Here is a 57,671-nt window from a genome sequence, read left to right on the forward strand (position 1 = left end):
AAAAGCAATAATAACTTTATAAATAGTGATTACAAGTTGGCACAAGACTTTAAGCAAAGGCTTGAAGATGTATTATGCAGTGAAAGTATTTTAAATGTAACCACTAAGCAACTGACAGCGCATACTTTAAACGAGAGCTACTTAAAAGAATTTGAAGAAAGAGTGACTGAGTTTATTAAGGTTCAAATCGACTTTCAAATAAAACAGGAAAAACATGCGGATACCACGGCTCTAGATACTGAGTTAAGCAACCAAAAAGTCTACTTTATAAACAAGCTTACTAACTTTGTCGGCCAACAGGCACTTTTAAATATAATCTCCGGTCATATTTTAAGTGATAACACACAACCTTTGATTTGCTATGGAAAGTCAGGAAGTGGTAAATCATCTCTAATAGCTAAATCAATTGAGGCTAATGAGAAAAACACAGCTAATAAAGTATTTTATCGTTTTATCGGTGCAACAAAAACCTCAAACACTTCAAGAGACATTTTAATTTCTATCATTGATGAGTTTTATTTTAATGAAATAACAGGAATACCTGATCATACCGTTGATATTGACAAAGAGTCGTTTGGAGAGCTCAGCGAACGTTTTAAAAACATACTATTAAACATTAATGAAAATGTTGTTTTATTTATTGATGCGGTTGATCAGTTACAAAATGACGATAGGTTTCATTGGTTGCCAACAGAGCTTCCTTCAAATATTAAAGTTATAATTACAGCTTTGGATGATGATGAATATATTGACGATAGTACATCGTTCAAACATCTAAAAAGAAAGACTGACAACCGACTCCATATAAGCTCATTTAAAGAACCAACAGAACTACTTAATAGACTCCTGACCGAATTTTCTAGAACACTAACAACTGATCAATTAAATTACTTCTTAAATAAATTTAAAATTTGTCCTTCACCATTGTATCTCAATATAGTAGCGAACGAGATCGCAAAATGGAGTAATTATGCACAAGAAGAGCCAATCACTGACTGCTTTAATATAGAAAAGAATGCGCTGCCCACCACACAGCAGGAGGCAATAACTGAGTTTATTCATAATTTATATCTACGACATCATCATAGTAAGGTATTCATAGATAGAATTTTAGGTTATTTATTGGCCTCTAAAGATGGGTTAAGCGAAACAGAAATATTAAATTTAATAGCATATGATGATGACTTTATAAAAATAAATGCTCCTGAAGAGTGGCATGATAATGTAACCAGAGAAGTTCCACTTATTCATTGGTCTAGGTTACATGCGCAATTGAAGCCATTTCTCAAAGTGATAAATCAAGATAATGAAGATTTAATATCCTTCCATCATAGGGAATTCGTTAACTTAATTAGTCATCAACCAAACATCAAAAAAGAACATGAATCTATCATTGCCGCAACCCAAGCCATCATCAAGAAAAACTTAAATAACCCTTTTTCATATAATCGATGGGGAAAGTTATACGTTAAGCTAGTCGTTGGATTTTTTGAAAAGTATCAATGCGATAAAAGCTTTACTGCGCATTGTACATTTCTTTCTTCTATTTTTGATGAGGATATTAAACACACTGAAGAATGGCTTGATGGACTTGTCCAATACTTTGAAATTGAAATTGTAAAAGCACTTAGAAGTAGTGAATTTAAACATGCTTTAATTTACGCTAATTTTAATTATAAGTTCTCTAACAGTCTCAAAAAATCTGTTTATCCTCATTCAATCATTATGTCGGCATACCTTAGCGCCCTTCAGAATAAAGCATATGCTTCTTTTGAGTTAAATCAATATGAAGAATCAGAAAAGTATTATGAAGAGCTTTTCACAGAATTCGAGGTGTTGTTGAAAGAACCTTTACCTGAACTACATAAAGAGCTCATTTTAAATAGTTACATAGGCGCAATCAATAACCGTGTGATTGGAATAAAAAAAAGAAGTTACATAGAAAAAAATCAATTATTAAAACAAAAAGTCGTTCAATATGAGCATAAAATCTCTTCTTTATTAAATGGGCTAAATACTCATTCTAATGAGAGCATCCTTACAAAAGTACAAAGCCTTATTAACCACTCTATTTCTTTATATGATTCAGGTGACCATCTTCAAGCAATCGAGCAAAGTCTAGGAGCACTTAAGATAATTGAAAACCCTGAAAACCCTGAAAGCCACATTCAATTACCTAACCAGTTGAATAGCCAAGAGATGAAGTTAGATACTTATATCAATTTAATAATGTTCTATTCAGATGTCGATAGAGAAATGTCCATTAAATTTGGAGTGAAAGCGCATGTATTAGCTAAAAAATTATTTAATGACAACCCTGACTCTGGATTCCAACGATTATTCAATACATTGAAGAACTTGGCTTTAGTATCGACTCAAGATTTTGATACACAGAAGCTTTTACTTGTTTCAGCTGAATTATTGATAGTAGAAAAGTTTAATAAAAATCCTATTACCTGGGCTGACGAGTACGCGAGACTTTTAATGACATTGTATTTTTTCTGGAAGTCTACTTCTGGTACGAATTTCATGCATCAGTACTTGATGAAAATAATTGATATTTCTGAAAAATATGATTTAAAGGTAGTAAGTGACGATGTGAAAAAGGAGTATCTAGGTCTTTTTGGGATAATCAATGGCTGCAAATTAACATTGCCACTTGTAGGATATAACTGCTATTCGGATGATATTAAAATTGACGAGTGTATGAGTGAAATAAAAAAATATTATTGTTATTTTTCTTCTATTGTTGATTTTACTAACTACAGTAATGTTGATTACATTAAAAAAAGTTGTCCTAACTTTGAAAAAAAACTAATACCTTACCTCGTTAATGTTGCTAATGTAGCTATTATAGCGAGAGAAAAATCAAATGTAAGCCTCGCACATGAGTTATCAGAACACTTTATGGATACTTGTATCCATGTTTCAGATGATAATATTAAAGCTATGGAGTTTAAAGTTAATCGCGTTTTTTTAGAAACAAAAATGTATGAAAAATCAAAATTCTTATGACACAACCTAAATAGTACTTTAAAAACGTATTTAAAGCACACATCAGGTTATTCTTCATAGGGGAATACCCTATCTTAGATAAAAGTAAGGCTAGTCTGTGTTAAGCCTAACTCCGAATCTATGATGGTATTTTAAACATTTAGGGAAAAGAGAAGCTTAGAAATCCGAGTTTTAATTCTACAGATAGCCTCTATTAAAAATGGGAGGATTACCAGATAGAAAACGTAGTCTCGGTTTTTATAGCGATACAGACTCAGTCAATCCATATCAATGTATTGATGATATTGAACTTGCACCTGACAAAATGAGCAAGGTAATAGAGGCTAAAAAAGCATTTGAGAAAGAACTTGGGAAACATGGGGAAGATTTTAGTGATCCACAACTTTCCTGGTATGGGGTTTGATAATGTTTAAATTATCTGCTGACGCTAATGTGTTTATGTTAAGCCCATGTCATCACTTACTCACATTGTTTGCAAAAATTTCAAAATCGACAAACTTACAATAGAACACTGGACAAATAAACAGTACTTGTTATATTCAGAGTAATTATTTTGATAGTGGCGCGTTTTAATACGTAGTATACAGTATTAGCACAATTGAAAATAAGATAAGCAGTTGGGGTAAAGAGGGTGCAACCTCCCTACCCCGTACCGGCTGCGACACGTTTAAACCACCCCAGCCGATGGCTTGATTCTAACGAATTCCATTGGTGAGGGATAGATCTATTTATAGATCGACTAACTAATGGAGACCATTATGGCTCACATTCGCATTCGTCCTAACGGGCGTATTCAATTTGATTTACATCTATACGGGCAACGCTTTCGTGAAGGCACTAAGCTCATGGCGACACCTGTTAATTTAAAAAAAGCCCATGCGACGCTTAAGAAAATCAATGCAGAAATTGCTTTAGAAACGTTCCAGTACCGCGATTATTTCCCTGAGAGTAAAAAGGTGGCGAAGTTTGAGGTGCTACAACGCATCAAGCATCCCGACCGCTTGCACCCATTTTTTAATGATTATGCGAATGAGTGGTTTGACCGTCAAAAAGCAAAATGGAAAAATAGTTATCAAAGTGTCGTGCGAAATATACTCGATACGTATTTGACACCTGAATTTGGCAATATACTCGTCAGTGAAATCACATTGGCGAATGTAGACTATTTTCGTGAAAGCCTAACGTTGATAAAAAAGAATGGCCGTCGAAAGCTTACGAATAAACGCATCAATGGAATATTATGGCCGCTCATCGCTATCTTGAGTTTAGCCGCCGAAGAGCATAATTTCCCCTACCCTATGCGTCGTTATAAAACATTGAAGGAAGAACGTGCTGACTCAAACCCGCTAACCGCTGATGAGGTACAGCTCTTTTTAGATGCAACACCCATTGAGTGGACAGATTACTTTAAACTACGCTTTTGGACTGGGATGCGAAGCTGTGAAGTTCATGGCTTGCGTTGGGGTGATGTGGATTTTAATCATCGCCTTATTCGTATTCGCCATAACTGGGTTAATGGTGAATTGTGTGATGTAAAAACGCCTAAATCACGGCGTGAACTAAAAATGTGCGATACTTTATACGCGCTATTTAACCGCTTAAAAGACCTAGCTGATACTGAATTTGTATTTACCCACAATGGTAACCCGCTCGATAATCACTTTGTGAGTAAACAGCTTTGGTATCCATCATTGAAAAATGCGGGGCTATCACGTAGGCGTCCTTATGAGACTCGCCATACAGCTGCTGTATTGCATATTGCAGCGCACGAAAACCCGTTATATATCTCGCATATGCTCGGACACAGTGATACTCGATTATTATTCGAGGTTTATGCACCTTATATTGCGAATGCTTCAAGGCAAGATGGTTTTGCGTTTAGTGAAATGATGGTGGAACGTGGTATCTCATGAGGCTCTTAATTAAAAAGTCACGATGTCGTAATTCAGTATAATCATTAAAGCTTAATTCAATTGAAGTTACCTGCAATAAAGTAGGTAACTTTTAATTTTAACGACGTTGAATCATCATGTAAGTCAGTTCAGAAACCAATGAAGTGAGCGCTCACTTTATGTCTATAACTAAAAGTTGGTAATCTAGATAAAGAGTGCAGCGCCCTTTAGTAAGTTTTTTAATTTTAGCGCGCTACAAACACTGTCAATGAGTATTAAGCGACAATTACGGTGGCCGGTCTAGCGTCAATTATCTTGGCCGGTTGACACCGAATTTTATTTATTACAAAAAAACGCGACTTTTGAGCCGCGCCTACAATCAAAATAACGTTAAGATATGCCCGTAGCGCAAATCTCTATATTTAGAGTTAACTTCTGCTCTGCATTTAGCGCTTTAAATTAATAATATTATCAACAAGCTTCTCATCACTCATTTTTTTCGCTTTTGCCTTCCACACTAAGTCGCATATTCCATCAGTTGGATTAAACGCTGTTGGGGCATCTAAAAGTAACTGGCGAATTGTTTCATTATCAAAGTTATGACAAGCAATATCTAACGCTTCGAGGAATACATTTAGCTCTGGTAAAGGAAGCATTACCTCTTTTGCAGTCATAATACGCTCATGCGTTGTTTCACCAACGTTATCGCCTATGAGAAGTTCTTCAAAAAGTTTTTCCCCTGGACGTAATCCTGTGCATTTTATTTCAATATCACCGTGTGGATTCGTATCGTTTTTAACAGTTAACCCAGAAAGCCTAACCATTTTCGTTGCCAAGTCTTTAATCTTAACAGGGTCGCCCATATCGAGAACAAACACGTCCCCACCTTTTCCCATAGCGCCTGCTTGTATAACTAGTTGGGCAGCCTCAGGAATGGTCATAAAAAACCGTGTTATGTCAGGGTGAGTAAGCGTTATAGGACCGCCCTCTTTTATTTGTCTACGGAATAAAGGGACCACAGAACCACTCGATCCTAAAACATTACCGAAACGCACCATACAAAAACGTGTCTTATGCTTGCGACCTTGCTCTTGTGCTAAACCTTGTAACACTAATTCAGCCATACGTTTAGTTGCACCCATTACATTTGTGGGGCGCACCGCTTTATCGGTAGAAATAAGTACAAACTTTTCAACACCCGCATTCACCGCGGCTTTAGCTGCATAGTAAGTACCGAATACATTATTACGTACCCCTTCGACTACGTTATGCTCAACTAGAGGTACGTGCTTGTAGGCTGCAGCGTGATAAACAGTCTGCACACCAAACGTAACCATGACTGTTTCGATTCGGTTAATACGCTGAACAGAACCCATTATAGGTACTAGCTTGATATCCAAGTTATTGTGGGCAATGTACTCAGAAAGCTCTTTTTCTAAAATATATAAGCCATATTCACTTTGCTCAAATAAAACGAGCTTCTTTGGTTTTTGCTTAATTATTTGTCTACAAAGTTCTGAGCCTATAGAGCCACCCGCACCTGTCACCATTACTATTTTGTCTGCAATATTAGCAGCCATTAAATCAGATTTTGGTGTAACTGGATCGCGCCCAAGTAAATCTTCAACGCCAACTTCACTCATCTCAGCAAGTTTTGCTTTGCCTTCAACGACATCCGCCATACCCGGTATAGAAAGTACTTTGACGCTAAGTGGCTCTAACTGCGCAAGTATTTCTTTTCGACGTGAACGCGGTGCGCTAGGGACAGCAAGCAGCACTTTAGTCGCTTGACCCTTAGCAATTAAGGCATAAATATCTTCAAATCTGATAACAGGGATACCCTGTATGACAGAGTTATTTTTAGTCGTATCATCATCTATAAAAGCACGCACATAGTAATTCGGGCCTGCGCCTAACGCGGTGGCTAATTGTCGCCCTGCTGAGCCTGCGCCGTATATAACAACAGACTCTTTCTTATTCATCGTCATTTTACTAATAATGGCTCGCACTAAAATGCGCGCTCCCCCCACCGTTAACAAACACAACCATGCAAAAATAAATGGCATCGTACGCGGTATCGAGATCCCGGTGAAAAAGGCCAGTAAAACTAAAAAACCCGTCGTTAGTACAGTTCCGAGCACAATAGCCCAGACAGCTTGCGAATTCATATATCGCAGTACCGCCCTGTACAACCCTAAATTAATAAAAATGAACAAACTGATGGGAATAAGTAAACTAAGTAGTAACCAGTTATCCGTATTATAAAGAGGCGCTAAGCTATCAAGCCTTACGATAAGGGCTAGCCAGAAAGCGGTAAAAATAAAAAGAGAGTCGATAAAAAGCGTAATGAGGCGTTTTCTAGCCCTAGAAGCACTTAAAACAGAACGGATGAAACTATCCACGGCAAGTTCCTTTGCAGTTCCAGTACAAGGAAAACCCTGTATTGTATTTTAAATTAATGTGAGCGTGGATTATAACAAAAAACATACGACTGTAAGTAGTTAAAAAAGTAATTAGTTATGAAAATATTTAATGAGTATGTGATCTCACTATTCTCTAAGTGATATAAATACGCATTTAATTAAGGTAATAGATAGAAGGAAGGAATACGACTATTGGTGCAGAAAAATGACGAAAAGAGTGTCTCAGTACTGTCTCAGCCTGAGACACTTTTTTCAAAAAAGGTATTATAAATTAGCGTGTTAAATTAGCAAAAAAAACAGCCCTAATAGGCTAGGCGATCGGTAGCTTTACTTACTTGTTGTAAAACTCTTTATACCAAGTAATAAACTCAGCAACGCCCGCTTTAATACCTACTTGTGGTTTATAACCAGTTGCCGCAAATAAGTCTTGGGTGTCAGCATAGGTTTGGTATACATCGCCGGGCTGCATTTCACGGAAATTTTTCTTCGCTTCTATACCCAGCTCATCTTCAATAGCTTTCACAAAATCCATCAAGCTAATAGGTGAACCATGACCAATGTTATATACAGCGTAAGGTGCAGAACTTGAAGCCGGTGTACCTTGCTCTACAGTCCATTGCTCATCACGCCCCGGGACGACATCTGCGATGCGTACTACGCCTTCAACAATATCGTCTACGTGGGTAAAGTCACGCCACATGTCGCCATTGTTGTTAATATCAATAGTGTCGCCATCTAATATCTTTTTAGTAAAGATAAACGGTGCCATATCAGGACGGCCCCAAGAGCCATATACAGTGAAAAAACGCAGACCTGTTGTTGGAATATGGTATAAATGCGAGTAGCTGTGCGACATCAACTCATTTGCTTTTTTAGTCGCTGCGTACAAAGAAACTGGGTGATCAACTGAGTCGGAGGTCTCAAAGGGGACTTTAGCATTTAGGCCGTAAACTGAACTTGATGAAGCATAAATTAGGTGCTTCACTTTTGTTTGGCGACAGCCTTCAAGAATATTAAGATGGCCAACTAAGTTAGAATCAGCGTAAGCATGTGGGTTTTCAATTGAATAACGTACACCTGCTTGCGCCGCAAGATGAATGACACGGTCAAACTCCTCTTGTTCAAATAAACTTGCCATTGCTGAGCGGTCTGCTAAATCAACCTTTTTAATTTCAAACTGCTCATGCTTAATACGATTAAGGCGTGCAAGCTTAAGGTTAACGTCATAATAATCATTTAAGTTATCAATACCAACTACTTGGTGCCCTGCAGCAATTAATTTTTCTACAACCGCGCTACCAATAAAGCCAGCTGCGCCGGTTACTAAATATTTCATAATATTCCTTTATATACAAAAGAGTGAAAAGGTATCAGACGTCAAAACAATAAAAGCTAGTTACTAACAAAGAGACGTTTAATTACGTTATAAGCTATAGCTGATACCTAAACTGTATATCCAAATTTATATAACAAGTGACTAATTAATCACTACCAAATAAGTCACGCGAATACACTTTGTCTGCAATATCGCTAAGCTCTTCAACCATACGGTTAGACACCACTACATCAGATAATTGCTTAAATTCGTTTAAGTCTTTAATTACACGTGAATGATAAAACTCACTATCTTCAAGTACAGGTTCATATACTACAACTTCAATACCTTTGGCTTTAATACGCTTCATTATGCCTTGAATAGCAGAGGCTCTAAAATTATCTGAACCTGTTTTCATTACCAAACGATAAACGCCTACTATTTTCGGTTCACGCTTAATGATTGAATCCGCAATAAAATCTTTGCGTGTAGTGTTAGCGTCAACAATTGCACCAATAATATTATTAGGCACGTCTGCATAATTTGCGCGTAATTGTTTAGTATCCTTAGGTAAGCAATAGCCACCATAGCCAAACGAAGGGTTGTTATAGTGGTTACCTATACGCGGATCTAAACTAACCCCCTGTATAATTTGTTTACTGTTTAAGCCATGTGCTTCTGCATAGCTATCTAGCTCATTAAAATAAGCTACACGCATCGCCAAATAAGTATTTGAAAATAGTTTAATAGCCTCAGCTTCTGTTGAGTCAGTAAAGAGTACTTCAATGTCTTCTTTTATAGCGCCTTGCTTAAGTAAGTTAGCAAATACTTCAGCACGTTCACTTTGCTCGCCAACAACAATACGTGATGGATGCAAGTTGTCGTGTAAAGCTTTACCTTCACGTAAAAACTCAGGTGAGAATATTAAGTTATCTACACCTAACTCTGTTTTAATATTTTGCGTAAAGCCAACTGGTACTGTCGATTTAATGACTAAAACTGCAGTTGAGTTATGCGCTGTAGCATCTTTGATAACAGCCTCTACAGAGTTGGTATTAAAGTAATTATTTTCTACATCATAATCAGTCGGAGTCGCAATAATTACAAAGTCTGCATTTTTGTATGCTGCATTTTTATCAGTAGTGGCTGTAAAATTTAAATCATTACGAGTTAAAAAATTACTAATTTCGGTATCAACAATTGGTGATTGTTTATCATTTAAAAGCGCTATTTTTTGCTCATCTATATCGAGCGCAACAACTTCATTATGTTGTGCTAATAACATAGCGTTAGAGAGGCCTACATATCCTGTGCCAACTACTGCAATTTTCATTTTATTTCCCTAAAACCACTGGTTTTTTTACATTAAATTCTTAACTTTAATCACTATCAGATCTCTATTTATACTTGATAGCTAACATCTAACACTTATTATTTACTATTTACTTAAATTAACCACATAGCTTACGCTTTCAGTATTACCTTCAGACTCATTTTTAAGCCTGGCATTCCACACTAAATCCCAAATACCATCAGTGGGATTAAAGCCGGTTGGTGCATCGAGTAATAACTGACGTATAGTTTCGTGATTAAAGTCATGGCATGCAATATCAAGTGCCTCAATAAATACATTAAACTCTGGCAAAGGTAACATTACTTCTTTTGCCGTCATTATACGCTCATGGGGAGTTTGCTCTACGTTATCGCCTATTAATAGCTCTTCGTAAAGCTTTTCACCTGGGCGTAAACCGGTATATTTAATTTCAATGTCACCATGCGGGTTATTATCTTTTTTAATTTCGAGGCCCAATAGCCTAACCGTTTTTCTTGCCAAATCAATTATTTTTACCGAGTCACCCATATCAAGTACGAATACATCACCGTCCTGCCCATAGCGCCTGTGTGTGTAACAAGCTGTGCAGCTTCAGGTATGGTCATAAAGTAACGGGCTATCAGGGTGAGTAAGTGTTATTGGACCGCCTTCTTTTATTTGACGGCTAAATAGTGGTATAAGAGAGCCACTTGGACCAAGCACATTACCAAATGTGCACCATACAAAAGCGTGTTTAGCCCCCGCTCTTGTGCTAAACCTTGTAGTACCAGCTCAGCCATGCGCTTAGTTGCACCCATCACATTAGTAGGACGCACCACTTTATCGGTAGAAATAGAACAAAGGTATCTACTTTAGCATTTGCAGCGTAAGTTGTACCAAATACATTATTACATACACCTTTTACTACATTGTACTCAACCAATGGCACATACTTATAAGCAGCGGCATGGTAGATGGTTTGCACACCAAAATTACCGTTTCAAGGCGGTTTACACGTTGTACTGAGCCCATGATAGAGATGAGTTCAATATCAAGAGCATTATTAGTTATGTACCACCTAACTCTTTTTCAATTGAATAAAGGGCAATTTCACTGCGCTCAAACAACACCAATTTAGTTGATTTGAGTTTCACTATTTATCTACACAGTTCAGTGCCTATTGCTCCCCCCGCACCAGTAACCATCACTACTTTATTTGTTATATTGGCAGTCATTAAATCATCTTGAGGGCTTACAGGATTGCGCCCAAGCAAATCTTCAATTTCAACGTCTAAAAATTCAGAAGGTTTTGCTTAACCTACAACTATATCGGCCATTAACCATCGAAAGTACTTTGATGGTTAATGGCCGATATAGTTGTGCGAGTAGTTCTTTACGCCTTGTGTGTGTTTCACTGGGGATAGCAAGCAACACTTTCGTTGCTTTACGCTTTTTTATTAATGCATGTATATCATTAAACACACGTACAGCTATGCCTTGTATTATAGAGCCATGCTCTGTCATGTCCTCATCAATAAACGCACTTACAAAACACTCAGGCCCGGTATTTAATGCAGTGGCTAATTGACGCCCAGAACAATAAATAATGACCGCATCTTTGTTGCTGGTGGTCATTCTTCCTATCAGAGCAACCGCTATAATACGTGAACCACCTACGGTTAATAAACATAGCCAAGCAAAAATAAATGGCATAGTACGTTGTATATCTATACCAATAAAAAAAGCTAACAGCACCAAGCTTACAGTGGTGATAAGTGTACCAAGTATAATGGCCCATACTGCTTGTGAGTTCATATACCTAAGTACAGCACGGTATAAACCTAAACTAATAAATGTATATAAACTAACGGGAACTAATAGTACTAATAACAACCAATTTCCAGCAACACTTAATGGCTCCAAGCTATCAAGCCTTACAATTAGAGCCAACCAAAATGCTGCAGCTATAAAAAGTGAGTCTATACATAAAGTAATAACACGCTTTTTAGCACGTGGCGCATTAATAACTGTGCGGATAAAACCATCCATAACAAGTTCCTTTTAATACTTTAGAAACTAGAAATTTTATACTACTTAACTCTATCTCCACTTCCACTTCCAGTCACTGTCATCAGTATATATTTAAAGTAATTACCTATTGTTAGTGTATCTATCATTTTACGGTCTGTTTTCGCAAGCAACTCTGGAGTAGACATATCAATTTCACTAATCTGAGCAAGTCCAGTAATGCCTGGACGCACGTCAAAAATATTATTAGCTTCGCGCGCCTGAGTTAACTCTATTTGGTTAAATAAACCAGGGCGAGGGCCCACGAGGCTCATTTCGCCTTTTAAAACATTCCAAAGCTGTGGTAGTTCATCTAGTTTTGTATTACGCAAAAAAGTACCAAAAGGAGTTATTGATGCAGTACTCGCTAAGTGACTTGCTACCGACGCGGTATCAACTGTCATAGTTCTAAACTTAACTAGTGTAAACGGTTTTTTATTATGGCCTATACGCTTCTGCATGAAAATAGGTGAGCCAGTGTCAAATAAACCAATAATATATAAAATCACTAAAAATGGCATAGCAAACAACAAGCCAAACAGTGAAAACAAAAAATCGAGTAAACGTATCATTTAAAAGCCCATGAATAATTAAAGGAGTGTTATTTAAAACAACGACAAATGCCTTCGTCTAATGTTATTGGTGGTTTCCAGTTCAATGTTTTTTTAGTATATTCTATATCAACTGTTAATGAATTCGAAAGTTTTTCTATAGCTGCCTTCCTCCCAACTATAGTAGCTATAAGCTTTAAGAAACAAACAGGTACTGGTAATAAGCAAGGTTTATTACCAGCAGCTAAGATAAGTTTTTTCAGCAAGTTCGATGTAGATATATTCATATCATCGCTCACTAAGAACGTTTGATTAGCTGCATTTGGATGGTTAATACAGGTTATTATCAAATCAATTAAATTATCTAGCGCAACAAAACTGCGTTGATTATTGATTTTACCAAATGGTAGGGGAGGATTCTTTTTTGCAATTTTTAAAAGAGCCCCAAAGTTACCAGGAGCATTCTTGCCGTATACAAGAGGCGGTCTAATAACAACGACCTCAATTCCTGTTTCTTCTGCTATTTTTTTCAAGCCGAGCTCAGCGTTATATTTAGATTTAGCATAATCATCAGTGGGATGTTCTTCGTCAAAACAAGTAAAGCAGGAGTCGTTATTCACACCATTTACGCCAATAGAGCTTAAAAAAACAAACCGCTTAACACCCAAGCTAGCAGCCTGCCTTGCTAGACTTAGCGTAGCGTCAATATTACAAACTTTATATTTTTCGAATGTATTAGCTGAAAGCTCATGTTTATCATGTGCTATAGCTGCTAAATGAACAACGACATCTATGTTCTGTAATGCAGCATAATAATCCGTTTCGCCAGTAAGCTCACCAACATCAATACAATTGTGGCTATTACTTTTGAAGTTCTTTTTCCGAATAAGTTTACGAACATCAAACTCCGTTAGAGTCAAAAAAGATGCGTTTAAAGCCGTTCCAATAAAGCCTGTAGACCCTGTTAATAAAATTTTTTGCATTATCTAACCTATAAAATACTTGTTGTAAATTTTTACATTTTTTTTCTTAATAAAAACAATTCCCAGATAGCACAATATATTAAAGCTAGCAAATAGGAAGCTACACCCCCCAACATCACGAAGTACAAGCCAGTAGTATTTAAATGCATCTACCTTATTGCGTGATAACGAGCCTGGCCTAATTCTATAAAACCCTAGACTCTCATTCATAGCATAGGCATTATCGAATTTCTTTAATAATTCTAACCAAAGAGCAAAATCTTGTCTTTTTTTAACTAGAGGTAAGTAAATTTTACCATAAGGTTTTGTATCATAAATAGCAGTTAAACAACCTATATAATTATGCTTAAGTAACCCTTTAAAGCTAACTCTTTTTGGTACATCAACTTTTTCAAGAACACTCCCTTGCTCATCGATAGTTGTATGTGCAGCAAAAGAGAAGCCGATACTTCTGTGCTCCATAAAGCTTATCTGTTTTTCTAATTTACTCTCTGTCCAGAGATCATCTGAATCTAAAAATGCAATGTACCTTCCATTCGCTTCTTTTATACCAACATTTCTTGAACCTGCACCACCTAGATTTTTCTGATTTTTAATTAACTTTATTCTTAAGTCTGACAGAAAAGGTGTAATAACCTTCACAGTAGTGTCTGAAGAGCAATCATCAATAATTAAAAGCTCCCACTCTATAAAGCTTTGAGCTAAAACACTATTTATAGACTCGGCAATAAAATCTGCTACGTTATAAGCAGGCATAATAATTGATACTTTAGTTTTTATCATGAAATACTCAATTTAAAGTTATTTAGAACAAAGCTTTGTAATTTCCTTAGATCTATTTATTCGCATTCTCAGAATAAAACTTATACATAATGCAGGAATAAATGATTTAATTAAAAATACTGCTCTAAAAGGTTCAGGGCCACCTGAGCGCATAAAACCGATAGAGTCAGATAAAAATAGACTAAACAGTAAAAGAAAGAATAAACTTTTTCCACCTTTGTAGTGGTAACAGGAGTAATGCAGCAAGCAACAAGTGCAAGACAGAGCAATTCCGCCTAAAAAAACACCTATTAATCCAAAATTTAAATACCAACCTGTAGGGTTAGCAATAGTAAAACCCTTAAATGGATTTGGTGATACATTCTCAATATAATAAGTATATATATCATCTTCTCTTGAGTTAGAAAGTACTCTTGGTAATGTAGCACTAACTAAAAAGAGTAAGCTTTGTCCCGGTTTTACGTCAACATCATTTGCAATTACACCATACATAGACATATGTGAGTAAATAAATTCTGATGAGGATAAACTATCGAGCACACCTTGTGTGACTTTAGAACCGTCAATATCACTAAAACTTCCCTCCTGCGCTTCACGTACAACATATATTGACATGACAGAGGATAAAAGCACTATGAATACCAACAAAAATTTTACAAGCTTTTTGTAGTCAAAATCCTGACTATCTAAAATAAGGACAAAGTAAAATAGTAAACCTGACAAAAGAATGTGGCGATTTCCTAAAATCATAGAGTTAACAAAAATAAAAACTAATAGACTAGAAAAAATGAATTTAGATTTTTTTGTAGTTATCACTATACCAATTATACAGCTTGTTAATGCAATCCATGAAGTCAAAGTCATTAACGATTTAGTCGTTCCACCATTAAAACGACTATAGTGATAAACAGATAAACCAGAGCCTAGCGCTTGCTGGTACATTTGATACCCATAGTAAATGTAAATACACACCATCATAAGTGTAAATAATATAAAACATCTAGATTCTATGATTCCAGTTCTTTCAGTAATATTGGTGTACGTCACTTTCGTGCTAGTAAGTGAGTAAATAAAACAAATTAAACAGTAAGCTGTAAAATATAAAAAATAAATTAAATATGAAAGAAGGTAGTCAATATCAACATTAACTGGAAACAACTCATTTTCATACCTAAGATCTCCCCCACTTATACTTGCTATAGAAAAGTCAATACCACCTTTAAATAACCATAAAACCATAACCCAAATTGGAATAGCTAATGAAAAAGTGCCTGTTTTTTTTCTCAAAAAAAATGTTATAACAATTGAAATTAAAAGCACTAACGTAAATATTAATAAAATACAGTACTCGATATTAATGGGCTTTCCCCTTTTTACCTAAATAACAGGATCTAATTATTAGCAACTTGATTTATCTTTGAAATGAAAAGCTCTGTATTGCTTTGAAGACGCCCTTTATTGCTTACTAAGTTCCTATTATAATTTAGGAGATTTTCTAAACCATCAGTTTTCTCTTTAATTACGCTGTAACTTTCAAGCATTTTAGCTGATAGGCTTTGGGCATTAACCTCTGCACAGATAATTCCATTTTCTGTATTTATCCATTCATTGTTAGCATCTATATTAGATACTATTGGTAAAAGTCCTATTTCCATAGCTTCTAATAATGACAAAGGCATACCATCGATTTCTGGCACAGAAATAAATACATCCATGTTAGTAATCTCTTCTAGCATGATTTTATGCCGTACATAGCCTTTAACTTTTATGTACTGCTCTAGTCCTGGGTTATCAAAAAGCAAAGTATCCAGTTTGGCTTTAATTTCCCCACCTCGACCATAAATATACAGCTCAGCCTCTACTTGGTTATGAGTTATGAATTCGACAAAGGCGTCAATGATAACATCTACACGATAAAGTGAATCCCAGTTGCGATTTGATAAAAATCTTATAATATTATCACTTTTATCTTTCTTTCGATTAAGTACTGGAACCCCATACTGATAAACATCAATAATATCTTTATTCCCACCTAATTCTATAAGTTTTTGTTTCATATGTTCAGCAGGCGTACTTATCCAAGTAAAACGCTTAAGTGCCTTTCTAATTAGGAATAAATGTAACCTATTGTTAGATTTTATATAATTGTTTACATCAGACCCCCAAGTGTTGAGAACTAGGTTTTTCTTAGGAACTAAAAGTGCAAGTAAACCATAGGATGATAAATAATGAAAGTTAACTACATTTGGTTTATATTTCCAATAAGTGTATAAAAATAAGGGAATTAAAATCAAAAACCTTAGAATCCGACTTCCATTTTCAATTGAAATCTCCTCAACTTCCGGAATGAAATCACTCCCTCCGGGATCAATTGTTATAAACTTTAAATTTAAACCTACAGACCTCTCATACCATTTTTGTATATGCTGACTTTTTTTTGGACCAACAATTAGAGCCTTTTTCATGAGTATCTCTTAGAGAAGTTAAGAAAGTAGTTTTTAAGGTGTAAAATAGAGAAAACAGTAGCAAAGCGATAAATTAACCTATTGAATTTCAATCGACTTTCAATAAAGTCATAGATTCTATAGTCTGATGAATTTAAAGCCAATTCTTCAGTTAAAATAGTCCGATTACGAAAGGACTTTGATATTCCTACTTTATACATAACTTGAACCTTCTTTCTTCGCTGACCAATAGCACCATTTCTGATTCTATAGTTAATCAACTCTTCCTTTAAATTTACAATAACAAAATTTAAAGATTTAGCTCTACATAAAAAGTCATAGTCTTGCGCAGCTAAGTAATTCCTATAACCTGAAAGTTCGTCAAAAACTTCTTTTTTAAATATTAGCGAAGGATGTACCATTTCATTACCATAAAGAAAGCGAGGAGACTCTTTATTAATGATATGACCTATCACATGATTGGATTCGTCTATTTTAACCGCATTTGAGCCTAAAATATCAACATTAGTATTCTCAATTTCGTTTAATTGAATATCGAAACGTCTTATGTCACAAACATCATCAGCATCCATTCGAGCTATTAATTTAAAGTCTTTACAAAAGTTATTAATTACATAATTTAAACTTTTGGCAAGGCCAATATTCATGTCAGAGAAATAGACATTCACTTTACTTTCAAATTTATCGATAAAGCTCAAATATGAAAGTAATTCGCTATCTAAATTTTCATTTTTATTATCGACATAAACAAAAACATTTGATGATTCTATGTTTGCCAAAGCATCGACAGTACTTTCTAAAGCAAGCTGTAAATGTTCAATTTCTTCGTTATAAACTGTCATTACAACAGCCAGGGTCCTTTTCATAACCATACCAAAATCCAAAATACTATTTATAATTTTCTATTAAATACATTGCAAAATTTTTAGAGTGAAAACGTGTTGAAAACTCAATTAAGTCATTTTTAATATGTGAGTCATAATCTCCATTACTAATATAATCTAAAACATCTGAGTCGCTATTAGCTAGTAGGCCTGTTTTGTTATTTATTGCCTCTTTTACACCATACAAATTATTTCCTATAGCGGGAGTCCCACATGATTGAGATTCAATATAAACTAAACCAAATGATTCTTTAAACTCTGACAAAAGCCAAAACACGTTCGCCAAACTATAATACTGCTTTAAGTCACTTCGATTAATTTCGTCTGCAAACTTAATATCATCATTTAATGACAATGAAAAAACCCGTTGTTTTAATTCTGCTGAGAATGGCCCTCCCCCCACAATAACCCATTTAAGGTTTGAATTGGACTTCCTAGCTTGATTAAATAATGTTAGTTTCCTAATAAACCCTTTTTTCTCCACTACTCTACCCACGGTCAGTAAAACTATATCAGATAACTTCAAGTCCAAACTAGTCCTAAGGTTACTAGCGTCAACTGGATAAAACAAATCCGAATCGAAGCCAAAGTAAAAAACTAATATTTTTTCCTTTTTTACTTTAGATGTGGTGTGTTCAAGAAACTTATCTTTCATATAATAACTGTGTGCAATACATTTAGAACAATGAGTAATAGCACGGTTATATACTTTTTCAAGACATAATAACTTAGCCTTTATACTTTTATTTTGATAAAAATATTCAGGTTCAGAACCATGCAATAGTAAAACGCTTTTTTCTAGTTCCTTTTTTGTAAAGATTAATCCTGCAATATATTGTGATACGTTATCATTGCAGATGATGAAATCATAGCTTGAAAGGTTAATACATAATTTTATATAGGCAGTATAAGCAATAAACCACGGTTTTCCTTTGTAGTCCACCTCAAAACAATGATTCACATCTGATAAGTCGTTGTTTTTACGAGCCCTAGTTAAAATATCGACTACTACACCTTGGTTAGATAAGTCTGTAACTAATTGCTTTGCTACTACGCCTGCTCCGCCACCAAAATTTGGATATTCATGGCTAAAAATTAAAACTTTCAAAAGCTCACCTTTGATAAATATTTATTACATTTAAAGAGTCTATGAAAGTATTCAAACACTAAGGCTATAGAATATGCTAAACATACTTTCCCCATCGTTAAAGTACCAATACTCAACATAATAATTATGAGAATAAAAAACAGCAGTGATGAATAGATTAATGTTTCTGTGTAATCTTTATTCTGCTTATTCGCCATTAAACAACATAAACCCATGAAATATGAATGGCCTCTTACGAATATGAGTAAACCAAAAAAATAAAAAACACTTACTACATCATCTAAGCTAACCCCCATTATAAAGAATATAATTTCATTAATTTGCTTCGGGAATAAAACGAGAAAAAACAAAGGGGTAGCGCTGAATAAAAACACTAATCTAGAGGTTTTTTTATACATAAAAAAATCAAATTTTTGACAAAATTTAGGATAGAAAGAAGAGCTAAAAGAAGATAAAAATGAAGATAGAACATTAGATATTTTCATTGCGAATTCATAATAAACTAATAACTCATAACTAATTGCTAAACCAATAATTATTGCTGATGTTTTATCCTTAGCTATTGAAATAATATTTGTTAAAAACAACCTAAATGAGCTAGAGAAAAAAACTGCAATGTCTAAAAACTTTACTTTTACTATTTTAATATCTCTCTTCCGTAGTAAAAAAAACGGAAGTAATACGCCTAAAAAATAACCAAAAGATAATAAAATTATCACTATATCCCTGTCGCTTTCATCACCAACACTTATAAAAATCATTATTGATATTAATAGTCTAGAGAGAACTAATGGTACTGTAAAGTTGCTTAGTTCCTCTCTTCCATGATAATACCAGCGGGTGGTAAAGGCAGGTTCAAATATAGAGATTATAAAAAATAAAAAAATACTATCTATATCAGAATATAATAAAATTAGAATATAAAGAAAAGCCCCTATGCAACTTAAAACTAATCGCCCCCAAAAAACCATTGAAAAACTATGACTCAGTACTCGAGTTTTTTTTTCCCCTGACACCAAGCTTATTGCGGCTAGATCGGTACCAAAAACGACAAACACTTGAAAATAAGTAATAATTATCTGAGCTAATATAATTTTACCATACTCGTCTGCACCTATTTTATTTATTAAAAAAGGGTATAAAATTATTTGTACAAGTACAGTAATTACTTGGATCGAACTAAGATTTATAAAGTTATTAAAGACACTCTTTGGAATCAAGTTTTTCATTAAAAGCACTATTATAGGAGTTAATTTTATAGTTTTGATGTAACTATAGAGGACATTTATAAATTTCATATTTGTTTAAACAGCTTGGTATAAAATATACCGTCCACTCCACCTAAAATATGAGCTTTTAAATGATGGAGTAATATACAAGCCTATTTACAAACACTAAATAAGCGAATACTACATCTCATTAAATTGAATTCACTTAGCTATTTCCCTAACTTTAATTGAGAAGCTACTACTAGATATGCTAGCTTGGATTGCTATATTATTCAACTTGCTAGCCCCAGATGGCATAAATTAAAATACGTAAATAATACTTGCTATGTCATAACTTTGACTAATTATGGCGAAAAAAGCGATTTAATAAAATATATTAGTTTTTAAAATATAGTAACTAAGCTTTTTAATAAGCTAAAGCATATCATATTTTGATATGCATTATTCCCCATCTCACTTTTTATCAGTTCTTAATATCACTCTAATATCTTCGCTTGATCACAAGTATATACAAGGGTAATAAAACCTCCGAAATATAATTTTTTTATTTATATAAAGTTTTATATCTACCTTATGAATATGCCAACAAATCATGGGGGCGTCATGTTTTTCTTCACTATAATATCTCAGTTTTATTACACCCCGCTGAGACACTTTTTTCCATTTTGAGACAGCCAATTTTGCCTATCTTATTGTAATACCTTGTTTTTATACTTTTATTAAAAAGTGCCCAATAGGCCCTATTTTTTTTAACCTTTATTACTTATCACTTTTATATTCATAGTTGTAGTAACCATAATATCCATATGCATTACTAGCTTTTTTAACTACACCATTAAATACAACGCCCTTTACATCGATTCCATTTTGCTCAAAGCGATTACGAGTTAGCTCTATTTCACGCAAATGATTTTGCCCAAAGCGTGTCACAAGCAATGTAGTTCCACATTGAGCACTAACTATTACAGGATCAGTAACAGCTAAAATTGGTGGCGTATCTATAATTATTATGTCGTAAGCAGTTCCTATTTCTTCAATTAATTTACTAAAGTTGCTGTGCATTAAAAGCTCTGAAGGATTTGGTGGAATTTGTCCACGAGTAATGAGACTTAAGCCTTCAACCTTAGTTGCTTTTGCAACCTGTTCAAGATTCAAACGACCTGACAGATAGTCACTTAATCCATCTGTAGCCTCTATCCCAAACTGAGTTTGTAAGTAGCCTTTACGCATATCAGCATCGATAATCAATACTTTTTTACCACTTTGTGCAAGTACACTTGCCAAGTTGACCGATATAAAAGACTTACCTACACTAGGGCTCGGCCCTGATATAGCTATGATATTGTTTTTAGCTTCCATCATCGCAAAGTGTAGGCTAGTACGTAGGCTACGTAACGCCTCTATTGCTAGATCCGCAGGATTATCAAGCGCTAATATACTTTTAGGTTTATTGCTCTTACTCTTTCGGGCTCGTTCTGCAAATCCACTTAATTTATCCTGATAATCTGAATGCGGTACACTTGCATACACAGGTAAACCAATTCCTTCTATTTCTGCTGGATCTTCAACTCCTTTGTGCATTGCTTTTTGTATAAGTACTAATGCTACAGCTAGCATACCACCTAGCATAGTTGCCATGACTACTATTAGTGCTTTTTTAGGCTTTACAGGTTTACTAGTATTAACCTCTGCGTAATCTATAATACGTACGTTACCTACTGTACCTGCACGAACTATATCAAGCTCTTGAGTCTTACTAAGTAGTAAAGTGTATATTTGATTGCTTACTTCTACATCACGCTTTAAACGGAGTAGCTCTTGCTGGGTTTCTGGTAGGTTACTTACCTCGCCTACAAGTTCTTGCTTTTGACTTTCAACAGCTTCTATTTGCTCTAAAATACCTTGGTATGTTGGATGGTCTTTTTTAAACTTACGACCAATTTCCAGGCGTTTTAAGTTTAGTTCTTGTAATTTGGTTTCAAGCTTTACTACTTGTTCAAGCACACCTTGGGTTTCTAGTGTTATATTTATAGATTGGCGTTTTATTTGATAGTTATTAAAGCGTTCTTCAGCATATTCAAGTTGTTTTTTAATTTCAGGTAATTGTACTTCTAAAAATTCGAGTGACTTTTGAGCTTCAGCGCTATTACGCTCTACATTTCGGCGAACATAAATAGCGGCTACTTTGTCGAGCACTTTTTCAGCGTAGCTTGGGTTAGTGCTTTGCAAACTTAGGTTTATAATACCTGAATCTTTACCCTTTTCACTTGCGCCTATCGCCGCTTGTAAATCTAAAATAGTATTAAGGCGATCTTTACGAGAAATTAAAAACTCAGTACCAGCGCGCGCGTTTAAAGTACGAACAGTTAAACTAAACTTATTTTTTTTAAGTTCTTCACCTACTTTACCTGCTAACACTTGCTCTCCGTCAGCATTTAAAAGTTCAATGTTATTATTAGCTTGCGCTACAAGAGTATATGTTTGGTTTATTGCTGTACGCGGCACTTCGAATCTAAATATATTTATACTCTCGCCACCCCACGCATAGCTGCCAGCACCAAAGCTTGGCTCTGCTAGCTCGCCACTTTCAGTTGAGGTAAATTTACGAAATGATCGGCTACCAATAAGTGGGTATAATTTAGGTTCAGCTACAATATCGAGGTTTAACACATCGACTGCCTCGCCGATTATACTACGAGACTTTAATAACTCTATTTCGGTTACAGCGGCCGACGTACTTTCGAACATACCTGCCATATCGTCAAAACCGGGAACCGATGCACTGCTGTCTTCAACTTGAATCATTGCAGTTGCCTGGTACACAGGCATACTTAATACAGCATAAATAGCACCTACAAACATAAACAGTACGGTCAAACTTATTATGAAGTATTTACGATCGAGCAGTGCACCTAAAAGCGCCATTAAATCGATTTCTTGTGTTGGTTGTGTGTTATTTATATTTTTATTACTAGCGCTACTAGAACTACTAGAACTACTAGAACTATTATTCGGCAGGGTATTCATTAAATTAGCCATTCCTTATAAATACTTTTGCCAAGCGCTACATGCGCTGTCGATTAATTTGTATACATGTTCAAAAGCTTCTTGGCTTTGACGATACGGGTCTGGTATTTCAGCGTTATCAATCCACTTACCAAGTAAAAACGTTTTACCGCGCGCCTCTGGGTAACGAGCATGAACATCATTTAAGTGACGTTCTTCCATAACCAGAATTACACTATTTTTTGCTACTAAGCTTGAATTAAGCTGCTGTCCTTGATGGGCGTCCATATTAATCCCGTGAACTAGTGCAATTTGTTTTGCTTTTTCATCTGCTGGTTTGCCCTCAAGAGCTGTTAAACCAGCAGAAGATACTTTGATATTTTTTCCTTCAAGTTTTTGCTTTAAAACATATTCGCCAGTTGGGCTGCGGCATATGTTACCCGCGCATACTACTAATACAGAATCAAACATCTTATTATCCTTAATTAGCGCTTATATCGTCAAGGCTGTCAACTGTCGCTATCGAAGGTAATAATAAGCTTATTACGCGATTCCAACGAGCTAGTGGTGCTGATGTCACATAAACGATATCGTGTGGTTGTAGCTCGAATTGCTCAGCTAACACGAGTGCTGCGATGCTTTTTGCGTGTAGTTGGTATACATCGGCCAATATGCCTGTCTGTTCATAATTACGTTTACGAAGTACAAATACACCGTTGGCGTCAGCAGTTGCCTCATTTAAGCCACCTGTATCGCTTAACGCTTCAGCTAAATTTAACCCATAACGCGTTAAGGTAACTGAACCTGCTCTTTTGACGTCACCCAATACAAATACTTTTTGTTGATCATTACGATTTACATGCACTATATCGCCATTTTGTAACAAGCGATTTTGCGTGATATCACCGTGTGCATAGAAGTCTTCTAGTTGTATTACCTCGGTTTTATTACCACGTGTAAATGTAACAGTGCGCCAATCTGCAGCAGCAGTTAAGCCACCTGCCTGGTTAAGCGCGTCAATAAGCGTTAAGGGGATTTCTGTTACAGGATAAATGCCAGGTTGGTTTACTTCACCGGTAACGTAAGCCTTTTGGCTTCTAAAGCCTACTACTTTTATGTCTACTTGTGGGTCTTCTATTACTCGAGCAAGGCGCTTAACTAACTCTTGATGTACTTGGCCTACAGTTTTACCAGCAGCCGCAATATTTGGTGCATATGCATAAGTAATTGTGCCATCTTTTTGTACACGAAAACCATCAAATTCAGCAGTACGTTGAACTGCTGCAGGAATAGTTAGTTCTGGGTGATCCCATACGCCAATTGTAAGAACATCACCTACGCCTAGCTTATATTCGTAACCATCGACGTCTAATTCTTCAACATTTAATAGTGGTTTAGCCGCTTTTCGCGTTAGTTTTTGTTGATTTATTAAAGATGAATCTATGATTTGTATGTTTACTTTTTCTAGATCGTTGTCAAAGTTTTGTGTTTGCTCGCCAGAGTCAATACCCTCAAAATGACTACCTGGTATAATAGTACACCCAGTTATAGATAAGAATGCGAGTGAAGTAATGAGTGATTTATAGCTCAACGCCATTGTAGAATCCCAAAATTATTATTAAATATTGCTTTTTATTCACCAACAATAATCATGATGATGAGTACTTGTATTTTTAGCTGGGTAATTAAAGCATGACAATAAAGCCTGTGCAAGATTCAGGACATTAGTAAGCACTTAAACAGTTAAAAAAATGTGAAAACCAAACTCACACTAGGCTTTTAGTATTAAAAAATACAAAATCGTTATAACACAATTGTACTTACTACTATTAATTATCGGAGTTATCGCAATTTATTGTCTATTAATTTCTAATATATCTTTTGCTAAAATTGTTAATTTAAAACAGGTTGTACATATGTTTTTGCGCACGCTTCCGCCCCTAGGTTGCAGTTCCTACGTACTGGTTTTATTTTATTTTATTTTAAGTAAGGTATGACCTGACTCATAGTTAATCTATTTTTTGCTATTACTATTTTGAAATTTAGCTTTATATTTTTATTTCTTTATTATCGACACTCATTTCTATTCTTTTATTGAGTAAATTAACTAACAAAATACTCCGCATGTCACCATCAGGCTCTTTATATATTGCTTCTACACTATGAAATGAGTCATTGTTAAGAGTTACTACATCACCTGGTTTAGGAATTTTTGATTCGCTGCAGTGAGAGCAACTAGTCTTCAATGCAAATATCAACGAATTAGGAGCTACTTGATACATTGAACCATAGGATATGAAACCACCAATTCCTCGTGTGTTTTTTACAACAGAAAAGTTATCGTTTTGTGGATCTAGGTATACAAATAAGTAGTTTGGAAATAAAGCAGAATTTTTGATGGTACGACGACCTTTAACCAGTGTTTCTGTGGTTAATTTTGGATAAAATGCTTCAATCCCTTGATTAAGCAAGTTTGTTTTTGCTCGCTCTTCCTGCCGAGGTTTACAAACTACTAAATACCAAATTCCCATGGTTGTCCCTAAAGCTCGAATCATTCAAGCACAATTAATACGACACTAAACTAAATGAGAGGCGCATTATACGTACTTGATAGTACTCGTGTAAAGGACATAAAGTATAAAATATAGTGCTTTATTTTACTGAAGATAAAATGGGCTTCGTTTTGATCTTGGTATTTGAGAAAGCCGTAAAACTGTTCTATATAGAATCCTTTGTACAAGGCCTACATACAAAAACTGTAACTAAACATTTACTATCTCTTCCCTGATAACCTACCCAGTATTTCAGTTAGTTGCGGTAATAAATTATTGAAATTAGTTATTGCTGACCAAAAGGATTAATTATTAAACTAAAATTTGGTTATGCTTTCGCAGCTACCATCAAACTAGATACGAGACACCAAAATCATTGCTATGGTTTTGGTGCTTATTAAAGGGATAATATTTACCCTTTCATTTGTTCAAGCTCTTTACCTTTGGTTTCGTGTAAAAACTTAAATACAAATATGACTGAAACAAACGCGCAAAATGCGTAAAAACCATACGCCCCTGCTAAACCAATGCCTGTGAGCATAACAGGGAACGACCAGGTAATTAAAAAGTTAGCTATCCACTGGGCAAAGCCGGTAACTGCAAGGCCAGAGCCACGAATTTGGTTAGGGAACATTTCACCTAGCATAACCCACATTACAGGGCCCCACGATAGGTTAAAAAAGAACACATATGCATTAGCGGCTATTAAAGCAACTATGCCCTGCTCTCCTAATTCTAAGTTACCTGTTGAGCCAATATCTGCGTTTAAAAAGGCATAAACAATAACCGAAAGCGTCACTGTCATACCAATTGAACCGGTTAACAAAAAAGGTTTTCTGCCAATTTTATCTATAAAATACATGGTAATAAACACCGCTAAAATACTTACAAAACCGCTTATTATATTAATGAGTAACGCGTCAGACTCAGTAAAGCCAGCTGCTTGCCAAAGTACCGCGCCGTAGTAAAAAACAACGTTAATGCCTACTAATTGTTGAAATGTAGCTAAGCCAATTCCTATCCAAACAATGGGGCGTAAACGTTTTTTAGGTTTATCAATAAGATCAGATAATTTAGGTTGGTGTTTATCACCAGCAAGAGACTCTGCTATTTCATTTAATTTAAGAGAGGCAGTTTCAGCACCATATAATGACGATAACACACGTGCAGCAGCGTCTTTTTTACCAGCCATAATTAAGTATCGAGGGCTTTCGGGGATAAAAAATAAAGCGATTAAAAACAAGCATGCAGGTAATAATTCAACCCAAAACATCCAACGCCATGTTTCAAAGTCAAGCCAAAATAAAGCCGTAGAACCGCCAGCCGTATTTGCTAAAAAGTAGTTACTCACAAATGCGCTAAACAAACCAAATATAATAGCCACTTGTTGCAGTGTAGAGAGCGTGCCTCTGTATCGTGCGGGGGCAATTTCGCTAATATAAGCTGGGGTCATAACCGATGCAGCCCCTACAGCTAAGCCACCTAAAATGCGATAAATCACAAATTCAAACGATGTGACTGACGCACCCGAGCCCCAAGCACTTATAATAAATAAAGCAGCGGCAAAAAGTAAAATTGGACGCCGACCAACTTTATCAGCCAATCGACCTGCGCCAAAAGCACCAATGGCGCAACCAATTAGCATACTCGATACGTTAAATCCCGTACCCGCACTACTGGAGTCAAACGCAGTTTGGAGCCCATCAACCGTGCCGTTAATTACGCCGCTGTCAAACCCAAATAAAAAACCGCCAATGGTCGCAACAAAGCAAACCAATACTATTAAAAGTACATTTTCTTTCTCGTTCATAAGTATCCATATTGTGTGTTGTTGTTATTTTATATAGATTTTGAAGCTCAAAAGGATATACGTTTTCGCTTATTTAGTTATTTTTATTGGCTGAGCTTGATTCTCTTTCTATTAATTCAAAATCTAAAATATGTCTTAAGTCTAAGCTTTTTACATTGCTCAAATCGTTATACTGACCTGATGCAAGTAAAGTAATGGCAAGCTCAGCCATTTCATTAATGGGCTGTCTTACGGTTGAAATATTTGGCCAAACTATGGTCGCAAGTTGCGTGTCATCAAAGCCAACAACCGACAGTTCGCTTGGAATATTAATACCTTGTTTTTGAGCTATTGAGATTACAGCGGCTGCCATATCATCGTTAGCTGCAAAAATAGCTGTTGGTTTATCATCAAGCGAAAGTAATTTTATTGCCGCTTCCATACCCGATTGATAGGTAAAACTGCCCTGCTCTATATACTCAGGTGGCGTTATTATTTTATTAGAGCGCAGCGCATCTAAATAACCTTGGTAACGCAAACGGCTTACACCTTGTTTAGTGTCGCCAATAATATGTGCAATTTTGCTATGCCCTTGATTTATTAAATGCTCTGTAACATCAAACGCCGCTTGATAATCGTCCATGCATATATAAGGGGAGCGATTTAATTTTGTATCTGGCGTTATTCTTACAAATGGCACTTGAGCTTTAGTAAGCACATCTAAAACCTGTTCGTTATCGCACATAGGAGGCAGTAAAATCATGCCATCAACTTGTGTAACATCAATAAGTTGCTTTACCGATTCAATTGTTTTGTCAATATCGGTATGCGCTTCGTCAACAACTAGGTGGTAGCCCAGAGCGCGGCATTTTTTAAGCGCTGCTAACAAAAACTGGCTTATGTAAGAGTCACTTGGGTTATCGTATAAAAGCCCTAAAAAGAATGACTTAGTACTAGCAAGGCGCCTAGCAGACACATTTGGCCTGTAATTTAATTGCTCAACAACCGTCATTACTTTTTCGCGGGTTTTGTCGCTTACTTTTTTGTCTTGGTTGAGCACGCGCGAAACTGTCATCATTGATACACCAGCCTGCTCGGCTACATCTTGTATTCTTACTCTTTTAGGATCGGCCATTACTGTTATTACCTACTCACAATCAGTGGATTGTTATAATTAACTTTCTTAATTTTCATTATACATAATTGTAAAGCTTGATATTGTTTACAGCGCGTTTTATATGATTACTTATTGACAAAGTCTTATACTACACCGAAAATGTTAGCGCTAACAACAAATTTGTAATATTCATACCCAATAATATAAAAAACTTAAAAAGGCCTATATTATGAGCATGCTGCAAAACCCAATTCTAAGAGGCTTTAACCCAGACCCAAACATCGTCAGAGTTAATAACGACTACTACATAGCCACTTCAACATTTGAATGGTTTGGCGGTGTGCAAATTCACCACTCTACCGATTTAGTAAATTGGCGAGTTATAGGCCAAGCACTTAACACCGTAGAGCAACTCGATATGCGAGGAATGCCCGACTCTTGCGGCGTATGGGCACCGCAACTTAGTTACAATAATGGCCGTTTTTATTTGGTATATACCAATGTAAAAAGCTTTGATGGCCCTTACAAAGACACACCAAACTATTTTGTATCAACCACTGATATTACCGGTAACTGGTCACAAGCGACTTACTTAAACTCTAGCGGTTTTGATCCGTCTATTTTTCACGATGATGACGGTAAAAGCTATTTGCTAAACATGTTGGTTGATCACCGCAACAACGCACTATTTGGTGGCATAGTAATGCAAGAGCTTTGCCTAAAAACCAATAAATTAATAGGCGATGTTAAACCTATATTTTCAGGCACAGAACTTGGTTGCACTGAAGGCCCACATATTTTAAAACGCGGCGATTACTACTATTTAATTACCGCTGAAGGTGGCACTGGGTATGAACACTGCATTAGTGTAGCGCGTGCTAAAAACGTATTTGGCCCTTACCAAGCACACCCACACAACCCCGTAATAACAGCAGCCCACGAGCCGAGTAATGCGCTGCAAAAATGTGGCCATGGAGATTTTTTTCAAACACAAACCGGTGATTGGTACACGGTATTTTTAACATCTAGACCACTGACTGAGCGTGGCCGCTGCATTACAGGGCGTGAAACAGGGATTGAGCAAATAATCTGGAAAGACGATGGCTGGCCTTATGCAAAACACACAAATAAAGCCCCCAGGATACACGTACCCGTTGAAGGTTTAACGCTAAACCCACAGCCGCAACCCACAACACATATTGATTTTAGTAACGATGGGCTTACTGTTGATTTTCAGTCATTGCGTATACCCATGTGCAAAAGCTGGGTGTATAAAAACACTCAAAAAGCATCGCTCACCCTAGTGGGAAAAGAGTCTTTAAGCTCATTGCATCAGCAAAGTTTTATTGCCAGGCGTGTACAGGCTCATCATACTGTTAGCAGCACATGCGTTGATTTTGCGCCAAGCAGTTTTCAACAAATGGCGGGGCTAGTATGTTATTACAACACCGCGCATTACTACTATTTGCATATAAGCGGCGGCGATGTAGGCGATGAAACCACACCACGTTATTTAAATATAATAAGCTGCGATAAATACCAAACAAGCACGCCTGTTGCACCGCTTTTGCTTAAAACAAACAAACCTGTTTACTTAAAAGCTGATTTTAATGGCGCTCAGCTGCAGTTTTACTACGCCACCGAAAAAAACTGCTGGATAAAGTTTGGTCCAGTGCTCGATGGCAGTATTTTATCTGATGATTACGTGCAGCAATCACCACAAGGGTATCGCCCGTGTTTTACCGGCGCTTTTGTTGGTATGGCGTGCCAAGACTTATCGGGGAGAAATAAAGAAGCTCACTATTCATTTTTTAATTATGACGAACCTAGCGGCGAATAAATCGCCGCCAGTTAAGTTTATTAGTTGATTGAAAGCTTTTTGAAACTGCTTTAAAGCTCATTCAAAGCTCTATTAAAGTTCTCTTAAAACTATTTTAAAACAGGGCTTTAATACGCTCCATTTGTGATTGTAAAAGTAAACTTTGAGAGTGGCTCATAATGTCACTCTCTCGTTTGTTTTCGCTCAGTAAGCGCCCTACTTCTTGCGCTTCAAAGCTATAACCTTGTGACTGCCTGCCATCTTCAAAATGCTCAATTAAGTCATCAAGCTCATACAAAGAGCACTCATAAGCCCTAAATGCATCGGGTATTTTTATATAGCCTTTGTCGCCAATAATATACGCGCCATTCCCTAACCGGCATTGAAATGACGTTGCTAAGCTCACCATTACATCGCCACAATTAGCAGTAATAAGTACATCGTCTTCCACGCCTTTGTAGCGAATATTTGCTCTTACGTGTAAGTTTTCAAGGTCGTTATTTAAAAAGTAATTGGCAATGGCAAGCGGATAAATTCCCATATCGAGTAAACAACCGCCCGCTAAATCTGGGTTGTATTCACGCCCGTCGGGGTTAAAAGGCACAGGGTAACCAAAGTCAGCTTTAACATGTTTAATAGTGCCAATTCGCCCTTGCCCTACCCATTGTTTTGCTTTTTGTATTGCAGGTAAAAAGTAAGTCCACATGGCTTCCATTAAAAATACGTCGTGCTTTTTAGCCAGTAGAGACAACTGCTTGCACTCTTCAGCCGAAACCGTAATGGGCTTTTCGCACAATACATGCTTACCTGCTTTAATAGCATCGCTGGCATTTTTAAAGTGAAAGTTATGCGGGGTCGCAATGTAAACTACATCAACGTTTTTATCGTCAAATAATGCCTGATACCCTTCGTAGGCATTGGCCGCACCATACTTGCTCGCAAAAGCGGTTGCATCATCTCCATTTCTTGCTGCAACTGCGTACGCAACACCATTATTTATATGTGCTAAGTCTTCACAAAATTGTGCAGCAATTCGGCCACAACCAACAATACCCCAGTTTATTTTTTTCATAGTGTTTCCTTATGATCTTAAAAAGAAATTTAAGTGAACTCCAACAACCAAGCAATAAACTTGCAAATTAATTGTTAAACATAGTTTAAAACTAGCTTGACTTAACAATATCAAATCATTAATGTTAGCGCTAACACTAAAACAACATTAAGTATCACATTTATGTTCCTTGGTATCGATTTAGGCACTTCAGGTGTAAAAGTAATTATTTTAGACGAGCAAGACCAATTGCTTGCTCAAGCAAGTGGATCTTTAAGCGTTTCACGCCCAGCACCACTTTTTTCTGAGCAAAACCCTACAGATTGGTGGCTTGCTACCTGTAGTGCAATTGAGGAGCTTAAAAATACTCACCCTGCATTACTAAAATCGGTAAAGGCTGTGGGCCTTTCTGGGCAAATGCATGGCGCTACGCTGCTTGATAAAAACAATAACATTATTCGCCCAGCCATTTTATGGAACGACGGGCGCAGTGCTGCACAATGTGTAGAGCTTGAAAAACGCGAACCAAATTCTCGTAATATTACCGGCAACATAGTAATGCCTGGTTTTACTGCGCCTAAATTGGTGTGGTTAAAAGAGTTTGAACCAGAAAACTTTGCAAAAATAGCCAAAGTATTACTACCAAAAGACTACCTACGCTTTTTAATGACCGGTGATTTTGCATCAGACATGTCTGACTCAGCAGGCACACTGTGGCTAGACGTAGAAAAAAGAGCATGGTCGCAAAAAATGCTTAGCGCCTGCGACTTAACAGAGCAACACATGCCTACCCTTTTTGAGGGCACACAAATTACTGGCAAATTAACAGCCCAGGTTGCTGCTAAATGGGGTATGGAGCAGGTGCCTGTTGTTGCAGGTGGTGGCGATAATGCCGCAGGCGCTGCCGGGGTTGGTGTAGTAAGGCCTAAACAAGCGTTTTTGTCATTAGGTACTTCGGGCGTTTACTTTGTTGCTAACGATAAATACCTGCCTAACCCAGAAGGTGCTGTACATACTTTTTGTCATTGCATTGAAAACACCTGGCACCAAATGTCAGTGGTGTTAAGCGCAGCAAGCTGTTTAACCTGGGTCACTAAATTAACCGGTTTTAAAAACGAAAGCGCATTGCTTGAACAAGTAAGTAAATGCGATTTTAGCAAACCAAGCTCAGTCATATTTTTACCTTATTTAACTGGCGAGCGTACGCCGCATAATAACCCCGATGCCAAAGGCGTATTTTTTGGTTTAGACAGCGATACCGATGCAGCAGCTCTTGGCCGTGCAGTACTCGAGGGCGTTGCTTTTGCCTTTGCCGATGGCCAACAAGTACTGCTTGATGCTGGTGCACAAATTGACGATGTAACCGTTATTGGTGGTGGCGCTAAAAGCCCACTGTGGGGAAAAGTCATCGCAAGTGTACTCAACCGCCCCCTAATTTACAGAGAAGGCTCAGAAGTTGGCCCCGCATTTGGCGCTGCAAGACTTGCCCGAATAGCAGTAACACAACTCCCTGCACAACAAGTGTGTGTTAACGGCAAAGTAACGCAAACAATTGAGCCAGACCCAGTCATGCAAAACTTTTACGCACAACAATACACAACATACAAAGCACTTTACCAAAGTGTAAAAACATACTTTTAATACACTATTATAAAATTAATGGAGCACATTATGAGCGAACAATTTTTTACAAACGTTGAAAAAATCAAATTTGAGGGTGAAAACTCTAAAAACCCATTTGCATTTCGTTACTACGACGAAAACCAAGTAGTGCTTGGCAAAACAATGAAAGAACATTTACGTTTTGCAGCCTGTTACTGGCATAACTTTTGTTCTACAGGGTTTGATATTTTTGGTGAAGGTACGTTTGACCGTCCTTGGATCCAACCTGTAGGCAATCAATTAGAACTTGCTGAACAAAAAGTAAAAGTAGCCTTTGAATTTTATGAAAAATTAGGCGTTCCTTACTTTTGTTTTCATGATGTTGATATTGCCCCTGAAGGCAAAACACTACAAGAAAGCCACGATAACGTAACGCACATAGCTAACATTATCGAAAAAGAAATGCAGCGCACAGGTGTAAAACTACTGTGGGGTACTGCTAACTTATTCTCAAATCAGCGTTTTTGTGCCGGTGGTGCAACAAACCCTAATCCTAATACGTATGCATATGCAGCAGCACAAGTTAAACATGCAATGGAAATTACGCATCGTTTAGGCGGCGAAAACTACGTACTTTGGGGTGGTCGTGAAGGTTACGACACACTACTAAATACAGACCTTGCACAAGAAAGCGAACAGTACGCACGCTTTTTGAAAATGGTTGTAGAGCACAAGAAAAAAATTGGTTTTAAAGGCACATTATTAATTGAGCCAAAACCACAAGAGCCAACTAAGCACCAGTACGATTACGATACAGCAACGGTTGCAGGCTTTTTATACAAGCACGGCTTACAAGACGAAATTAAAGTAAACATTGAAGCAAACCACGCAACACTTGCGGGTCATAGCTTCCACCACGAAATTGCAGTTGCTTGCGCAGAAGGCATTATGGGTAGTATTGATGCTAACCGTGGCGACATGCAAAACGGTTGGGATACTGACCAATTTCCTAACGACGTAGCTGAGTGCACACTTGTTGTTTACGAAATTTTAAAAATGGGTGGTTTTACAACCGGTGGCTTTAACTTTGACACTAAGCTTCGTCGTCAATCGTGTGAGCGTGATGACTTATTCATTGGTCACATTGGCGGTATGGATACGATGGCTAAAGCATTACTCAATGCAGCAGCAATGATTGAAGGTGGCGAGCTGACTGATTTTGTTGAAAAACGTTACGCTGGTTGGAAAGAAGACCTAGGTCAAAGCATTCTAAATGGTGAGCAATCACTTGAGAGCCTTTCAGCCTTAGTACACGAGAACAACATCGATCCTAAGCAAGTTTCTGGTCGCCAAGAACTGCTTGAGAATATTGTTAACCGCTACGTATAAGGACATCGCCTCGGTTTTAAAGCCGAGGCGTACATCATTATGAACTTGTTAGAACAACTCAAAAAAGTAACCACAGTCGTTGCCGACAGTGGCGATGTAGAGTCAATCAAAGCCCTACAACCGGTTGATGCAACAACCAATCCTTCGTTAATTTTACAAGCTGCAAAATTACCTCAATATAAACATTTAATTGAAGACGCTATAAATAAAGCTGGCAACAACGTTGACGCTATATGCGACCAACTTATTGTTAACTTTGGCTGTGAAATACTAAAAGTAATACCTGGGCGTATATCGAGCGAAGTAGATGCGCGTTTATCGTTTGATACCCAAGCAAGTATTGCCAAAGGGCGTAAGCTTATTTCACTTTACGAGCAAGCGGGTATTCCAAAAGACCGCGTACTTATTAAACTTGCTTCAACATGGGAAGGTATAAAAGCCGCAGAGCAATTAGAAAAAGAAGGCATTAAGTGTAACTTAACACTGCTTTTTTCGATGGCTCAAGCCATTGCCTGCGCACAAGCTAACGTAACGCTTATATCTCCGTTTGTTGGTCGTATTCTTGATTGGTACAAAGCCCGCGATAATAAAGAATACACCCCAAGCGAAGATCCTGGTGTGCAGTCGGTTACAGGTATTTATCAGTACTATAAAAAGTACGATTATAAAACCGTGGTAATGGGCGCAAGCTTTAGAAACATTCAGGAAATAATCGAACTTGCTGGCTGCGATTTACTGACTATCTCGCCATCATTACTCAATGATTTACAAAGCCAAGAAGGTGAACTGGTTACAAAGCTTAACGCTGCAAACATTGCTAAAGCACCGCAAAGCGACATAACCCCACTCACCCACGAGCAATTTTTATGGCAGCACAACGAAGATCCAATGGCCAGCGAAAAGCTCGGTGAAGGTATTCGTAACTTTGCCAAAGATCAGCGTATTTTGGCTAAATTGGTTGAAGACTTACTAAACTAATTTCCCTCAAGCCTGCCACATAACGTGCGGGCTTTTTTAATTTTATTTGAGGTAATACATGACTCAACTTTCTTCTCGTGCGCCTTTTGCTAATGCCATTCGCGCACTCAGTATGGATGCGGTACAGCAAGCAAACTCAGGGCATCCGGGCGCACCTATGGGTATGGCCGATATAGCCGAAGTACTGTGGAACGATTTTTTAAACCACAATCCAACCGATCCAAATTGGCCAAACCGAGACCGCTTTGTACTTAGTAACGGTCACGGATCTATGCTTATTTATTCTTTATTGCATTTAAGCGGGTACGAGTTACCACTTAGTGAGCTTAAACAATTTAGGCAAATGCATTCAAAAACCCCAGGTCACCCTGAATACGGTTATACACCAGGTGTTGAAACAACCACAGGTCCGCTTGGCGCAGGTTTATCAAATGCCGTAGGCATGGCCATTGCCGAAAAAGCCCTAGCAGCACAATTTAACAAAGAGAGTTTTGATATTGTTGATCATTACACTTACTGTTTTATGGGCGATGGCTGTTTAATGGAAGGCATATCGCACGAAGCATGTTCGCTTGCAGGCACATTAGGCCTGGGTAAACTTATTGCTTTTTGGGACGATAACGGCATATCTATCGACGGACACGTTGAGGGCTGGTTTACCGACGACACCGCAAAACGCTTTGACGCTTACGGCTGGCATGTAATAAAAGATATAGACGGTCACGACCCAGAGCAAATTGCCAGCGCCATTGCGCAAGCAAAACAAGTGAGCGATAAACCTACTCTACTTTGTTGTAAAACCGTGATTGGTTTTGGCTCGCCAAATAAATCAGGCTCGCACGACTGCCATGGCTCGCCATTAGGTAATGACGAAATAACTGCGGCGCGCAAATTTTTAAACCTCCCAAATGAAGCATTTAGTATCAGTGATGATATTTACGCCCATTGGGACGCTAAACAAAGCGGTGATAAAAAACAAAAACAATGGCAACAACTGTTTAGCGACTACACCAAAAGCCACCCAGAGCTTGCTAATGAATTTGAGCGACGCGTAATTAAACGCACCCTGCCTGACAACTTTGAAGCTATTGCAAGCAACTATATTGCACAGTGCAACAATGACGCCGCTAACATTGCCAGCCGAAAAGCCTCGCAAAACACCATTGAAGCCTTTGCCCCGCATTTACCAGAGTTACTGGGTGGCTCTGCCGATTTAGCCGGTTCTAACTTAACGCTGTGGTCTGGCTCCAAAGGCATAAGCGCAGATGACGCCAGCGGTAATTACCTGTTTTATGGCGTGCGCGAGTTTGGTATGAGCGGCATTATGAATGGCATATCACTGCACAGTGGTTTTATTAATTACGGTGCTACGTTTTTAATGTTTATGGAATACGCCCGTAACGCAGTAAGAATGTCGGCACTTATGGGTATTCAAAATATATTTGTGTATACCCACGACTCTATTGGCCAAGGTGAAGACGGTCCAACTCACCAACCTATTGAGCAACTAGCCAACCTACGTATGACGCCAAACCTAGTAACATGGCGCCCATGTGACGCAGTAGAAACCGCCGTTTCGTGGAAAAACGCGATACAAAATCAGCAGCAACCTACCGCGCTTATTTTTAGTCGCCAAGGGCTCAACCACCAGCCACGTACAGCTCAGCAAATTAGCGACATAGAAAAAGGCGGCTATATTCTTAGCGATAGCAATAAAGTGCCTGAGCTTATTTTAATTGCAACGGGTTCTGAAGTTGATTTAGCAATGCAAGCCGCAAAAGAGCTGACAGCACAAGGTGTTGCAGTGCGTGTGGTATCAATGCCAAGCACCACATTGTTTGATCTACAATCAGACGATTACAAGCAAAGTGTATTGCCAAACTCGATAGCAAACCGTATTGCAGTTGAAACATCACATCAAGATTACTGGCTTAAATATGTTGGCTTACAAGGCAAAGTAATTGGTATGAGCACTTTTGGTGAGTCGGCGCCAGGTAACGTGTTATTAGAGCATTTTGGCTTTACCACCAAAAATGTAGTGAGCACCGCGCAGGCGTTAATTAAAGCCAACGCTTAATATATTTAGTACGCGTAATGCGCTAAATAATCCAAACTTTATCCAATTAATGCGCTAAGCCTTTCAAAGCTCGGCGCATTTTTATAATTAACTAACAAAGGTGAACTATGAAATACTTACTATTAATTATGCTTTTTAGTGCAAGTACTAGTTTTAACGCATGGGCAAATTACGAGCAAAATGATGAACTAATGCTAACGATTTTTTTGAAGCACGACCAATCAAAAAACCTCTCTGAAATAAAAGAAATACTAAACAACGCTAACTTTTACAAACACTTCCCGCCAGAGGGCGCAACAGTAGAATCTTGGAAAGTAATGATGGGCATAGGGCAAGTTGTTACCTTGCGCTTTCCGGCAGCGTTATTACCAAAAGTAAATTTATCGATTGAACGTTATGGTTGGAAAGCCTACAGCACTGAGTTTTATCCAACATACGATCTGTACCCAATCGTAAAAGAAGAAATTAAAAAAGCCAGAACGAACAATTAAAAGAGTAACCAACATGACAACTTCAATTGTTCAATACACACTAAGTAATGAAGCAAACGACACTATTTCTATTATTAACTATGGTGCCCGGCTTACCAGCTGGGTTACCCATGTTGATAATAAAAAACGAAATATTGTACTTGGCTATTCTAATATTAATGACTATTTAAACGACACGTTTTACTTAGGCGCTATAGCCGGCCCTTATGCAAACAGGCTAAGTAACGCCCAAATAAACATTGATGATAAAGCCTATGCGCTTAATAAAAACGAAGGCGTAAACCAACTCCACGGCGGTCAAAAAGCATTAAGCGACTTGTTTTGGCAGCTCGATTATCATCAAAAAAATGCGTTAAGTTTAAGTATTACCTTGCCTGATGGTTACAACGGCTACCCCGGTAAAACTATATTTAACGTGCTGTATACCTTTACCACTAACAGTAAAAACCAAAGTAATCTTGATATTAAATTTACGATTACCAGTAATAAAAAAACCATTGCAGGGCCAACAGCGCACCCATATTTTAATTTAAATGGCATTACTAACAGCGCACAAGGGCATACATTAAAACTGGCCGCCGCGCATTATACCCCCGTAGATACAAACGCCATTCCCACAGGTTTAATAGCCCCTGTAGCAAATACAACTTTTGACTACACAAATGCGCGGGTGCTTAATAAAATCGATAAACTCGATCATAACTTTGTAACCGAGCAAGTACTTAATCTGCAAGCCAATAAGCAACACGCAGAGCTTACTAGCGCCGATGAAAAAGTAATGCTGAGTGTGCTTTCTAACTACCCTGCCATTCAGGTGTATACAGGGCAGCATTTAAAAAGCCCGTTTAACCAATTTGACGGTATTTGCCTAGAGCCGCAATTTTGCCCCGACAGCCCCAATAACTCACACTTCCCATTTAGCTATTTAACACCACAAGTGCCTTTGCAAACGCATATTAGTTACTGCTTAACTAAAACCAATAAAAAATAGCTATTTTATAAACCAAAAAAGGATCGCTATTAAGCGATCCTTTACGGGAGATTAAATGTTTAGTGCAATTATAAATCGCTTACAAAGCTTTTAAGTTTTAACTCACGGTCAATTAATAGTGGGTAATCGGTGCGCCCTTGCATTGGCCAATCGTTGCGCCAAGTACGTGCATCGCTTATACCCCAAAAAGTAACACGGCTTACTTTATCGTCATGTTTTTTAAGTATGTCAAACACGGCTTTGTAGCGCTCGCCTAACTGGGTGTTTACTTCACTAGGTAAACCATTCGGGTATGGGTTAAATCGCTCTTGCAGCGCAATATCTAACGAAATATCAGCCCCTTGTTCTTCACCCTCAGGGAATGGTAATACCGAAATATCAAGCTCGGTTATCATCACATCAATACCTGTTGCAGCGTATGCCACAATAGAGTCTTCCATTAACGAAAGCTCTGGGTTATCAAGCGAATAATGCGCTTGCATACCAATACCATCTATTTCAATGCCTTTGCTTTGTAAATTTTTAATAAGCGCAATTGCACCGGCTCTTTTTTCTGGCTTATATAAGTTGTAATCGTTGTAGTATAACTTGGCATTAGGCGCTGCCTGCTTAGCGTATTTAAACGCATATTCTATAAAGTCGTCACCAATAATGGTGCTCCATTTAGATTCACGCAGTGTGCCGTCTTCGTTAAGTGCTTCGTTTACCACGTCCCATGCAAAAATACGGTTTTTATAGCGCCCTGCAACTGCATTAATATGGTTTTGCATCCGCTTAAGTAATGCATCGCGGGTTAGCGGCTCGCCTTGTTCGTCTTCAAAAACCCAATCAGGAGTTTGCGAATGCCACACTAATGTGTGCCCAACTAATTCTTGGTTGTTCTCTTGTGCGTACTGAACTAACGCATCAGCGGCTTCAAAATCATAGGTTTCAAGCTCTGGGTGTATACGCTCCCACTTCATTGAGTTCTCTGGCGTAAAGGTATTAAATTGCGCTTTAGCCACATTTAAATCTTCAGGCAAAGCCCCTAATATTTGGTCGCGGCTAATCGCTGTACCTATTTTAAAGTGGTCTTTAAATTGCGCTTTAAGCGTTAATTGCTCTGGCGCTTTTAATGTTGGTTTACTTTGCTCTGCTGAGCCATTACAGCCAAGTGCAAGGCTCGACATTCCTAATAAAATAGCAATCGTAAATTTATTTTTATGCATGATGTACCTGTTGTGTGTTTTTTAGTGTGCAACGTAAACTTAACACCATATAGTCTTTTTGACAACAACGTTTTATTAAAATAGACTGAACAAAAATAACACAGTACACATTCCTTAATCACACACTACTAGCAACAAAATTAGTAAGGATACAAATGAAAAAAAAAACAATAAAACGGCTTCTTTTAATTAGCGCATTTTTCGCCTCATTTATTTTCAGCGCCCTAATTCGCGCGGAGCAAACCAGTACTCACGTGCCTATTTGGCATAAATTAAGCTTAACCCTTGAAGGCCCACACACCAGCGAGCTTGCCACGCCTAACCCCTTTACCAATTACCGCTTAGACGCTACATTTACCAGCCCCACTAACAGGCAATATACAGTACCTGGGTATTATGCAGCCGATGCAAACACTGCTCAAACACATGCAACAGCAGGTAACAAATGGCAGGTTTTGTTTTCGCCCAACGAACTTGGCAAATGGCGCTATACACTCTCATTTGTTAAAGGCAGTAATATCGCAAGCGTGCCATTAAATACTGTTACAAATGAGCAATCAGCCGGATTTTTTGATAAACAAACAGGCGAGTTTAATGTTACCGCCGCCACTAAGTCATCCAGTAGTAAAGACTTTAAAAGCAAAGGGAAGCTTGAATACGTTAACAAACCCTATTTGCAGTTTAATGGCTCAAAAGAGTACTTTTTAAAAGCCGGTGCTAACAGCCCCGAAGTGCTGCTTGGCTTTTCAGGGTTTGATGCCACTCCCACAAAGCGTAACTACCAAGCGCACATAAAGCATTGGCAAAATAGCGACCCTACATGGCAAACAACCAATACAGAGACTGATAACAGTAGTCATCAATCTTCTAAAGGCATTATTGGGCTAATAAATTATTTAGCGTCGCTTAACATTAACGCGTATTACTTTTTAACCATGAACGCCTACGGCGATGGCGACCAAGTTTGGCCATGGCTTAGCAAAACCCAAACCACACGCTACGATGTATCTAAATTAGCTCAGTGGGATATTGTATTTAGCCACATGCAGCAAAAAGGCATAATGACTCACTTTGTAATGAGCGAAACCGAAAACGAGTCACTGTTTGAATGGAACGAAAGCCAGCTTAAAAACGATTTTGCTGTTAGTCGTAAAATTTACTATCGCGAGTTATTTGCCCGCTTTGGCTATCATTTAGCAACCACGTGGAATATAGGCGAAGAAAACGGCTGGCAAGATCCAAGCGGCGACGATAAACAACAAAAAGCTAATACCACAAAACAAAGAAAGCAATTTGCCGATTACTTTCAATCACTCACCTACTACCCTGAGCATATTGTGATACATAACGGCCCGTCGCTCGACTACCACATTTACGATAAACCAAACGACAACATTTTAGGCTACCCCGCCTACACAGGGGCAAGCTTACAAGGTGAACTTAAAAAAAACACCACTTACAGCGATGTTTTAAAGTACCGCCAGCTTACTCAAAGCAACCCTCACCCGTGGGTGATCACCATGGACGAGGCCTATATTTACGAGTATGCAAACAATGTAGATACGTGGCGTAAAAGTAACGTGTGGGCCACATTTATGGCAGGTGGCGCAGGTATTGAGTTTTATTTAGGCGGTGGCGGCGACCTTGTTGAACAAGATTTAACACCTTACAAAAATTACTATTTAGCGATGATCAACGCTGTTGCGTTTTTTCAAAAATACGTGCCTTTTACAAAGCTTACACCCACCCCAGAGCTTACAAAAACAGGCTGGGCGTTAAGTGATAACTCAACGTTTTACTTATTTTATTTTAGTAACGCAAGCCAAGCTCAGGTCACATTACCAAACGCGTGTTATACCCTCGACTGGTTTAACCCACGAACTAACAACTACATAAACGGCAAACGCTTTTGTGTAAATATCGCAACGAGTACACAACTGGCAACACCACCCAACACACCTAACAACGACTGGGTTTATTTAATTAACCTAAGCGCTAAATAATAAGGATAACAACCATGAATCATTTAACAGTTAAACATTGTGTAACCGGCGTATTACTTACAACCGCAGCCACTTTAGCATTGCCTGTAAACGCAGAAGATAAACCCACACAACTTACATCAGATATTGTGAGTCAAAAAGACGCGCACATTACTCATTACGAAGGCGGCGATTTTCATACTTACTTTTATGGCGATACACCACTCACCAAAGGCGCTATTACGGGCGTTGCGGTTATTAAACCTAATAACGAAATACATCCTGCCCACCAGCATCCTGATGAAGAATACCTAATGATTCTCGAGGGCTCTGGCACGTGGACGCTTAATGGCAAAAGCCAGCCAGCTCATACTGGTGATATTTTATTTGCAGCCCCTAATGACGTACACGGCATTTATAACAACGGCGATGTGCCGCTTAAATTTGTGGTAGTGAGGTATCAAGTGAAATAGTTAAAACTAATTTAGATATATAATTACAAGCTCTATGTATGATAAAAGAAGGCTACATACAGCCTTAAAATAAAAACGCCTAATGAGATAATCAGGCGTTTATATTAAATTACTGTCAATTTATATGGATTGAGAATAATGATTGATTATTTACGTTTAGTCGGCTTAACACGCTGATTGTGTTTTTTAACTGCTTTACGAATTTGGTTGATTTTAGCGCGTTTATCTTTGCGTTTTTCAGGCATAACAGAAAGCTTAGTTTGTGTTTCGCGGCCTAATTTAACGGTTTTACGCAAGTAGTTTACTGTTTCTAAATCATACTCCATCCAACCACCTTGTGGCACGCGCTTATCAAGCTCTAATTTACCGTAACGAATACGAATAAGACGAGATACTTCCGCATCTTGAGACTGCCATAAACGACGAACTTCACGGTTACGCCCTTCATTTAACGTTACGTTAAACCAACGGTTAACGCCTTCGCCACCCATAGGGGTTACAGTCGTGAATTTGGCTGGACCATCTTCAAGTTCAACACCACGTAGTAAGTTTTTAACCGTCTCGTTGGTTACTTCACCAAATACACGTGCAGAGTATTCACGCTCTACTTCATAGCTTGGGTGCATTAAACGGTTTGCCAGTTCACCATCGTTTGTAAAAAGCATTAAACCCGATGTATTAACGTCTAGTCGACCAACCGCAATCCAGCGATCGCCATCAATACGAGGAAGTCGGTCAAATACAGTACGACGCCCTTCAGGATCTTTACGTGTGCTTAACTCACCTTCTGGTTTGTTATACATAATCACACGACAGATTCGGTCTGCTTTTTCTTCGATTTTCACACTGTGTCCGTCAACACGAATCAAATCGGTTTCTTCAACACGGTCACCTAACTTTGCCACTTTACCGTTTACACTAACGCGGTTTGCGTCAATGTATTTTTCCATTTCACGGCGTGAGCCTACGCCTGCACGGGCTAAGACTTTTTGTAACTTTTCACCTTGTATAATACTCATTCGGATGGTTCTCTCACAGAAGGATCGCTCAATAACTGGTTAATTTTACTTTGCTGCTCTGTTGGCAACGCAGGTAAATTTTCAAGTCCAGTTAACGAAAAATAATCTAAAAATTGCTTAGTAGTTGCATATAAAGCCGGCTTTCCCGGAACCTCTTTATGCCCTACCACTTTAACCCACTCTCTTTCGAGTAAAGTTTTAATAATATTCGAACCCGTAGTAACACCTCTTACTTGCTCAATTTCGCCGCGTGTAATGGGCTGCCTGTACGCAATAAGTGATAATGTTTCCAGTAAAGCACGCGAGTATTTTGGTGCGCGTTCTTGCCACAAGTTATTTAACCAAGGGCTTAAACTACTGCATGCCTGAAACCGATACCCACTACCAACTTCAACTAAGCGAATACCACGAGTTTGAAAATGCTCTTGTATTGTATCTATTGCGTCATTTATTCGTGCCATAGAAATAGCTAAATCTATTAATACGATGTCTTTAAGGTGGCGTTTACTAACAGGCTTATCTGCAACAAAAATAGCTGCTTCAATGATCTCAACTAGTTGTTCATCACTAATTCGCCGACCCGCCATACACACTCTTAACAAATAAAAATACACAGCCATCTATTATGACAGAACAACACCAAACTAGGAAAATATATCTATCAAATAACTAAATTTAAAACACAAAAAAGCCAGTGACTAGCACTGGCTTTAATCTTACTTATTAAAATGGTAACTATTAGTTACTTTTAAAAGCTTCTAATGCATCATCTTCAGCTACTGCGTTACCATGTTTTTTAATGTAACCCATAAACTCGCTTTTACTGATGCGCTTATCTTGGTTTTTATCCATGTAACCAAAATGATTTGAAATATCATCATCGTTACCTTCAACTACCGAGATATAGCCATTGCTGTCGTTATCTAAGCTTGAAAAACTGCTTTCAATTTTATCGAATTTAGCAATTTCAGCTTTAAATGCCGACTCACTTACTTCAGAATCAGTGGCTACTTTGCCATTATTAAGCTTCATATAAGTGTTAAATTCTTTGCGGCTAATTTCGTTATCCATATTGGTATCAATATTTGAAAAATGGCCCCAAATGCTATCGTCATCAGCTTCAACTTTTGAGATGTAGCCATCGCTATCATTATCTAAACTTGCAAAGTCACTGTCTATTCTTTCAAGACCTTGATTAGATGAACAAGCCGCTAGGCTTAATGATGCTAAAATAGTGGCTGCTAATGTTAACTTTTTCATAAGACGTATCCTTCGTAATTAATTAAATGTCACTTTAACTAATACAAATCCAATGCCAATAATAGTTAACTTTTAATAATCAATAACTTAATCTCGATCGGTATATTTATTAAACAGTTTCAATGAGTTAAGCTTGCAAGCTTTGCAAACAACCTTGTAATTTTTGCAAAAAAATACCCGGTAAAAACCAGGCATTTCAAATTTACTTATTATAGTTAAGCTAATAATTAGATTGCTGCGTTTTGGTAGCGTTTAACAAACTCAGTAACGTTTTGACCATTACATTTTAATGAGTTTAGGTTACCAATTTTTTGACGAACAGGTGCTAAACCTTGTTTTAAAGCCGTCATACATAATTGAGTTTCTTGTTGAGCGTCTTTTGCAAATACTTCTACTTTCTCAACTGATGCGTTGCTTAATGTCGTTTTTTTAGCAATATCACGAATATCTTCACCATTACATAAAATGCTTTTAGAAAAACGAGATAGGTAAACACCGTGCTGGGCAGCTTCTTTACGAGCAACGCTAAAGCCTTCGTTTGCACTTAGTACACATAACTTAGACTCAATTTTGTTATCTTGGCTAAAGTAGGTATTGCTTTGAGCTGACGCAGTTGCAGATGCTAGTAAAGCAGTGGCTAAAAGTAGTTGAGTTTTCATGAGAGATCCTATTTGAACGAGCTAAACAAGTGAGTTTCGCGCATTATATATTCAATAAAGTTAAGTTCAATTGAATTTTTTATTTATTTAAATAATTAATATTGTATTCACAATGTTTAAACTTTACCCATCATTTGATCAACATTTGCGCAGCTATTATCTCAATTCAGTCATGTTATGTACGCGTATTTACTGATACAATTTAATCTATTAAATAGAACCAATTTTAAGGTAAATTTTATGAAAGTGATTTCTTTCAATATCAATGGTCTGCGTGCTCGTCTTCACCAATTACAAGCAATTATCGACAAACATCAACCAGACGTTATTGGCTTGCAAGAGATTAAAGTTCACGACGAAGCATTCCCATTAGAAGATGTACAAAAAATGGGATATCACGTCTACTTTCATGGTCAAAAAGCGCATTATGGCGTAGCTATGTTATGCAAAAAAGAACCTAAATCGGTCTTAAAAGGTTTTGCCACCGATACAGATGAATCGCAAAAACGCATGATAAGCGTCACTGTTGAACAAGAAAACGGTCGCGACCTTACTGTCATGAATGGCTATTTCCCACAAGGTGATAATATTAATCACGAAACTAAATTCCCTTATAAACGTCAATTTTATAAAGATTTAATGACACACCTTGAAACCAATCACACACCCGATCAAGACGTCATCGTTATGGGTGATATCAACATATCACCTACCGATTTAGATATTGGTATTGGCGACGTAAATGCTAAACGTTGGTTAAAAACGGGTAAATGTTCTTTCCAACCGGTAGAGCGTGAATGGCTTGCAACATTACTTAATTGGGGTTTTAAAGACACCTTTAGAGAGCAAAACCCCGAAACAGACGATCAATACTCGTGGTTTGACTATCGCTCTAAAGGGTTTGTAGATAATCGAGGACTTCGTATAGATGTAGTGCTTGCAACCAATGAGCTTGCAGCACGCTGCATAGATACAGGTATTGATTACGAACTTCGCGGTATTGAAAAACCGTCAGATCATGCCCCTATATGGTCAACATTTAAGTAATTATTATGCTCAGCCTAACAATGCAGGGGCTACTTTGGGCTCTTGTAATTATTATTGCTCTATTGAGCTTTGATAAAAAAACATATAAAACATTGCTTAATACGCCAGTCCGTCAAACTGGCGTACTTGCGTGTGCATTAGTGTTTGCAGTGCTTTGGCGAATAAAGGCTGGCATTTTAACTGGCCTTGATTTACACATCCTAGGTGTTACGGCTGCTACATTAATTTTAGGCTGGCGATTGACTATTTTAAGTAGCCTACTTGCCACAGCCCTACTCGCTGCCTTTGGTCAAATTGAACTTGAGCTGTTACCAGTACAACTGCTTATTGGTGCGTTTATTCCTATTTTATTGAGCTATCTTGGCTTTATAATTAGTTACCAATATTTACCTCGTCATTTTTTTGTTTATATATTTGTTTGTGCGTTTATAACCGCAGGATTTATAGCCTGTATAAAAATAGGCCTAGGTGCTTTATTTTACTTAGCTATAGGGCAATACAATTGGCAAGAACTTGCAGATAACTACGTTTATTTAAGTGCCATAATTTGGTTTCCTGAAGCAATGCTCAACGGCATGGCTATAACAATTATGATCACCTATCGCCCGCATTGGGTAAAAACTTTTTACGATAAGGACTACCTAGGCTCATGAGTCTTGAATATCAATGCCCGCTGTGTAACCTAGCACTTTTGAAAACTGATTCAACACTTCGTTGTGCTAACAACCACAGCTTTGATTTTGCTAAAGAAGGCTATGTTAATTTATTGCCTGTGCAACAGAAAAATTCAAAACAACCGGGTGATTCACTTGAAATGGTACAAGCCAGACGTGCATTTTTAGAGCGTGGGTATTATCGTTTTTTACAGCAAAGCCTTAGTGATATAATCAGTAATATAAATGCGAATACTATTATTGATTTAGGATGCGGTGAAGGGTTTTATACCCAAGCAATCGCGAATAAAACAAATGCTGTTGTATACGGTGTCGATATTTCAAAATCAGCGGTTAAATATGCAGCAAAGCGCTACCCTAATTGCCATTTTAGTGTGGCATCAATCAGCCAAGCCCCCTTTAAAAGCCAATTTGCTGATGTACTTGTTAGCGTATTTGCACCTTTATTTGAGCAAGAGCTTGAACGCCTAGCAAATCAAAACGCAACATTAGTGGTTGCAAGCCCAGGACCTTGTCATTTAAAAGAGCTAAAATCGTATATATATTCAGAAGTAAACGAACATACTGAAATAGCCACTCCAAAAGGATTTCAAAAATCAGAGCAGATCCTTTTAACAGAGCATGTAGCGCTTAGCTTTACTGATATTAAAAACTTAATAATGATGACGCCATTTGCATGGAAATTTAGACCCGAGCACTGGACAGCACTCGAAGAAAAAGGTGAACACACTGTCACCTTATCGTTTTATATTACTCAGTTTACCAAAATAGATAATGATGTAACTCTCTAAAACTGCTCTTTAGTAAACGCCCTGTCCATTTTATCAAACATATCTTTAAGTAAATTGGCAAGCTCCATATAACGGGGCTTGTTTTCACTTAACTGCGTTTGATATCCATTAGCTGCCATTTTAGTGTACAGCTCGTTATACCATTTTTGCATCGCAGGCTCTAAAGGCGTTTGCGCTCGCTTACCCAACCAAAATAAACCTTGTAATGGTAGCGATATAAAAAATAATGCACTTGCAATGGCTTGCGGTAAAAAATCAGAACCCAAGTAATTTAGCTGAAAAAACAATGTTAGCATGGCTAAGATTGGCATTACTGTAATGGCAAGCTCAGTCGCTCTAATTACCCTAAACTCTAAAAACAAAGGCGCAAGCTCTTTGCGCATTGGCCATTTTTTACCATACAAACGGCCTGTTTGTAGTTGTGACATCACACTTTTTTGCATCATGACTCCTCACAGATACTGCTTTTAAATACAATGGAAAAACGAGCTATACGCAAAGTGTAACACAAAATGAAAGAGTTACACTTTCTCAGTAAAACAGCTTAAATTTACCTTTTAATGGCGAACAATCCTAACTTAAACATCTTAATTAAGGTAAAGTATTTAACATTGCGTTAACTACTTTGCAATTGAACATTCAATTGTTTTAGCTTTACTTAATACCGTAAGTGTAACGATTACGAATTAACGTTTACTTACTAAATTTGTTTATGGAAATTGAATCTATGCCAACAACCTCTCCTGAATCACAACACGTTTTAGTTTTAAATTGTGGTAGCTCTAGCTTAAAGTTTGCCATTATTGATGCGAACGATGGTCACGAAATCATTTCAGGCCTTGCTGAACGCTTAGGCGCTAAAGCACCCTCTATTAAATACAAATTTAATGGTACTAAAACAGTTATCGACTTAGCGGCTAATCAAGCTCATGCTGAGGCTATAAATACGCTTGTAAGCTTAATAAAAGATCACAACTTAGACGAGCAACTTATCGCAGTGGGCCATCGTGTTGTACATGGCGGCGAGCACTTTACGCAATCGGTATTGATTGACGAAAAAGTAATTGCAGGCATTACACAGTCGGCAACGCTTGCGCCGCTTCATGGGCACGCTAATTTACTAGGTATATCGTCGGCGCAGGCATCGTTTGAAGGTTTGCCACAAGTCGCGGTGTTTGATACTGCATTTCACCAAACTATGAATGAAGTTGCCTTTCTTTACGCTCTTCCATATAAGTTGTACACCGAGTTTGGTGTTAGGCGTTATGGTTTTCATGGCACAAGTCATTTTTATGTTGCAGGGCAAACAGCAAAGTTACTTGGGCAACCTATCGAGCAAAGCAATTTTATTAGTGCCCACTTAGGTAACGGTTGTTCTGTATGCGCTATTAAAAATGGTAAGAGTGTTGATACCAGCATGGGACTAACGCCTCTAGAGGGGCTGATAATGGGCACACGTAGCGGCGATATTGACCCTGGTTTATTTAACTTTTTAACCACTCAACTTGATTACACAGCCCAGCAAATAGATAACCTACTAAATCAAAAAAGTGGCTTGTTAGGTATTAGCGAGCTTTCTAACGATTGCCGTACCATTGAAGAAGCCGCTATGGTCGGTAATAAAAAAGCGATACTCGCAATTGAAATGTTTTGCTACCGACTTTCAAAACAAATCGCGGCGTATATGGTGCCATTACAGCGCCTTGATGCTGTTATATTTACTGGTGGTATTGGTGAAAACTCAGATATTATTCGTGAAAAAGTAATTACACAACTTGCCTTTTTAGGCATTAATTGTAATCCGCAAGCCAACCTCAATGCGCGCTTTGGTCAAGAAGGCGTTATTAGCTGTAAAAATTCACACGTCAAAGCAGTTGTAATGCCAACCAATGAAGAATGGGTTATTGCCCTTGATGCTGCAAATATTGTAAAGGAGCTTTAATATGGCACGTCGTATTATGTTAATTCCTGTTTCTACCGGTGTGGGTTTGACGTCGGTATCAGTTGGTTTAGTGCGTGCACTTGAACAAAAAACAGTTAAAGTTAACTTTTTTAAACCAATAGCTCAGCCACGTTCTGGTGAAACAGGCCCTGAAAAATCAACACAAATAGTCACTCAAGGCTCACCTATTAATCCCCCAATGCCTTTTGCACTTGATTATGCTGAGCAAATGATTGGCGACGGTAAAGGTGATGACCTCCTAGAGGAAATTGTTGAACGCTTTGAAAGTAAAATAAACGATGACGAAGTCGCTATTATTGAAGGTATGGTACCTACTCGTCGTCAACCTTATGCTGGGCGTGTAAACCGCGAAATTGCGCAAACACTCGGCGCCGAAATTGTATTTGTACTTACCCCTGGTAATTACACCATTACTCAAATAGAAGACCGCCTTGAAATTGCAGCAGGTAACTATGGTGGTATCAATCACCCTCGCGTACTGGGCTGTATTTTTAATAAAGTAAATGCGCCACTTGATGAAGAAGGTCGTGCACGCGCCGATTTAGTCGATGCCTATAAACCTGAAGAGCTTGAAAACGAGTTAAATCGTTTAGTATCCCTACCTATTTTTAAAAAAAATCCGTTTATGTTACTTGGTGCAATCCCGTGGGATTTTGACTTAGTAGCGCCGCGCGTAAAAGACTTAAGCGCATACTTAAAAGCCACGATTATTAACGAAGGCGATATGCTTCATCGTCGTCTGCGCCGTATTACTTTTTGTGCTCGTACGGTTTCAAATATTTTAAATTATTTTACGCCAGGCGCTTTATTAGTAACACCGGGCGATCGCTCTGACATACTTGTTGCTGCGTGCTTATCTGCTATGAACGGCACTAAACTTGGTGCTATATTACTCACCGGTGGCTTTGAGCCAGAGCCACGTATTATGGCCTTGTGTGAGCAAGCCATGCAAACAGGCTTACCAATACTCGCAACCGATGCAGACACATGGCGTACATCATTACTACTGCATAACTTTAATATGGAAGTACCAAATGATGATGACCAACGTATTGAAAAAGTAAAAGATCACAACGCAGAGCATATCAATTCAAGCTGGCTAGATACTCTAGCTAAAAGTGTAGGTAAAACTCGTAAGTTATCACCACCCGCATTTCGTTACTTACTTACCACTAAAGCGCGTAAAGCAGGTAAAACCGTGGTTCTACCTGAAGGTAATGAACCTCGTACAATTAAAGCGGCTGCTATTTGTGGTCAACGCGGAATTGCTAAAACTATATTACTGGGCGATCGCGAAGAAATAATGCGTATTGCACAGCAGCAAGGTATTGAGCTAAACGAACATGTAAGTATTATCGAGCCTCAAAGCATTATTAATGATTATATTGCGCCTATGGTCGAAATTCGTAAAAGCAAAGGCCTAACTGCCGTAGTAGCACAAGAGCAACTACAAGATAACGTCGTACTGGGTACAATGATGCTTGAGCAAGGTAAAGTAGACGGTTTAGTATCGGGCGCAGTAAACACTACGGCAAATACAATTCGCCCACCACTGCAATTAATTAAGACAGCACCAGGGTCATCACTAGTATCATCTGTATTTTTTATGCTACTGCCTGACCAAGTATTAGTTTACGGTGACTGTGCGATTAACCCAGACCCTAATGCTGAACAACTTGCAGACATAGCGATTCAATCTGCCGACTCTGCAGCTGCATTTGGCATAGAGCCGCGTGTTGCCATGATCAGCTACAGCACGGGCACTTCTGGTACAGGTGCCGATGTTGAAAAAGTACGTGAAGCCACAAAAATTGCAAAACAAAAACGTCCTGATCTAATTATCGACGGCCCACTACAATACGATGCAGCTATAATGGAAAACGTAGCACTTAAAAAAGCACCTAACAGCCCTGTAGCCGGTAAAGCGACCGTATTTATATTCCCAGATTTAAATACGGGTAATACCACGTATAAAGCAGTACAACGTAGTGCCGACTTGATAAGTATTGGCCCTATGCTGCAAGGTATGCGTAAACCTGTAAACGATTTAAGCCGTGGTGCATTAGTTGATGATATTGTGTATACAATCGCCTTAACTGCCATTCAGGCAGCTCAAACAGAAGCGCTAATTACTCATTAAACGTAACGTGTGCTTTTTATAGCCTAGCTATTATTTATTTAATAATTAACTAGTTAGGTTATTTATACCCTGCAACCCCCATACTTATCCACAGAAATTGTGGGTAAGTTTTTACTCCCTTCTTTTATCTACTTATTTACTGCTGAGTTAGTCGTTGTTACACCTTTAATTTAAAGCCAATAATCTATACTATAAAGCTATCAATATTGCTGTTCGCAGGCTTTTAATGTCAAAACAAACATTACAATTACACAGCACCATTTTATCTATACACAGTTTAGATGTAGATGCCGACATACCTGCGGCACTTTTAAAGCAATCTTTGTTTTTTATTTCTAAAACCCATGATGAACTTTCAATTGTATGCCCAAGCGATTTTGAAGTAAAAAGCCTGGATACCGAACCCGACTGGCAAGCTTTAGAGGTTGTAGGTCCACTTGGCTTTTCGTTAACCGGAATTATGGCTAATATTTCAGGGGTATTAGCGCGCGCTAAAATTTCTATCTTTTCAATCTCAACCTACGATACTGATTATATTCTCATAAAAAAACACACTGCAGAAAATGCTATTTCCGCTTTAAAAAAAGAGGGTTATAACGTGGTGGTAAACTAACTTATGAAAGCTCAAAAAATTGACTATTTAGCTCAAAATAAAACGCCTCTTAATGCAATAAATATTACCAGCCCATTTACAGGTAAAGTAATTGAACTGAAAGAGCACCCAGAACCTTTTTTTCGTTTTGGCACTCTGGGCCCTGGTATTATGGTGCAACTAACAAGTCATAAAATTTTAGCACCGTTTGATGGAACTTTGTTACAAGTAAAAAATGCAGGTACTGAGTTTATTCTACAAGCTAATAATGGTCTAAAAGCCTTGATTAACTTAACTATTTTTGATTCGCAATCAATTACGCATACCCATATTGCGCAACTCAATGGTAGCAAAATATGCAAAGGTCAACGCCTTGCTTATTTTGATTTACGAGAACTTGATACTCCAATGCTTGCTAGTTTAATTTTACTAAACGGCCATAACCTTGGCACATTTCATTACTCGCATTCGCATGTAAATGCGGGTGAAGACACACTATTAACTATTATTAAGAAGAACTAGATTTATGATCACTCTATACGGCATTAGCAACTGCGATACGATAAAAAAAGCTAAAAAATATTTAACCGATAACAACATCGAATTTACGTTTCATGACTACCGCAAAGATGGCGTAAATGAGCAAATGGTGAGTGAATTTGCAGACAAGCTCGATTGGGAACAACTCGTTAATAAACGTGGAACAACTTATCGCGCATTAACTGATGAGCAAAAACAGAGTCTAACTAAAGAAAGTGCTATCCCATTGTTGGTTGAACAACCTGCCATGATCAAACGTCCAGTACTGGTAAACAATGGCAGTTACCATTTAGGTTTTAAAGCAGCCCAATACGACGAGATTTTTAAATAATGACTAATGACGTAATTCAACTCGCCCAAGCGCTAATCCAACGTGAATCGGTAACGCCCGAAGATGCTGGCTGCCAACAGATGATGAATGATCGCCTTGCTACGGTTGGTTTTAATATAGAATCATTATTTTTTACCGACACACTTAATACTTGGGCTCGAAAAGGCACACAATCGCCGCACTTTTGTTTTGCTGGTCACACCGACGTTGTACCAACAGGCCCTGAAAAAAATTGGCAACACCCACCGTTTTCAGGATTAATAAAAGACGGCCTACTGCACGGGCGTGGCGCTGCCGATATGAAAGGCTCATTAGCCGCAATGCTTGTAGCAACCGAACGTTTTGTTACTAAACATCCAGATCATAAAGGCTCTATTTCTTTTTTAATCACTTCTGACGAAGAAGGACCGTTTATAAACGGCACAACACGTGTAATAGATACACTAGAAGCCCGTGGTGAAAAAATAGATATGTGCCTAGTAGGCGAACCCTCATCACGAGATGTATTAGGCGATGTTGTTAAAAATGGCCGAAGAGGCTCACTTACCGCTTACCTAACGGTTAAAGGCGTACAAGGTCATGTTGCCTACCCACATTTAGCACAAAATCCAATTCATCTAGCAACGCCTGCACTTACTGAGCTTAGCCAAACGGTGTGGGATAACGGAAATGAGTACTTCCCAGCAACTAGCTTTCAAATTTCGAATATTAATGGCGGCACAGGTGCTGGTAACGTGATCCCGGGTGAACTAGAAGTACAGTTTAACTTTAGATTTAGCACGCAAGTAACACATGAGCAATTACAACAGCGTGTAAATGACATTCTACAAAAGCATAACTTAAATTATGAATTAAGCTGGATAGTAAATGGCTTACCTTTTATTACCGAGCACGGCCCGCTTGTTGATGCCACAGTTAAAGCGATTAAATCAGTAACCGGTTTAACCACGAATCTAGAAACTACCGGAGGCACATCTGACGGTCGCTTTATTGCGCAAACAGGTGCTAAAGTAATTGAACTTGGTCCACGTAACGCCACTATTCATAAAGTAGATGAATGCGTAAGTACCGATGATTTAATAGCCCTTACCGACATTTACGAGCAAATACTAGAGCAACTTTTAGCATAATGGATGTCACTCAACCAACACCAATAATGTGTATCACGGGGCAAAGTGATACACATTTAACTGATATACAAAATCATCGCTTGCACAGCGCTATTATCAGCGACTTTTTAGCGCTGCAAAGTGCAGCACAAAAAGCGGGATTTGAGCTTACTATTGCCTCAAGTTTTCGCGACTTTAATCGCCAATCAATTATTTGGAATAATAAGTTTTTAGGTATTCGACCTGTTTATAATAAACAGCAAAAGGTTGTAGATTTAACTAAATTAAATGATGTAGATAAATGCATAGCAATAATGCTCTACTCTGCATTACCTGGGGCCAGCAGGCACCATTTAGGCACCGATTTAGACGTGTTTGATAAAGCTGCGGTAAGTGATGATTATAAACTACAGCTAACACCTGATGAATACCTGCAAAGTGGGCCGTTTGCGCCTTTAAGTAATTGGCTTGATACTAACTTAGATAAATTTGGCTTTTATCGCCCTTACCAGCATGATTTAGGTGGTGTCGCACCTGAGCTTTGGCATATAAGCCATATTAAGCAATCGCAATTATTAGTGAATAAGCTTAGCGAGCAAGTACTTTTTGAATGCATAAAAAACAGTGAACTACAGGGTAAGCAGGCAATACTTGATAACTTACCCGCTATTTATACACGCTTTGTAACGAACGTTAGTCCCCCTTAAAAAAAGGTTAACTTAAATAATATTAAACCTTCTTTTTATTTAAAATAAATACCAGTACAGCGCCTAATATTAATGAGCTTGCTATTACAAACTCCATTGTTACCTGCTCTGATAAAAACAAGACCCCGGCCACGGCTGCAAGTACAGGTACACAAAGCTGCACAACAGCAGCTTGGGTACTTTTAAGCAGTGGCATAGCCACATACCAAACACTGTAACCAATTCCAGAAGCTATCGCACCCGAGGCACATGCAAGCAAAACCCCTTCAATACTCATATTTTTTAAATAACTCATACCAACAAGTAATAAAACAGGGATAGCCACTAAGCTTCTTATAAAGTTAAACCCTGTAGTACGCAGTGGCGATACGCACACTTTACCGCGAATACTGTAAATACCCCATGCCACACCACTGAGTGCCATAAGTGATGCACCTAATAATGACGGTACAGCAGCAGATGGCAGCATTAAATATACAAACCCACCTAGCGCCACTATAAACGCGCACCACTGAAGCACACTCAACTGCTCTTTTTGATATATACCCCAGCCAATCATAGTGAGTTGCACGGCTGAAAACAAAATCAGTGCACCGGTGCCTGTATCTAGCTCTACGTATGCAATCGAAAAACAAAGTGCATAAACTAAAAGGCTTATACTGCTTCGCCAGCTTCCTTTATCACTTAAAATAGCGGGGTTAAATGTGCCTTTTCGTTTTAAATTATGAGTATAAATAGTCATTATAATGCCCAAACACGCAGCACCACTGAGTAAGCGAATAACTGTAAAGTTCCAAGCATCTATATAGCCTTCGGCTAAAGCCATTCTGCAAAAAAGAGAATTTGCAGCAAACGCAATTAAAGCAATGATTGTGTACAACGTAGCTTTCAAAAAAATTCCTTAGCAATAAAAACAAATTACAACGTTATTTCAATTAATTAACCTACTAAGCTAAAAACATTGTCATAAGCGCCTATAAAACCGCTTACTGAGCAGCACATTTAAACAGGATTGTTATAACTGTGCAAAGGGAGTATTTAGTTTTAATAAATTAGATCATTTATACTAAAATCTTAGCCGCATTTGCAAAATACGGTGTCTACAACACAAGATACCCTTTTAGTATTTTTCGTATACGACTTAGTGAATAGCAATTACTTCATTTAAAAAATTCATTTATCATTACGCTTTAGAGATCATTGTATTCAATAAGACCAATAAAGTACCTTAAGCATTTCAATATTGTTACCCAACAAGAAAATTCACACTTTGTTCACCAATGTCATTTTATATTTCTTTATTAGCAGGCAGTTTTACTCTACGATTTTTTACAATATTTCACACATTTAGCTAAAAATAATATGTTAATGTATACAGGTGAATTGAGAGGAGTGCGCAGTGCGCCTAAGTATAATTTTAAGCTTTTGTTGTATTTTAAGTGGGTGTAGCACAATGGGCTTTAATGACCTATTTAATGACTATGCCACGCAAATGACACCAATAAGAAATGCGATCGAGAAAAACAATATCGAAGAAGCGCAATCCCTTATTGCCAATAATAGCACCATGCACAGCAGCTACTTACTCAACCAACTTGAGCAAGCTCGCTTAAACGACTTAGCCAATACGCCACAAGAGGCACAAAGTAAATTTGAGAACGTGTATACGCAAATGCAAAAAAAACGCGAAGCCGCCAAAATACAAGTAAGTGCGGGGCTTGAGCAAAGCAATGCGTTATTTACTAACGACTCAGCAATTACTTATGTACCACCGGCTTACGAAATGAGTATGCTTCATAGTTATAAAGCACTTAACTACGTGTATAAAAATGATGTAGAAGGCGCTTTAGTCGAAATTCGCCGTGCTAATAAAGTACAAGTTGATGCACTAAGCGAAAATAAAACAGATGGCGACTCAACAGTTAAGGAAGCGCAGCAGCACTACCCTAGCATGGGCAATGTAACCAGAGATGTAAAAAATGGCTTTCAAAATGCCTACACATTTTATTTATCTGCTTTGCTTTATCAAAGTGCTAAACAGTATGACGATGCTTATATTGATTATAAAAAAGCACTGGCTATACAACCTAACAATATTTATTTACAGCAGGACGTAATGCGCCTTGCTAAAAAACAAGGGTTTGACCAAGACCTAAGTGAATTTAAAAAACGTTTTAGTGATGCACCCACAATTTCTGCAACGCAAGGCGAAGTAATTGTTTTATTTGAACAAGGCTTAGTACCAAAACAAGATGAATTTAAACTGCGCTTACCAATTTATTCATCA

51 protein-coding genes and 1 pseudogene (2 of these 52 running past the window's edge) are annotated in these 57,671 nt (G+C 37.8%); 23 read left to right on the top strand and 29 right to left on the bottom strand.

The window, feature by feature from the left end; translation table 11 throughout:
• The 3 genes from GQR45_RS04900 to GQR45_RS04910 all read left to right on the top strand — a co-directional run.
• A protein-coding gene (locus GQR45_RS04900) for a DUF4062 domain-containing protein (protein ID WP_165725305.1) crosses the window boundary here: on the top strand, positions 1–3,015 show its 3' portion. Its footprint begins 681 nt before the window's first position; 3,015 of the gene's 3,696 nt are visible here — the last part of the coding sequence; its start codon lies beyond the left edge, outside the window; the stop codon is at positions 3,013–3,015.
• A 199-nt stretch (positions 3,016–3,214) separates the two neighbouring features.
• Positions 3,215–3,418 (top strand): hypothetical protein, encoded by a 204-nt coding sequence (locus tag GQR45_RS04905; protein ID WP_165725306.1) that lies wholly within the window; start codon positions 3,215–3,217, stop codon positions 3,416–3,418.
• Positions 3,419–3,773: 355 nt separating this feature from the next.
• The gene (locus GQR45_RS04910) at positions 3,774–4,928 is read left to right on the top strand and encodes a DUF3596 domain-containing protein (RefSeq protein WP_165725307.1); all 1,155 of its coding nucleotides are present in this window, start codon (positions 3,774–3,776) and stop codon (positions 4,926–4,928) included.
• A gap of 425 nt (positions 4,929–5,353) precedes the next feature.
• On the opposite strand, the gene GQR45_RS04915 is transcribed toward GQR45_RS04910, so the two are convergent.
• The 21 genes and pseudogenes from GQR45_RS04915 to GQR45_RS05000 form a co-directional block, all read right to left on the bottom strand.
• The gene (locus GQR45_RS04915; RefSeq protein ID WP_165725308.1) at positions 5,354–7,309 is read right to left on the bottom strand and encodes a nucleoside-diphosphate sugar epimerase/dehydratase; all 1,956 of its coding nucleotides are present in this window, start codon (positions 7,307–7,309) and stop codon (positions 5,354–5,356) included.
• A gap of 352 nt (positions 7,310–7,661) precedes the next feature.
• On the bottom strand, positions 7,662–8,666 hold the full coding sequence (locus GQR45_RS04920) for an NAD-dependent epimerase (protein ID WP_165725309.1): 1,005 nt from the start codon (positions 8,664–8,666) through the stop codon (positions 7,662–7,664).
• 145 nt (positions 8,667–8,811) lie between these two features.
• Positions 8,812–9,978, bottom strand: coding sequence for a nucleotide sugar dehydrogenase (locus GQR45_RS04925; protein WP_165725310.1), 1,167 nt, complete (start codon positions 9,976–9,978; stop codon positions 8,812–8,814).
• 105 nt (positions 9,979–10,083) lie between these two features.
• A pseudogene (locus GQR45_RS21315) lies at positions 10,084–10,680 on the bottom strand (polysaccharide biosynthesis protein).
• Complete coding sequence (locus tag GQR45_RS21490) at positions 10,632–10,775, bottom strand: hypothetical protein (RefSeq protein ID WP_277344597.1); 144 nt, start codon at positions 10,773–10,775, stop codon at positions 10,632–10,634. Before GQR45_RS21490 ends, GQR45_RS21315 begins: the two are co-directional and overlap by 49 nt.
• Positions 10,775–10,942 carry a polysaccharide biosynthesis protein gene (locus tag GQR45_RS21495; RefSeq protein WP_346774193.1) on the bottom strand — a complete coding sequence of 56 codons (168 nt, stop codon included), beginning with the start codon at positions 10,940–10,942 and terminating at the stop codon, positions 10,775–10,777. The genes GQR45_RS21490 and GQR45_RS21495 overlap by 1 nt, the downstream gene beginning before the upstream one ends.
• A gap of 314 nt (positions 10,943–11,256) precedes the next feature.
• Entirely contained in the window at positions 11,257–12,006 is a 750-nt protein-coding gene (locus GQR45_RS21320; protein WP_240920141.1) for a hypothetical protein, read from the bottom strand.
• Between the two features lie 41 nt (positions 12,007–12,047).
• Positions 12,048–12,596 carry a sugar transferase gene (locus GQR45_RS04935; RefSeq protein WP_165725311.1) on the bottom strand — a complete coding sequence of 183 codons (549 nt, stop codon included), beginning with the start codon at positions 12,594–12,596 and terminating at the stop codon, positions 12,048–12,050.
• 29 nt (positions 12,597–12,625) lie between these two features.
• A complete protein-coding gene (locus tag GQR45_RS04940) occupies positions 12,626–13,558 on the bottom strand; it encodes an NAD-dependent epimerase/dehydratase family protein (protein WP_165725312.1) in 933 nt (310 codons plus the stop codon).
• Positions 13,559–13,561: 3 nt separating this feature from the next.
• The gene (locus GQR45_RS04945) at positions 13,562–14,341 is read right to left on the bottom strand and encodes a glycosyltransferase family 2 protein (RefSeq protein ID WP_206008546.1); all 780 of its coding nucleotides are present in this window, start codon (positions 14,339–14,341) and stop codon (positions 13,562–13,564) included.
• Between the two features lie 18 nt (positions 14,342–14,359).
• The gene (locus tag GQR45_RS04950; RefSeq protein WP_165725313.1) at positions 14,360–15,628 is read right to left on the bottom strand and encodes an O-antigen polymerase; all 1,269 of its coding nucleotides are present in this window, start codon (positions 15,626–15,628) and stop codon (positions 14,360–14,362) included.
• A 104-nt stretch (positions 15,629–15,732) separates the two neighbouring features.
• A complete protein-coding gene (locus GQR45_RS04955) occupies positions 15,733–16,806 on the bottom strand; it encodes a glycosyltransferase (RefSeq protein ID WP_165725314.1) in 1,074 nt (357 codons plus the stop codon).
• Positions 16,803–17,648 carry a glycosyltransferase gene (locus GQR45_RS04960; RefSeq protein WP_165725315.1) on the bottom strand — a complete coding sequence of 282 codons (846 nt, stop codon included), beginning with the start codon at positions 17,646–17,648 and terminating at the stop codon, positions 16,803–16,805. The genes GQR45_RS04955 and GQR45_RS04960 overlap by 4 nt, the downstream gene beginning before the upstream one ends.
• A gap of 46 nt (positions 17,649–17,694) precedes the next feature.
• On the bottom strand, positions 17,695–18,798 hold the full coding sequence (locus GQR45_RS04965; protein ID WP_165725316.1) for a glycosyltransferase family 4 protein: 1,104 nt from the start codon (positions 18,796–18,798) through the stop codon (positions 17,695–17,697).
• A complete protein-coding gene (locus GQR45_RS04970) occupies positions 18,795–20,027 on the bottom strand; it encodes an oligosaccharide flippase family protein (protein WP_165725317.1) in 1,233 nt (410 codons plus the stop codon). Before GQR45_RS04970 ends, GQR45_RS04965 begins: the two co-directional genes overlap by 4 nt.
• Before the next feature lie 759 nt (positions 20,028–20,786).
• Positions 20,787–23,054 carry a polysaccharide biosynthesis tyrosine autokinase gene (locus GQR45_RS04975; RefSeq protein ID WP_165725318.1) on the bottom strand — a complete coding sequence of 756 codons (2,268 nt, stop codon included), beginning with the start codon at positions 23,052–23,054 and terminating at the stop codon, positions 20,787–20,789.
• A gap of 15 nt (positions 23,055–23,069) precedes the next feature.
• Entirely contained in the window at positions 23,070–23,504 is a 435-nt protein-coding gene (locus tag GQR45_RS04980; protein WP_165725319.1) for a low molecular weight protein-tyrosine-phosphatase, read from the bottom strand.
• A 10-nt stretch (positions 23,505–23,514) separates the two neighbouring features.
• Positions 23,515–24,630 carry a polysaccharide export protein gene (locus tag GQR45_RS04985; protein ID WP_165725320.1) on the bottom strand — a complete coding sequence of 372 codons (1,116 nt, stop codon included), beginning with the start codon at positions 24,628–24,630 and terminating at the stop codon, positions 23,515–23,517.
• Positions 24,631–25,081: 451 nt separating this feature from the next.
• The gene (gene rfaH / locus GQR45_RS04990; RefSeq protein ID WP_165725321.1) at positions 25,082–25,564 is read right to left on the bottom strand and encodes a transcription/translation regulatory transformer protein RfaH; all 483 of its coding nucleotides are present in this window, start codon (positions 25,562–25,564) and stop codon (positions 25,082–25,084) included.
• A 433-nt stretch (positions 25,565–25,997) separates the two neighbouring features.
• The gene (locus tag GQR45_RS04995; protein WP_346774194.1) at positions 25,998–27,407 is read right to left on the bottom strand and encodes a sugar porter family MFS transporter; all 1,410 of its coding nucleotides are present in this window, start codon (positions 27,405–27,407) and stop codon (positions 25,998–26,000) included.
• A gap of 61 nt (positions 27,408–27,468) precedes the next feature.
• Positions 27,469–28,509, bottom strand: a complete 1,041-nt coding sequence (locus GQR45_RS05000; protein WP_165725323.1) for a LacI family DNA-binding transcriptional regulator — start codon at positions 28,507–28,509, stop codon at positions 27,469–27,471.
• A gap of 211 nt (positions 28,510–28,720) precedes the next feature.
• Between GQR45_RS05000 and GQR45_RS05005 the strand changes: the two genes are divergently transcribed.
• The gene (locus tag GQR45_RS05005; RefSeq protein WP_165725324.1) at positions 28,721–30,331 is read left to right on the top strand and encodes a glycoside hydrolase family 43 protein; all 1,611 of its coding nucleotides are present in this window, start codon (positions 28,721–28,723) and stop codon (positions 30,329–30,331) included.
• Positions 30,332–30,425: 94 nt separating this feature from the next.
• Here the strand turns inward: GQR45_RS05005 and GQR45_RS05010 are convergent, their stop codons facing one another.
• A complete protein-coding gene (locus GQR45_RS05010; RefSeq protein ID WP_165725325.1) occupies positions 30,426–31,382 on the bottom strand; it encodes a Gfo/Idh/MocA family oxidoreductase in 957 nt (318 codons plus the stop codon).
• Positions 31,383–31,544: 162 nt separating this feature from the next.
• On the opposite strand from GQR45_RS05010, the gene xylB reads away from it, so the two are divergent.
• The 6 genes from xylB to GQR45_RS05040 all read left to right on the top strand — a co-directional run bounded on the left by xylB (position 31,545) and on the right by GQR45_RS05040 (position 38,889).
• Positions 31,545–33,002 (top strand): xylulokinase, encoded by a 1,458-nt coding sequence (gene xylB, locus GQR45_RS05015; protein WP_165725326.1) that lies wholly within the window; start codon positions 31,545–31,547, stop codon positions 33,000–33,002.
• A 30-nt stretch (positions 33,003–33,032) separates the two neighbouring features.
• Positions 33,033–34,352: a xylose isomerase gene (xylA, locus tag GQR45_RS05020; RefSeq protein ID WP_007375167.1), complete on the top strand. Its 1,320-nt coding sequence runs from the start codon at positions 33,033–33,035 to the stop codon at positions 34,350–34,352.
• A gap of 36 nt (positions 34,353–34,388) precedes the next feature.
• Positions 34,389–35,330, top strand: a complete 942-nt coding sequence (gene tal / locus GQR45_RS05025) for a transaldolase (protein ID WP_346774195.1) — start codon at positions 34,389–34,391, stop codon at positions 35,328–35,330.
• A gap of 58 nt (positions 35,331–35,388) precedes the next feature.
• Positions 35,389–37,407 (top strand): transketolase, encoded by a 2,019-nt coding sequence (gene tkt, locus GQR45_RS05030; RefSeq protein WP_165725328.1) that lies wholly within the window; start codon positions 35,389–35,391, stop codon positions 37,405–37,407.
• Between the two features lie 107 nt (positions 37,408–37,514).
• The gene (locus GQR45_RS05035; RefSeq protein WP_165725329.1) at positions 37,515–37,898 is read left to right on the top strand and encodes a hypothetical protein; all 384 of its coding nucleotides are present in this window, start codon (positions 37,515–37,517) and stop codon (positions 37,896–37,898) included.
• A 13-nt stretch (positions 37,899–37,911) separates the two neighbouring features.
• Positions 37,912–38,889, top strand: a complete 978-nt coding sequence (locus tag GQR45_RS05040) for an aldose epimerase family protein (RefSeq protein WP_165725330.1) — start codon at positions 37,912–37,914, stop codon at positions 38,887–38,889.
• A 68-nt stretch (positions 38,890–38,957) separates the two neighbouring features.
• Here GQR45_RS05040 and GQR45_RS05045 read toward each other — a convergent pair whose 3' ends face one another.
• On the bottom strand, positions 38,958–40,097 hold the full coding sequence (locus GQR45_RS05045) for an endo-1,4-beta-xylanase (RefSeq protein ID WP_165725331.1): 1,140 nt from the start codon (positions 40,095–40,097) through the stop codon (positions 38,958–38,960).
• Between the two features lie 155 nt (positions 40,098–40,252).
• On the opposite strand from GQR45_RS05045, the gene GQR45_RS05050 reads away from it, so the two are divergent.
• Together GQR45_RS05050 and GQR45_RS05055 are read left to right on the top strand one after the other, a co-directional pair.
• Entirely contained in the window at positions 40,253–42,100 is a 1,848-nt protein-coding gene (locus GQR45_RS05050; protein WP_165725332.1) for a DUF5060 domain-containing protein, read from the top strand.
• A 14-nt stretch (positions 42,101–42,114) separates the two neighbouring features.
• Positions 42,115–42,552: a cupin domain-containing protein gene (locus GQR45_RS05055; RefSeq protein ID WP_165725333.1), complete on the top strand. Its 438-nt coding sequence runs from the start codon at positions 42,115–42,117 to the stop codon at positions 42,550–42,552.
• 146 nt (positions 42,553–42,698) lie between these two features.
• On the opposite strand, the gene rluB is transcribed toward GQR45_RS05055, so the two are convergent.
• The 4 genes from rluB to GQR45_RS05075 all read right to left on the bottom strand — a co-directional run bounded on the left by rluB (position 42,699) and on the right by GQR45_RS05075 (position 45,490).
• The gene (gene rluB, locus GQR45_RS05060; protein ID WP_007582584.1) at positions 42,699–43,571 is read right to left on the bottom strand and encodes a 23S rRNA pseudouridine(2605) synthase RluB; all 873 of its coding nucleotides are present in this window, start codon (positions 43,569–43,571) and stop codon (positions 42,699–42,701) included.
• Positions 43,568–44,158, bottom strand: coding sequence for an SMC-Scp complex subunit ScpB (scpB, locus tag GQR45_RS05065; protein WP_024590449.1), 591 nt, complete (start codon positions 44,156–44,158; stop codon positions 43,568–43,570). Before scpB ends, rluB begins: the two co-directional genes overlap by 4 nt.
• A gap of 151 nt (positions 44,159–44,309) precedes the next feature.
• Positions 44,310–44,831, bottom strand: coding sequence for an EF-hand domain-containing protein (locus GQR45_RS05070; protein ID WP_165725334.1), 522 nt, complete (start codon positions 44,829–44,831; stop codon positions 44,310–44,312).
• Positions 44,832–45,058: 227 nt separating this feature from the next.
• A complete protein-coding gene (locus tag GQR45_RS05075) occupies positions 45,059–45,490 on the bottom strand; it encodes a hypothetical protein (protein ID WP_007582577.1) in 432 nt (143 codons plus the stop codon).
• Positions 45,491–45,730: 240 nt separating this feature from the next.
• On the opposite strand from GQR45_RS05075, the gene xthA reads away from it, so the two are divergent.
• From xthA to GQR45_RS05090, 3 genes are read left to right on the top strand one after another with little or no spacing between them, the layout of a single operon-like run.
• The gene (xthA, locus tag GQR45_RS05080) at positions 45,731–46,537 is read left to right on the top strand and encodes an exodeoxyribonuclease III (RefSeq protein ID WP_010554249.1); all 807 of its coding nucleotides are present in this window, start codon (positions 45,731–45,733) and stop codon (positions 46,535–46,537) included.
• Between the two features lie 5 nt (positions 46,538–46,542).
• Entirely contained in the window at positions 46,543–47,190 is a 648-nt protein-coding gene (locus tag GQR45_RS05085) for an energy-coupling factor ABC transporter permease (RefSeq protein WP_010554248.1), read from the top strand.
• Positions 47,187–48,002, top strand: a complete 816-nt coding sequence (locus tag GQR45_RS05090) for a putative RNA methyltransferase (protein WP_165725335.1) — start codon at positions 47,187–47,189, stop codon at positions 48,000–48,002. Before GQR45_RS05085 ends, GQR45_RS05090 begins: the two co-directional genes overlap by 4 nt.
• Here the strand turns inward: GQR45_RS05090 and yfbV are convergent.
• A complete protein-coding gene (gene yfbV / locus GQR45_RS05095) occupies positions 47,999–48,445 on the bottom strand; it encodes a terminus macrodomain insulation protein YfbV (RefSeq protein WP_007582569.1) in 447 nt (148 codons plus the stop codon). The two genes, GQR45_RS05090 and yfbV, sit on opposite strands and share 4 nt — an antisense overlap.
• A gap of 284 nt (positions 48,446–48,729) precedes the next feature.
• Between yfbV and GQR45_RS05100 the strand changes: the two genes are divergently transcribed.
• The 7 genes from GQR45_RS05100 to GQR45_RS05130 all read left to right on the top strand — a co-directional run bounded on the left by GQR45_RS05100 (position 48,730) and on the right by GQR45_RS05130 (position 55,384).
• Positions 48,730–49,944, top strand: a complete 1,215-nt coding sequence (locus tag GQR45_RS05100) for an acetate kinase (RefSeq protein ID WP_165725336.1) — start codon at positions 48,730–48,732, stop codon at positions 49,942–49,944.
• Between the two features lies 1 nt (position 49,945).
• On the top strand, positions 49,946–52,105 hold the full coding sequence (gene pta / locus GQR45_RS05105; RefSeq protein ID WP_165725337.1) for a phosphate acetyltransferase: 2,160 nt from the start codon (positions 49,946–49,948) through the stop codon (positions 52,103–52,105).
• A gap of 226 nt (positions 52,106–52,331) precedes the next feature.
• Entirely contained in the window at positions 52,332–52,718 is a 387-nt protein-coding gene (locus GQR45_RS05110) for an ACT domain-containing protein (protein WP_007582563.1), read from the top strand.
• Positions 52,719–52,721: 3 nt separating this feature from the next.
• Entirely contained in the window at positions 52,722–53,219 is a 498-nt protein-coding gene (locus GQR45_RS05115; RefSeq protein WP_101216738.1) for a PTS glucose transporter subunit IIA, read from the top strand.
• Between the two features lie 4 nt (positions 53,220–53,223).
• Complete coding sequence (locus tag GQR45_RS05120; RefSeq protein ID WP_007582559.1) at positions 53,224–53,568, top strand: ArsC family reductase; 345 nt, start codon at positions 53,224–53,226, stop codon at positions 53,566–53,568.
• On the top strand, positions 53,568–54,698 hold the full coding sequence (dapE, locus tag GQR45_RS05125; RefSeq protein ID WP_165725338.1) for a succinyl-diaminopimelate desuccinylase: 1,131 nt from the start codon (positions 53,568–53,570) through the stop codon (positions 54,696–54,698). Before GQR45_RS05120 ends, dapE begins: the two co-directional genes overlap by 1 nt.
• A complete protein-coding gene (locus tag GQR45_RS05130) occupies positions 54,698–55,384 on the top strand; it encodes a M15 family metallopeptidase (protein WP_165725339.1) in 687 nt (228 codons plus the stop codon). Before dapE ends, GQR45_RS05130 begins: the two co-directional genes overlap by 1 nt.
• Before the next feature lie 22 nt (positions 55,385–55,406).
• Here the strand turns inward: GQR45_RS05130 and GQR45_RS05135 are convergent, their stop codons facing one another.
• The gene (locus tag GQR45_RS05135) at positions 55,407–56,276 is read right to left on the bottom strand and encodes a DMT family transporter (protein WP_165725340.1); all 870 of its coding nucleotides are present in this window, start codon (positions 56,274–56,276) and stop codon (positions 55,407–55,409) included.
• A gap of 507 nt (positions 56,277–56,783) precedes the next feature.
• On the opposite strand from GQR45_RS05135, the gene GQR45_RS05140 reads away from it, so the two are divergent.
• A protein-coding gene (locus tag GQR45_RS05140) for an adenine DNA methylase (protein ID WP_165725341.1) crosses the window boundary here: on the top strand, positions 56,784–57,671 show its 5' portion. Its footprint extends 477 nt past the window's final position; only the first 888 of its 1,365 coding nucleotides appear in the window; it begins with the start codon at positions 56,784–56,786; its stop codon lies beyond the right edge, outside the window.

The organism is Pseudoalteromonas sp. SA25 (assembly GCF_011378705.1).
GTDB lineage: Bacteria > Pseudomonadota > Gammaproteobacteria > Enterobacterales > Alteromonadaceae > Pseudoalteromonas > Pseudoalteromonas arctica.

Coding starts and splice junctions, on each gene's coding strand:
- GQR45_RS05075 (WP_007582577.1), bottom strand. CDS start 45,490: ATGAAAACTCAACTACTTTTAGCCACTGCTTTACTAGCATCTGCAACT.
- GQR45_RS04920 (WP_165725309.1), bottom strand. CDS start 8,666: ATGAAATATTTAGTAACCGGCGCAGCTGGCTTTATTGGTAGCGCGGTT.
- GQR45_RS04905 (WP_165725306.1), top strand. CDS start 3,215: ATGGGAGGATTACCAGATAGAAAACGTAGTCTCGGTTTTTATAGCGAT.
- GQR45_RS05045 (WP_165725331.1), bottom strand. CDS start 40,097: ATGCATAAAAATAAATTTACGATTGCTATTTTATTAGGAATGTCGAGC.
- xthA (WP_010554249.1), top strand. CDS start 45,731: ATGAAAGTGATTTCTTTCAATATCAATGGTCTGCGTGCTCGTCTTCAC.
- GQR45_RS04925 (WP_165725310.1), bottom strand. CDS start 9,978: ATGAAAATTGCAGTAGTTGGCACAGGATATGTAGGCCTCTCTAACGCT.
- GQR45_RS04955 (WP_165725314.1), bottom strand. CDS start 16,806: ATGAAAAAGGCTCTAATTGTTGGTCCAAAAAAAAGTCAGCATATACAA.
- GQR45_RS05010 (WP_165725325.1), bottom strand. CDS start 31,382: ATGAAAAAAATAAACTGGGGTATTGTTGGTTGTGGCCGAATTGCTGCA.
- GQR45_RS04910 (WP_165725307.1), top strand. CDS start 3,774: ATGGCTCACATTCGCATTCGTCCTAACGGGCGTATTCAATTTGATTTA.
- GQR45_RS05115 (WP_101216738.1), top strand. CDS start 52,722: ATGAAAGCTCAAAAAATTGACTATTTAGCTCAAAATAAAACGCCTCTT.
- yfbV (WP_007582569.1), bottom strand. CDS start 48,445: ATGCAAAAAAGTGTGATGTCACAACTACAAACAGGCCGTTTGTATGGT.
- xylB (WP_165725326.1), top strand. CDS start 31,545: ATGTTCCTTGGTATCGATTTAGGCACTTCAGGTGTAAAAGTAATTATT.
- GQR45_RS04960 (WP_165725315.1), bottom strand. CDS start 17,648: ATGACAGTTTATAACGAAGAAATTGAACATTTACAGCTTGCTTTAGAA.
- GQR45_RS21490 (WP_277344597.1), bottom strand. CDS start 10,775: ATGGGTGCAACTAAGCGCATGGCTGAGCTGGTACTACAAGGTTTAGCA.
- GQR45_RS04935 (WP_165725311.1), bottom strand. CDS start 12,596: ATGATACGTTTACTCGATTTTTTGTTTTCACTGTTTGGCTTGTTGTTT.
- xylA (WP_007375167.1), top strand. CDS start 33,033: ATGAGCGAACAATTTTTTACAAACGTTGAAAAAATCAAATTTGAGGGT.
- GQR45_RS05000 (WP_165725323.1), bottom strand. CDS start 28,509: ATGGCCGATCCTAAAAGAGTAAGAATACAAGATGTAGCCGAGCAGGCT.
- pta (WP_165725337.1), top strand. CDS start 49,946: ATGGCACGTCGTATTATGTTAATTCCTGTTTCTACCGGTGTGGGTTTG.
- GQR45_RS05085 (WP_010554248.1), top strand. CDS start 46,543: ATGCTCAGCCTAACAATGCAGGGGCTACTTTGGGCTCTTGTAATTATT.
- dapE (WP_165725338.1), top strand. CDS start 53,568: ATGACTAATGACGTAATTCAACTCGCCCAAGCGCTAATCCAACGTGAA.
- GQR45_RS04985 (WP_165725320.1), bottom strand. CDS start 24,630: ATGGCGTTGAGCTATAAATCACTCATTACTTCACTCGCATTCTTATCT.
- GQR45_RS04980 (WP_165725319.1), bottom strand. CDS start 23,504: ATGTTTGATTCTGTATTAGTAGTATGCGCGGGTAACATATGCCGCAGC.
- GQR45_RS05130 (WP_165725339.1), top strand. CDS start 54,698: ATGGATGTCACTCAACCAACACCAATAATGTGTATCACGGGGCAAAGT.
- GQR45_RS05055 (WP_165725333.1), top strand. CDS start 42,115: ATGAATCATTTAACAGTTAAACATTGTGTAACCGGCGTATTACTTACA.
- rfaH (WP_165725321.1), bottom strand. CDS start 25,564: ATGGGAATTTGGTATTTAGTAGTTTGTAAACCTCGGCAGGAAGAGCGA.
- GQR45_RS05005 (WP_165725324.1), top strand. CDS start 28,721: ATGAGCATGCTGCAAAACCCAATTCTAAGAGGCTTTAACCCAGACCCA.
- GQR45_RS21320 (WP_240920141.1), bottom strand. CDS start 12,006: ATGGATGGTTTTATCCGCACAGTTATTAATGCGCCACGTGCTAAAAAG.
- GQR45_RS04970 (WP_165725317.1), bottom strand. CDS start 20,027: ATGAAAAACTTGATTCCAAAGAGTGTCTTTAATAACTTTATAAATCTT.
- GQR45_RS04945 (WP_206008546.1), bottom strand. CDS start 14,341: ATGATAAAAACTAAAGTATCAATTATTATGCCTGCTTATAACGTAGCA.
- tkt (WP_165725328.1), top strand. CDS start 35,389: ATGACTCAACTTTCTTCTCGTGCGCCTTTTGCTAATGCCATTCGCGCA.
- rluB (WP_007582584.1), bottom strand. CDS start 43,571: ATGAGTATTATACAAGGTGAAAAGTTACAAAAAGTCTTAGCCCGTGCA.
- GQR45_RS05120 (WP_007582559.1), top strand. CDS start 53,224: ATGATCACTCTATACGGCATTAGCAACTGCGATACGATAAAAAAAGCT.
- GQR45_RS05035 (WP_165725329.1), top strand. CDS start 37,515: ATGAAATACTTACTATTAATTATGCTTTTTAGTGCAAGTACTAGTTTT.
- GQR45_RS05090 (WP_165725335.1), top strand. CDS start 47,187: ATGAGTCTTGAATATCAATGCCCGCTGTGTAACCTAGCACTTTTGAAA.
- scpB (WP_024590449.1), bottom strand. CDS start 44,158: ATGGCGGGTCGGCGAATTAGTGATGAACAACTAGTTGAGATCATTGAA.
- GQR45_RS05100 (WP_165725336.1), top strand. CDS start 48,730: ATGCCAACAACCTCTCCTGAATCACAACACGTTTTAGTTTTAAATTGT.
- GQR45_RS04975 (WP_165725318.1), bottom strand. CDS start 23,054: ATGAATACCCTGCCGAATAATAGTTCTAGTAGTTCTAGTAGTTCTAGT.
- GQR45_RS05110 (WP_007582563.1), top strand. CDS start 52,332: ATGTCAAAACAAACATTACAATTACACAGCACCATTTTATCTATACAC.
- GQR45_RS04940 (WP_165725312.1), bottom strand. CDS start 13,558: ATGCAAAAAATTTTATTAACAGGGTCTACAGGCTTTATTGGAACGGCT.
- GQR45_RS05050 (WP_165725332.1), top strand. CDS start 40,253: ATGAAAAAAAAAACAATAAAACGGCTTCTTTTAATTAGCGCATTTTTC.
- GQR45_RS05040 (WP_165725330.1), top strand. CDS start 37,912: ATGACAACTTCAATTGTTCAATACACACTAAGTAATGAAGCAAACGAC.
- GQR45_RS05070 (WP_165725334.1), bottom strand. CDS start 44,831: ATGAAAAAGTTAACATTAGCAGCCACTATTTTAGCATCATTAAGCCTA.